This window comes from Kribbella qitaiheensis, from assembly GCF_042657745.1.
Taxonomy (GTDB): domain Bacteria; phylum Actinomycetota; class Actinomycetes; order Propionibacteriales; family Kribbellaceae; genus Kribbella; species Kribbella qitaiheensis.
This window is the reverse complement of sequence record NZ_JBHSKE010000035.1, coordinates 57,672-113,145: the sequence shown is the minus strand read 5'-3', so window position 1 is coordinate 113,145 and position 55,474 is coordinate 57,672. Positions and strand designations below refer to the sequence as shown.

Annotated in this window: 55 protein-coding genes and 2 pseudogenes (2 of these 57 only partly in view); 18 read left to right on the top strand and 39 right to left on the bottom strand. The window is 68.2% G+C overall.

Annotated elements, in window-relative coordinates; genetic code table 11:
* Nucleotides 1-1,619: the 5' portion of a CehA/McbA family metallohydrolase gene (locus ACFPJ1_RS25200; RefSeq protein ID WP_380107537.1), read on the bottom strand. The gene continues 679 nt to the left of window position 1, outside the view; only the first 1,619 of its 2,298 coding nucleotides appear in the window; it begins with the start codon at nt 1,617-1,619; the stop codon falls past the left edge of the window.
* A gap of 331 nt (nt 1,620-1,950) precedes the next feature.
* On the opposite strand from ACFPJ1_RS25200, the pseudogene ACFPJ1_RS25195 reads away from it, so the two are divergent.
* A pseudogene (locus ACFPJ1_RS25195) lies at nt 1,951-2,076 on the top strand (IS3 family transposase); the annotation flags it as partial.
* A 40-nt stretch (nt 2,077-2,116) separates the two neighbouring features.
* Here ACFPJ1_RS25195 and ACFPJ1_RS25190 read toward each other — a convergent pair.
* Nucleotides 2,117-3,793, bottom strand: a complete 1,677-nt coding sequence (locus ACFPJ1_RS25190) for a sialidase family protein (protein WP_380107535.1) — start codon at nt 3,791-3,793, stop codon at nt 2,117-2,119.
* A 499-nt stretch (nt 3,794-4,292) separates the two neighbouring features.
* Here ACFPJ1_RS25190 and ACFPJ1_RS25185 point away from each other — a divergent pair, with 499 nt between their 5' ends.
* Complete coding sequence (locus ACFPJ1_RS25185) at nt 4,293-4,418, top strand: hypothetical protein (protein ID WP_380107544.1); 126 nt, start codon at nt 4,293-4,295, stop codon at nt 4,416-4,418.
* A gap of 217 nt (nt 4,419-4,635) precedes the next feature.
* Here the strand turns inward: ACFPJ1_RS25185 and ACFPJ1_RS25180 are convergent.
* The 6 genes and pseudogenes from ACFPJ1_RS25180 to ACFPJ1_RS25155 all read right to left on the bottom strand — a co-directional run.
* A pseudogene (locus ACFPJ1_RS25180) lies at nt 4,636-4,785 on the bottom strand (IS1380 family transposase); the annotation flags it as partial.
* Nucleotides 4,786-4,818: 33 nt separating this feature from the next.
* Nucleotides 4,819-5,778: an ABC transporter permease gene (locus tag ACFPJ1_RS25175; RefSeq protein WP_380107534.1), complete on the bottom strand. Its 960-nt coding sequence runs from the start codon at nt 5,776-5,778 to the stop codon at nt 4,819-4,821.
* 4 nt (nt 5,779-5,782) lie between these two features.
* The gene (locus ACFPJ1_RS25170; RefSeq protein ID WP_380107532.1) at nt 5,783-6,742 is read right to left on the bottom strand and encodes an ABC transporter permease; all 960 of its coding nucleotides are present in this window, start codon (nt 6,740-6,742) and stop codon (nt 5,783-5,785) included.
* Entirely contained in the window at nt 6,739-7,815 is a 1,077-nt protein-coding gene (locus tag ACFPJ1_RS25165; RefSeq protein ID WP_380107530.1) for an ABC transporter ATP-binding protein, read from the bottom strand. Before ACFPJ1_RS25165 ends, ACFPJ1_RS25170 begins: the two co-directional genes overlap by 4 nt.
* The gene (locus ACFPJ1_RS25160) at nt 7,812-8,831 is read right to left on the bottom strand and encodes an ABC transporter ATP-binding protein (RefSeq protein WP_380107528.1); all 1,020 of its coding nucleotides are present in this window, start codon (nt 8,829-8,831) and stop codon (nt 7,812-7,814) included. Before ACFPJ1_RS25160 ends, ACFPJ1_RS25165 begins: the two co-directional genes overlap by 4 nt.
* Before the next feature lie 6 nt (nt 8,832-8,837).
* Nucleotides 8,838-10,619, bottom strand: a complete 1,782-nt coding sequence (locus ACFPJ1_RS25155; RefSeq protein WP_380107526.1) for an ABC transporter substrate-binding protein — start codon at nt 10,617-10,619, stop codon at nt 8,838-8,840.
* A gap of 733 nt (nt 10,620-11,352) precedes the next feature.
* Here ACFPJ1_RS25155 and ACFPJ1_RS25150 point away from each other — a divergent pair.
* Nucleotides 11,353-12,072: a hypothetical protein gene (locus tag ACFPJ1_RS25150; RefSeq protein ID WP_380107525.1), complete on the top strand. Its 720-nt coding sequence runs from the start codon at nt 11,353-11,355 to the stop codon at nt 12,070-12,072.
* On the opposite strand, the gene ACFPJ1_RS25145 is transcribed toward ACFPJ1_RS25150, so the two are convergent.
* Entirely contained in the window at nt 12,051-12,587 is a 537-nt protein-coding gene (locus ACFPJ1_RS25145) for a LuxR C-terminal-related transcriptional regulator (protein WP_380107523.1), read from the bottom strand. The genes ACFPJ1_RS25150 and ACFPJ1_RS25145 overlap by 22 nt on opposite strands.
* 10 nt (nt 12,588-12,597) lie before the next feature.
* Entirely contained in the window at nt 12,598-12,975 is a 378-nt protein-coding gene (locus tag ACFPJ1_RS25140; protein WP_380107521.1) for an aminopeptidase, read from the bottom strand.
* 86 nt (nt 12,976-13,061) lie between these two features.
* On the opposite strand from ACFPJ1_RS25140, the gene ACFPJ1_RS25135 reads away from it, so the two are divergent.
* Nucleotides 13,062-13,673, top strand: coding sequence for an ArsR/SmtB family transcription factor (locus ACFPJ1_RS25135; RefSeq protein ID WP_380107519.1), 612 nt, complete (start codon nt 13,062-13,064; stop codon nt 13,671-13,673).
* On the opposite strand, the gene ACFPJ1_RS25130 is transcribed toward ACFPJ1_RS25135, so the two are convergent.
* The 6 genes from ACFPJ1_RS25130 to priA form a co-directional block, all read right to left on the bottom strand.
* Complete coding sequence (locus ACFPJ1_RS25130; RefSeq protein WP_380107518.1) at nt 13,674-14,264, bottom strand: hypothetical protein; 591 nt, start codon at nt 14,262-14,264, stop codon at nt 13,674-13,676. It lies immediately after the preceding gene.
* Nucleotides 14,261-15,193 carry a lysophospholipid acyltransferase family protein gene (locus ACFPJ1_RS25125; RefSeq protein ID WP_380107517.1) on the bottom strand — a complete coding sequence of 311 codons (933 nt, stop codon included), beginning with the start codon at nt 15,191-15,193 and terminating at the stop codon, nt 14,261-14,263. Before ACFPJ1_RS25125 ends, ACFPJ1_RS25130 begins: the two co-directional genes overlap by 4 nt.
* Nucleotides 15,193-16,773, bottom strand: a complete 1,581-nt coding sequence (gene larAH, locus ACFPJ1_RS25120) for an NPN-dependent hydroxyacid isomerase, LarAH14/15/16 family (protein WP_380107516.1) — start codon at nt 16,771-16,773, stop codon at nt 15,193-15,195. Before larAH ends, ACFPJ1_RS25125 begins: the two co-directional genes overlap by 1 nt.
* Nucleotides 16,774-16,836: 63 nt before the next feature.
* The gene (locus tag ACFPJ1_RS25115) at nt 16,837-18,033 is read right to left on the bottom strand and encodes a zinc-dependent alcohol dehydrogenase (protein WP_380107514.1); all 1,197 of its coding nucleotides are present in this window, start codon (nt 18,031-18,033) and stop codon (nt 16,837-16,839) included.
* The gene (locus tag ACFPJ1_RS25110; protein WP_380107513.1) at nt 18,030-20,336 is read right to left on the bottom strand and encodes an HAD-IB family hydrolase; all 2,307 of its coding nucleotides are present in this window, start codon (nt 20,334-20,336) and stop codon (nt 18,030-18,032) included. The genes ACFPJ1_RS25115 and ACFPJ1_RS25110 overlap by 4 nt, the downstream gene beginning before the upstream one ends.
* Nucleotides 20,333-21,070, bottom strand: coding sequence for a bifunctional 1-(5-phosphoribosyl)-5-((5-phosphoribosylamino)methylideneamino)imidazole-4-carboxamide isomerase/phosphoribosylanthranilate isomerase PriA (gene priA / locus ACFPJ1_RS25105; protein ID WP_380107512.1), 738 nt, complete (start codon nt 21,068-21,070; stop codon nt 20,333-20,335). The genes ACFPJ1_RS25110 and priA overlap by 4 nt, the downstream gene beginning before the upstream one ends.
* Before the next feature lie 137 nt (nt 21,071-21,207).
* Here priA and ACFPJ1_RS25100 point away from each other — a divergent pair, with 137 nt between their 5' ends.
* On the top strand, nt 21,208-22,332 hold the full coding sequence (locus ACFPJ1_RS25100) for a cytochrome P450 (RefSeq protein ID WP_380107511.1): 1,125 nt from the start codon (nt 21,208-21,210) through the stop codon (nt 22,330-22,332).
* Here ACFPJ1_RS25100 and ACFPJ1_RS25095 read toward each other — a convergent pair.
* Together ACFPJ1_RS25095 and ACFPJ1_RS25090 are read right to left on the bottom strand one after the other, a co-directional pair.
* Complete coding sequence (locus ACFPJ1_RS25095; RefSeq protein ID WP_380107508.1) at nt 22,313-23,077, bottom strand: class I SAM-dependent methyltransferase; 765 nt, start codon at nt 23,075-23,077, stop codon at nt 22,313-22,315. The two genes, ACFPJ1_RS25100 and ACFPJ1_RS25095, sit on opposite strands and share 20 nt — an antisense overlap.
* Before the next feature lie 56 nt (nt 23,078-23,133).
* The gene (locus ACFPJ1_RS25090; RefSeq protein ID WP_380107507.1) at nt 23,134-23,910 is read right to left on the bottom strand and encodes a TSUP family transporter; all 777 of its coding nucleotides are present in this window, start codon (nt 23,908-23,910) and stop codon (nt 23,134-23,136) included.
* A gap of 191 nt (nt 23,911-24,101) precedes the next feature.
* Here ACFPJ1_RS25090 and ACFPJ1_RS25085 point away from each other — a divergent pair, with 191 nt between their 5' ends.
* Entirely contained in the window at nt 24,102-24,905 is an 804-nt protein-coding gene (locus tag ACFPJ1_RS25085) for a GNAT family N-acetyltransferase (RefSeq protein WP_380107505.1), read from the top strand.
* Between the two features lie 226 nt (nt 24,906-25,131).
* On the opposite strand, the gene ACFPJ1_RS25080 is transcribed toward ACFPJ1_RS25085, so the two are convergent.
* The 7 genes from ACFPJ1_RS25080 to ACFPJ1_RS25050 all read right to left on the bottom strand — a co-directional run bounded on the left by ACFPJ1_RS25080 (nt 25,132) and on the right by ACFPJ1_RS25050 (nt 30,886).
* The gene (locus ACFPJ1_RS25080; RefSeq protein ID WP_380107504.1) at nt 25,132-26,895 is read right to left on the bottom strand and encodes a proline--tRNA ligase; all 1,764 of its coding nucleotides are present in this window, start codon (nt 26,893-26,895) and stop codon (nt 25,132-25,134) included.
* Between the two features lie 103 nt (nt 26,896-26,998).
* Nucleotides 26,999-27,379 (bottom strand): DoxX family protein, encoded by a 381-nt coding sequence (locus ACFPJ1_RS25075; RefSeq protein WP_380107502.1) that lies wholly within the window; start codon nt 27,377-27,379, stop codon nt 26,999-27,001.
* A 94-nt stretch (nt 27,380-27,473) separates the two neighbouring features.
* A complete protein-coding gene (locus ACFPJ1_RS25070; protein WP_380107500.1) occupies nt 27,474-28,298 on the bottom strand; it encodes a GNAT family N-acetyltransferase in 825 nt (274 codons plus the stop codon).
* A 10-nt stretch (nt 28,299-28,308) separates the two neighbouring features.
* Entirely contained in the window at nt 28,309-29,571 is a 1,263-nt protein-coding gene (locus ACFPJ1_RS25065; protein WP_380107498.1) for an MFS transporter, read from the bottom strand.
* Between the two features lie 18 nt (nt 29,572-29,589).
* A complete protein-coding gene (locus ACFPJ1_RS25060; protein ID WP_380107496.1) occupies nt 29,590-30,072 on the bottom strand; it encodes a GNAT family N-acetyltransferase in 483 nt (160 codons plus the stop codon).
* Nucleotides 30,069-30,725 carry a VOC family protein gene (locus ACFPJ1_RS25055; protein ID WP_380107495.1) on the bottom strand — a complete coding sequence of 219 codons (657 nt, stop codon included), beginning with the start codon at nt 30,723-30,725 and terminating at the stop codon, nt 30,069-30,071. Before ACFPJ1_RS25055 ends, ACFPJ1_RS25060 begins: the two co-directional genes overlap by 4 nt.
* Nucleotides 30,722-30,886 carry a ribbon-helix-helix domain-containing protein gene (locus ACFPJ1_RS25050; protein ID WP_132285501.1) on the bottom strand — a complete coding sequence of 55 codons (165 nt, stop codon included), beginning with the start codon at nt 30,884-30,886 and terminating at the stop codon, nt 30,722-30,724. Before ACFPJ1_RS25050 ends, ACFPJ1_RS25055 begins: the two co-directional genes overlap by 4 nt.
* Nucleotides 30,887-30,935: 49 nt before the next feature.
* Between ACFPJ1_RS25050 and ACFPJ1_RS25045 the strand changes: the two genes are divergently transcribed.
* Nucleotides 30,936-31,304, top strand: a complete 369-nt coding sequence (locus ACFPJ1_RS25045) for a VOC family protein (protein ID WP_380107493.1) — start codon at nt 30,936-30,938, stop codon at nt 31,302-31,304.
* Between the two features lie 325 nt (nt 31,305-31,629).
* Here ACFPJ1_RS25045 and trxA read toward each other — a convergent pair whose 3' ends face one another.
* Entirely contained in the window at nt 31,630-31,965 is a 336-nt protein-coding gene (trxA, locus tag ACFPJ1_RS25040) for a thioredoxin (protein WP_380107492.1), read from the bottom strand.
* Nucleotides 31,962-32,339, bottom strand: coding sequence for a MerR family transcriptional regulator (locus tag ACFPJ1_RS25035; RefSeq protein ID WP_380107490.1), 378 nt, complete (start codon nt 32,337-32,339; stop codon nt 31,962-31,964). The genes trxA and ACFPJ1_RS25035 overlap by 4 nt, the downstream gene beginning before the upstream one ends.
* A gap of 64 nt (nt 32,340-32,403) precedes the next feature.
* Between ACFPJ1_RS25035 and ACFPJ1_RS25030 the strand changes: the two genes are divergently transcribed.
* Nucleotides 32,404-32,907, top strand: coding sequence for an NUDIX domain-containing protein (locus tag ACFPJ1_RS25030; RefSeq protein WP_380107488.1), 504 nt, complete (start codon nt 32,404-32,406; stop codon nt 32,905-32,907).
* Here the strand turns inward: ACFPJ1_RS25030 and ACFPJ1_RS25025 are convergent.
* From ACFPJ1_RS25025 to dxr, 4 genes are all read right to left on the bottom strand, one after another.
* On the bottom strand, nt 32,887-33,441 hold the full coding sequence (locus ACFPJ1_RS25025; protein ID WP_380107487.1) for a nucleosidase: 555 nt from the start codon (nt 33,439-33,441) through the stop codon (nt 32,887-32,889). The genes ACFPJ1_RS25030 and ACFPJ1_RS25025 overlap by 21 nt on opposite strands.
* Before the next feature lie 604 nt (nt 33,442-34,045).
* On the bottom strand, nt 34,046-35,197 hold the full coding sequence (gene ispG / locus ACFPJ1_RS25020; protein WP_380107486.1) for a flavodoxin-dependent (E)-4-hydroxy-3-methylbut-2-enyl-diphosphate synthase: 1,152 nt from the start codon (nt 35,195-35,197) through the stop codon (nt 34,046-34,048).
* A 22-nt stretch (nt 35,198-35,219) separates the two neighbouring features.
* Nucleotides 35,220-36,542: a M50 family metallopeptidase gene (locus ACFPJ1_RS25015; RefSeq protein ID WP_380107485.1), complete on the bottom strand. Its 1,323-nt coding sequence runs from the start codon at nt 36,540-36,542 to the stop codon at nt 35,220-35,222.
* Nucleotides 36,539-37,765 (bottom strand): 1-deoxy-D-xylulose-5-phosphate reductoisomerase, encoded by a 1,227-nt coding sequence (gene dxr, locus ACFPJ1_RS25010; RefSeq protein WP_380107483.1) that lies wholly within the window; start codon nt 37,763-37,765, stop codon nt 36,539-36,541. Before dxr ends, ACFPJ1_RS25015 begins: the two co-directional genes overlap by 4 nt.
* An 84-nt stretch (nt 37,766-37,849) precedes the next feature.
* Between dxr and ACFPJ1_RS25005 the strand changes: the two genes are divergently transcribed.
* The 3 genes from ACFPJ1_RS25005 (at nt 37,850) to ACFPJ1_RS24995 (ending at nt 40,643) form a co-directional block, all read left to right on the top strand.
* Nucleotides 37,850-38,425 (top strand): DUF1707 SHOCT-like domain-containing protein, encoded by a 576-nt coding sequence (locus ACFPJ1_RS25005; RefSeq protein ID WP_380107481.1) that lies wholly within the window; start codon nt 37,850-37,852, stop codon nt 38,423-38,425.
* A 69-nt stretch (nt 38,426-38,494) separates the two neighbouring features.
* Nucleotides 38,495-39,658 (top strand): acyl-CoA dehydrogenase family protein, encoded by a 1,164-nt coding sequence (locus tag ACFPJ1_RS25000; protein WP_380107480.1) that lies wholly within the window; start codon nt 38,495-38,497, stop codon nt 39,656-39,658.
* Nucleotides 39,659-39,734: 76 nt separating this feature from the next.
* Nucleotides 39,735-40,643, top strand: coding sequence for an aminoglycoside phosphotransferase family protein (locus ACFPJ1_RS24995; protein ID WP_380107479.1), 909 nt, complete (start codon nt 39,735-39,737; stop codon nt 40,641-40,643).
* Between the two features lie 7 nt (nt 40,644-40,650).
* On the opposite strand, the gene ACFPJ1_RS24990 is transcribed toward ACFPJ1_RS24995, so the two are convergent.
* On the bottom strand, nt 40,651-41,316 hold the full coding sequence (locus ACFPJ1_RS24990) for a hypothetical protein (RefSeq protein WP_380107478.1): 666 nt from the start codon (nt 41,314-41,316) through the stop codon (nt 40,651-40,653).
* 134 nt (nt 41,317-41,450) lie between these two features.
* Here ACFPJ1_RS24990 and ACFPJ1_RS24985 point away from each other — a divergent pair, with 134 nt between their 5' ends.
* Both ACFPJ1_RS24985 and ACFPJ1_RS24980 read left to right on the top strand, forming a co-directional pair.
* A complete protein-coding gene (locus ACFPJ1_RS24985; RefSeq protein WP_380107476.1) occupies nt 41,451-42,572 on the top strand; it encodes a sensor histidine kinase in 1,122 nt (373 codons plus the stop codon).
* A complete protein-coding gene (locus ACFPJ1_RS24980; RefSeq protein ID WP_380107475.1) occupies nt 42,569-43,222 on the top strand; it encodes a response regulator in 654 nt (217 codons plus the stop codon). Before ACFPJ1_RS24985 ends, ACFPJ1_RS24980 begins: the two co-directional genes overlap by 4 nt.
* On the opposite strand, the gene ACFPJ1_RS24975 is transcribed toward ACFPJ1_RS24980, so the two are convergent.
* Nucleotides 43,206-43,724: a GNAT family N-acetyltransferase gene (locus tag ACFPJ1_RS24975; RefSeq protein WP_380107474.1), complete on the bottom strand. Its 519-nt coding sequence runs from the start codon at nt 43,722-43,724 to the stop codon at nt 43,206-43,208. The two genes, ACFPJ1_RS24980 and ACFPJ1_RS24975, sit on opposite strands and share 17 nt — an antisense overlap.
* A gap of 122 nt (nt 43,725-43,846) precedes the next feature.
* On the opposite strand from ACFPJ1_RS24975, the gene ACFPJ1_RS24970 reads away from it, so the two are divergent.
* A complete protein-coding gene (locus tag ACFPJ1_RS24970; RefSeq protein ID WP_380107473.1) occupies nt 43,847-44,227 on the top strand; it encodes a nuclear transport factor 2 family protein in 381 nt (126 codons plus the stop codon).
* Nucleotides 44,228-44,237: 10 nt separating this feature from the next.
* On the opposite strand, the gene rny is transcribed toward ACFPJ1_RS24970, so the two are convergent.
* The 4 genes from rny to recA form a co-directional block, all read right to left on the bottom strand.
* Nucleotides 44,238-45,941: a ribonuclease Y gene (gene rny, locus ACFPJ1_RS24965; protein ID WP_380107471.1), complete on the bottom strand. Its 1,704-nt coding sequence runs from the start codon at nt 45,939-45,941 to the stop codon at nt 44,238-44,240.
* Nucleotides 45,942-46,682: 741 nt separating this feature from the next.
* A complete protein-coding gene (locus ACFPJ1_RS24960; protein ID WP_380107469.1) occupies nt 46,683-47,462 on the bottom strand; it encodes an Rv0909 family putative TA system antitoxin in 780 nt (259 codons plus the stop codon).
* Between the two features lie 283 nt (nt 47,463-47,745).
* Nucleotides 47,746-48,354, bottom strand: a complete 609-nt coding sequence (locus ACFPJ1_RS24955) for a regulatory protein RecX (protein WP_380107468.1) — start codon at nt 48,352-48,354, stop codon at nt 47,746-47,748.
* Nucleotides 48,341-49,414 carry a recombinase RecA gene (gene recA, locus ACFPJ1_RS24950; RefSeq protein ID WP_132188133.1) on the bottom strand — a complete coding sequence of 358 codons (1,074 nt, stop codon included), beginning with the start codon at nt 49,412-49,414 and terminating at the stop codon, nt 48,341-48,343. Before recA ends, ACFPJ1_RS24955 begins: the two co-directional genes overlap by 14 nt.
* A gap of 248 nt (nt 49,415-49,662) precedes the next feature.
* Between recA and ACFPJ1_RS24945 the strand changes: the two genes are divergently transcribed.
* The 3 genes from ACFPJ1_RS24945 (at nt 49,663) to ACFPJ1_RS24935 (ending at nt 52,978) form a co-directional block, all read left to right on the top strand.
* Nucleotides 49,663-50,097 carry a hypothetical protein gene (locus ACFPJ1_RS24945; RefSeq protein WP_380107466.1) on the top strand — a complete coding sequence of 145 codons (435 nt, stop codon included), beginning with the start codon at nt 49,663-49,665 and terminating at the stop codon, nt 50,095-50,097.
* A gap of 28 nt (nt 50,098-50,125) precedes the next feature.
* Entirely contained in the window at nt 50,126-50,689 is a 564-nt protein-coding gene (locus ACFPJ1_RS24940) for a GrpB family protein (protein ID WP_380107464.1), read from the top strand.
* A 165-nt stretch (nt 50,690-50,854) separates the two neighbouring features.
* Complete coding sequence (locus ACFPJ1_RS24935) at nt 50,855-52,978, top strand: MMPL family transporter (protein ID WP_380107462.1); 2,124 nt, start codon at nt 50,855-50,857, stop codon at nt 52,976-52,978.
* An 87-nt stretch (nt 52,979-53,065) separates the two neighbouring features.
* On the opposite strand, the gene ACFPJ1_RS24930 is transcribed toward ACFPJ1_RS24935, so the two are convergent.
* Both ACFPJ1_RS24930 and ACFPJ1_RS24925 read right to left on the bottom strand, forming a co-directional pair.
* Nucleotides 53,066-53,260: a DUF3046 domain-containing protein gene (locus ACFPJ1_RS24930; RefSeq protein WP_380107460.1), complete on the bottom strand. Its 195-nt coding sequence runs from the start codon at nt 53,258-53,260 to the stop codon at nt 53,066-53,068.
* A gap of 29 nt (nt 53,261-53,289) precedes the next feature.
* Nucleotides 53,290-54,444 (bottom strand): LppM family (lipo)protein, encoded by a 1,155-nt coding sequence (locus ACFPJ1_RS24925; protein WP_380107458.1) that lies wholly within the window; start codon nt 54,442-54,444, stop codon nt 53,290-53,292.
* Nucleotides 54,445-54,524: 80 nt separating this feature from the next.
* On the opposite strand from ACFPJ1_RS24925, the gene ACFPJ1_RS24920 reads away from it, so the two are divergent.
* Nucleotides 54,525-55,474 carry the start of an ATP-dependent helicase gene (locus tag ACFPJ1_RS24920; RefSeq protein ID WP_380107543.1) on the top strand. 3,643 nt of this gene lie beyond the right edge of the window, so the window shows 950 of its 4,593 coding nt (coding positions 1-950); it begins with the start codon at nt 54,525-54,527; the stop codon falls past the right edge of the window.

Genomic DNA, 55,474 nt, shown 5'->3' with positions numbered 1-55,474 from the left:
GGATAGTCGGTCTCGCCGAGCATCAGGGTCCGATACCCGACGTTCAGCAGGTGGTACCAGATGTTGAGCTCGGCGGCGGGAGCGAACTCGGCACCGCACTGGAAGTCGGCGGCGCCGAGCGGCACATCAACGATGATCTCGTTGGAACCGATCGACTCGAACCCTGGGATGACATAGTTCGGCAACTCGTCGGTTCCGACCGAGAGGCCGAGACCGCAGTGCGCGTACCCGACCAGCGCACTCTGCGCGTGGCCCCAGCGCATGACCGGCAGGTTCCACGACGGCCAGTCCTCGATCAGCTGGGTGCCGGGGTAGTCCTGGTCGGTGAGCCCGAGCAGGATGACGTGACCGGAATGGCTGGATGGGAAACCCGACACCTCGAGGTCGTACCGGAGCAGGCTCTGGCTGTCGCGGTCGGTGTCCTGCGGATCCCACGTCATGCCTTGGGCCTGCTGCATAGCGGGGTACTCCAGTTCGGCGCGCGGGCTGATGGACGAGCCGCTGAAGAACTGCTTCTGGTGGTAGTAGCACGGTCCCCAGGTGAGCACGCTGCCCATCCAGAGCCCTTCGCCGCGAACGTGCCGGATCATCGTCTCCGGAGTGACGCCTTCCGACGGCACGCTGTAGTGCGAGCAGCCGCCTGCGTGGATGTGCGGGTCACCGGAGTAGTAGCCACGGGCGGCCGGATCGGCCCAGCGATCGAGCTCGATCGCGACCGCCTCGATGTCGGCCGACAGGTCGACCTCGACGCGGACCTCGCGGTACTCCGGTCCGCGGCGGGCGGAGATCTCGTACTGACCGGCCGGGAGCGTGATCACCTCACCGGTCGCCCGGTAGACGTGTTCGTGGAAGAACATGTCCGGCGCCAGCCGCATCGCCTTCGACGGGTACGCCCGCCGCTGGGAATCCCGGACGGTCAGCGCCGCCACGGTACTGCTGCCGTCGGGCTCCCTGACGTCGAACCGGATGTCGCGGGCGGGCAGGCAGTCGAAGTCGAACATCGCGGCGTACTGACGGCTCTCGAATCCCATCCGCTGGCCGGCCTTCGCGAACGGCGGCCGGGTCAGGCTCTCCGTCGCCTCCTCCACCGCCAGGACGAATGTCAGCTCGCCGCTGCGGCTGCCGCCATCGCGGCTGTACAGGCTGATGACCTTGTACTCGACGTCCAGGCCGGACACGTCGGTCGGGCCGGCGAGCTTCACCTGCAGCCAGCTGCCCTCGATCCGCGGTACGACGGTCAACGTGTCGTGCAGTGTGATCCGCGATGCGTGGCTGTGGTGGTCGACCAGCCCGAGCACATGATTCGACGGCGCGGACAGATCACCCAGCAGCCGATGCGGGTTCGCAACACGGACCAGGAAGCTTCGCCACCCGTGCTGAACAAGTCGTGGTGGCGCAGCACCCGGCGTAGTCGCAGTCAGGCCCTGCTCGTCGATCTGGACGTCGGCGAGGACGTAGGGGCGCAGGAGTTCTTCGACTTTGGCGGACCTGACGGCGTCGGTCTGGGCGTCGTCGGCCAGCTTTGCCAGCTGGCTGGTCAGATCGTCGGGTAGAGGTTCACCGATGTCACGGAGTTTTTCAACGGCTCTAGTCGCGGACGCCAGTAGTGGCTGGAACACAGGACCTCCTCGTCGTGACCATCTTCGAGCTTAGTTGCCCCGGCTGCGCCTGGCTCGCGGTTTTCGTCGGTGGGCACAGAGGTCCGGCGGCTCACCGCAGCCGCCCGCGTTTTGTAGTTGCAGGAGACCTCCAGCCCCAAGGCGCCGTACAGGTCATCGTCGCCTCCGCGGCAGCGATCCTCTGCCGGAAGGTCTGGTCAGCCGCATCCACGGCATCCTCGTCGTCGTGTGCGCCCGCGAGAAGTGCAACAGTCTGATCAAGATTTCCGGGACTGAACAGTGCACGCAATCCATTCGTTCACCCCATCGGAGCGGTGATCTTCGCGGACGTAGTCAATACACCGCCGTGCACTTCACCGAGACCCTGCAACTGGCCGGCCTCAGCCCCTCGATCGGCACCGTCGGCGACGCCTACGAACCCCTGGCCGAGGCCACCATCGGCCTGTGCAAGACCGACGAGGTGCATCAAACCCGGGACGGTTCACTGCTGCTCGCGGTCAGGGACGTGCGCCGTAGATGTTCTGGTCGAGGCCTCCTTGCGACAGGCACGGGTCGTCGATGGTCGGCGAGGTGTACGAGGGTGCGTTGATGTCGTTGGGCACGTAGGTGCACGGCTGGTAGACGTCGAACAAGTCCTCGTCGTCGGCCGCGCCGGTCTCCCGGGGGTCGGCGCCCGGCACCAGGTCCTGCGAGCTCGTCCACACCGTGTACACGCCACCGGGCACAGCGGAGATGTAGTTGTAGTCGCCCCAGAACCCGAGTCGGCGCGAACTGTGCGTCTCCCAGCCGAAGTTGCTGCCGACCGTCGATACGACCTGCTCGGTCCAGCTGTCCCCGCCGTCGCCCGACCGCGCGACACGTGTATCGACGACCTTGCCGGAGTTCACACCGCCGGCGGTGTTTCCCGGTGGCACGCCCGGTCCGTACGACGGGTCTCGCCGCGAGTCGTAGAACACGATACTGATCACGCCGTCGGCCGAGGCCACGTCCGGGAACCACTGGTGGCCCCTGGGTGCGGCATCCACCGTGGCCGGTGCGCTCCACAGGACACCGTCGGTCGAGTTGCTGACGAAGATCTTTCCCTGCCCGGCGCCGGTGCGCCCACTCCACACGAGATGTACGCCGACTTCGTCGGCGGCAACCGCGGACAGCGATGAGAAGCGGGAGTAGGTGAACCCGGTGGCGCACGCGAACGGCCCATCCCCGCATCCGGCACTGGAGCCGTAATCCCTGTCATCGAACGGCGTGAAGCCCGCGACCCGTACCGGCAGCCCGAAGCTCGCCCCGCCATCGGCCGACTTCGCGACGTAGATCGCGTCCGTCGTGGACGGCTGATGCGAAATGGTCCGGTAGGTGAGGTAGACAGCACCGTCCGGCCCCACCGCCAGGTCGGCGAACTGCTTCTCGCTCAGCCCCTTATCCACGGCGATCGGCTTGGAGTAGGTCGCGCCGTGGTCGGTCGAGCGCGCGAACATCATCCGGTTGTTGTCGGACTGCCCGGGATAGGTCGCCCATGCCACGTAGACGTTGTCGCTGTGCGATCCGCCCGTCTGGTCCGTCGTCACGTTGATCTTGTCCTGGAACAGGCCCCACGTCGAAGGAGTACCGCGGTCGACGCGCACCGTGCGCACGTAGGTCGCTCCATTGTTTGTGTACGTCGCCACATAGACCGAGCCATTCGTCGGCTGAGCACGGTTGAAGCAGATGAACCCATAGAACAGCCGGCCCCCGGTGTCGAACGACTGCGTCGGGTCACCGGCGGCCGCACACATTCCATGCGTGGGCGACGCGGCTCCGGCGGCCGACGTGTCCATCGGGTAGCCGGGAACGAGGCTGTGCGCCCAGGTGGCGCCGCCGTCGTTCGAGCGGTAGTAACCCGCCCACACCTCGCCGTTGACGATCTGCGCGCAGTAGTCGTTGGACCCGGCCGCGACGATGTCGGGGTCGCTCGGGTTGACCGCGACAGTCGGTTCGTTTTGTGATCGCCGACCGCTGCTACACGCGGCGGTGGTGGCGTCACTCGTCCCGTCGTACCTCAGGTAACTGGTCGTGCCGTCGTTGTCGTTGGTGACCAGCGTTGGTGCCAGCGCGGTCACGGCCGACGAGTTCAGCCCGACCGATCCGGCGAAGACGAGAGACAGCAGAACAATCCCGATTCGTGCATTCGAAGGCATGGCCCCTCCCTGGGCCGGCTTGGCCGTATCAACCCTGGTCCCCCGAGCGATACGCCCTTCCATTGCAACCAACCACGCGATGGTCGAATTGTGAAGCCCGAGGCACACGTCGCCGGCCGAGTCGACCACAACTCGCACTCATCCGGCCGGCCGAGTGGGCGCGCTCACAGCTGGCCGAGGTAGGCCTCGCGCACCCGGGGGTCCATCCACTCCGCGCGCCCGGCTGGTCGTTGGCGCCGACGGTCACCACTCCACCGTCGCCCGGCTCGCGCAGGTCGACGGTGGTCATATCCGCCTCCTGTCTCCTGTAGAGCTGGACGCCACCACGCCTTCGCGGTATTGCAGGAAGCAGAGGATGCAATAAGAGCGTTCGGCGCGACGTCTACCCGATATGGCGCTGCTGACGGCCAGACCCGGGTGAAATGGTGGCGGACTCCCCAGCAGATCAGCGGGAAAGTTCCGGGAGCTCGCGAGTGCGCAGCTTCCGCGGCTCTACTCGATCGCGCGGCGCCTCGTCGGGGACGACGCCGAGGACGCCGTACAGGACTGCCTGCTGAAGGCCTTTCAAGCGCTACGGCCAGCTCAGGACGGCAGGGAAGCCGACGGTCGGCGAAGCAGCCGGTGAGGATATCGCCACGCCACAGTCTGCTCACGGCCCGCGTCCTCGCCAAGGCGATGGAGCCGAGACATGCTGGATCCCGGCTCCACCTCCAAGGAAGTGGCCGGCCGCCAGATGTGCCACCGACGAGATCAGGGAGGCTGCATCTGCCACGCGGCCGGTCATCCCTCTCATTCAGTGCACGCCTTCGACATCTACCCGTCAAGACAGGGCCGTCGGGGTCGAGCAGCAGCGGGGTCTGGGCGAACAGACTGGCCAGGAACCCGGACGCGACCGCGTCGAGCCGGCGGACGTGGCCGAAGGCGAACGCGCGCAGGAACGAACCCAGCGTCGACGGCGCGCACGCACCGGTGAAGACCCGCCCCAACCACCCGCTCACACCAGCCTCTCCATCGTGGATCCGGGCTTAGTGCAGGCGGACGCGGGGGTCGAGGAGGGCGTAGGCGACGTCGACCAGAATATTGGCGACGACGACCGCGGCGGAGGCGAACAGGACGATGCCGATGATGACCGGCAGGTCCTGCTGGTTGATCGCGTCGATGGAGGTCTTGCCGAGTCCGGGCAGGCTGAACACGGTTTCGATGACCACGACACCGCCAACGAGCTGGCCGAGGTCGATGCCGAACTGCGTGACGACCGGGGTGAGGGCGCTGCGCAGTCCGTGCCGGATGATCACCCGCCGTTCGGCGATGCCCTTGGAGCGGGCCGTCCGGATGTAGTCCTCGCCGAGTACGTCTAGCATCGAACCGCGGGTCAGCCGGGTGTAAGTTGCCGCGAGCAACAGAGCTAGCGCCAGCCAAGGCAGCACCAGGTGCTGGGCCCACGGCCCGGCTCCGTCCGCCAGAGGCGAGTAGCCGCCCGCCGGGAACCAGGGGAATCCGGCCAGCGTGAGCTTGAAGTAGAAGAAGTACAGCAACAGCAGCCCGAGCAGGAACGAGGGCATCGAGTAGAAGAACAGCGCGAAGACCGTCAGCCCGCGATCGGCGAGTGAGCGCGGGTGGGTGGCCGACAGTACGCCGTTGAAGACACCGAGCGCCATCCACAGTACGGCCGCACCGACTGCCAGCGAGATTGTGATCGGAAGGGCCTGCGCGATGATGTGGGTGACCGCCACCTGGTGGTAGTAGTCGTAGCCGAGGTCGCCCCGGACCGCCTTGCCGAGGAAGTGTGCATACTGCTTCCACAGCGGCTGGTCGAGTCCGAGTCGCTGCTCGATCGAGGCGATGGTCTCCGGCGTCGCCTGCCGGCCGGCCAGGGTGCGGCCGACACTGTTCGGGGCAATGAAGAACAGTGCGAACACGCACACCGTGATCAGCCAGAGCACGAGGATTCCGTGGGCGGTCCGGCGGATCAGGAAGCGGAGCATCTCGTCACTTCTTCAGCAGCCGCTCAGTGCGCGGATCGAAGGCGTCCCGGACGCCGTCGCCGAACAGGTTGAAGGCGAGCGTGGTGATCAGCAACGCGGCACCTGGGAAGACGATGAACCACCAGGCAGTCGTGTAGTAGGCCTGCGCCTCGCTGATCATGCCGCCCCAGTCAGGCGTCGGCGGTGCCAATCCGAGACCGAGGAAGGACAGCGTCGCCTGCACGACGATGACGACCGGGATCAGCAGCGTGGTGTAGACGATCACCGGCGCGAGCACATTGGGCAGAATGTCGATGAACATGATCCGGCGGTCACTGGCGCCCAATGATCGGGCTGCCTCGACGAACTCACGCTCGCGCAGGGACAACACCTGGCCGCGCACGATCCGGGCCACCGACGCCCAACTGAAGAAGCCGATCACCAGCACTGTGACGGTCAGGCTCGGACCCGTGACGGAGACCAGCGCGATCGCGGCCAGCAGGAACGGCACCGACAGTACGACGTCGATCAGCCGGGCCAGGACAGTGTCGACGAACCCACCGAGGAACCCGGCGGCGAGTCCGACGACGACACCGATCACCACCGTCAGGGCGGTCGCGGCCACACCGACGAGCAGCGAGATGCGGGCGCCGTACGCGATCCGGACCAGGATGTCCCGGCCGAGATCGTCCGTGCCGAGGACGAACTCGCCGGTCGGGCCCTTCGGCAGCCCATCAGGGGTGAGCCCGGTCTCGCGGTACTGCTCGTTCGGCGGATGGCCCGTGACCGACGCGACCACCGGCGCGAAGATCGCCACCAGGATGACGATCGCGATCACCACCAGCGAGATCATCGCCACCCGGTCCCGGCGCAGCCGCATCCAGGCGAGCACCCACGGACTCCGACCCTCGATCATCCGGCCGGGCACCGCGGCGACCGTGTCCGGCGTACCGGTCGGGATCTCGGTCTCGTACGGCAAGGTCATGCGAAACCTCCACTCTCAGGGTCGGCAGCGATCACCGTGTCCTCGATCTGTGGCGAGGTGAACAGCAGGTTCTCTCCCACCTCGAGCGGGAACAGGCACGCGGTCGCATGGTCGGGCGCATCCCCCAGTACGGCGGCCAGCGGTGGCTCGCGTTCGACGCAGTCGTTCCGAGCCTTCCAGCAGCGGGTGTGGAACCGGCAACCGGTCGGCGGCGCCACCGGTGACGGCAAGTCACCGGCGAGGATTACCCGCTGCTGACTGTCGGACACATCGGGATCGGGGACCGGCAGCGCGGACAGTAGCGCGCGAGTGTAGGGATGCCGCGGGGTCGTGAAGAGCTCAGGCGCCGGCGCGGTCTCGACGATCTTGCCGAGGTACATCACCGCGATCCGGTCGCTCACATGCCGGACTACGGACAGGTCGTGCGAGATGAACACGTAGGTCAGGTCGAACTCCTGCTGCAGATCCGCCAGCAGGTTGATGATCTGCGCCTGAATGGACACGTCCAGGGCGGACACGGGCTCGTCGCAGATCACCAGCTTCGGCCGCAGCGCGAGCGCCCTGGCCACTCCGATTCGTTGCCGTTGACCACCGGAGAACTCGGCCGGGAACCGGTTGTAGTGCTCGGGATTCAGCCCGACCAGCTCCATCAGCTCCTGGACCTTCTTCTTCCGCTCCGCCCTCGACGCGGCACCGTGGATCACGAACGGATCGCCGATGATCGAACCGACCCTGCGGCGTGGGTTCAGCGAGCCGTACGGATCCTGAAAGATCATCTGGACGTCCCGGCGTACCGGCCGCATCGCCCGGCGCGACAACCCGGTGATGTCCTGCCCGTCGAACCACACCGATCCGGACGTCACGTCGTACAGGCGGGCGATACACCGGGCCAGCGTCGACTTGCCGCAGCCGGTCTCGCCGACCAGCCCAAGCGTCTCACCACGCCGTACCTGCAGATCCACGCCGTCGACGGCGTATACGAGTTCGTGTCCGCGGTTGAGCAGTGCGCCGGTCTCGACCGGGAAGTGCTTGTGCACACCGTCCAGCCGCAGCAGTACGTCGGAGGCACTCATGACGCACCGGTGGCCTCGAGCGCTTCGCGTTGCCGGCCACGGGTCGCCTCGTCAGCGCTCAGCCAGCAGGCCGACTGATGGTACGGATCGCGGAACACATCCTCCAGCGGTGGAGTCTCGGCCCGGCAACGGTCAAACGCATAACGGCACCGCGGGGCGAACGGGCACCCGGGCGGGAGTGCGATCAGGCTCGGCGGCGTACCGGTGATCGGCGTCAGCCGCTCCCCCGCGGCCGCCTGCGCCGGGAGCGACAGCAGCAGCCCTTCGGTGTAAGGGTGGTGGTGACGGTAGAAGATCTCGCGTCGCCGGGCCCGCTCCATCGCGGCTCCGGCATACATCACCACCACGTGGTCGGCCATCTGCGCGACCACCCCGAGGTCGTGCGTGATCAAGATGATCGCCGTACCGAAGCGGTCCTGCAGGCTGCGCATCACCTCCAGGACCTGGGCTTGAACCGTCACGTCGAGCGCGGTGGTCGGCTCGTCGGCGATCAGCAGTTCGGGGTCGAGGGCCATCGCCATCGCGATCATCACCCGCTGCCGCATGCCGCCGGAGAACTGGTGCGGATAGTCGTCGATCCGCTCTTCCGCCCGCGGGATCCCGACCAGCGACAGCAGTTCCGCGGCCCGCCCACGGGCGTCCCGCTTGGAGATCTCCCGGTCGTGCGCCTGGATCATCTCGACGATCTGCCAGCCCACCCGGTAGTACGGGTGCAGGCTGGACAGCGGGTCCTGGAAGATCATCCCGATCCGGGCGCCACGGATCCGCCGAAGCGTCGCCGGGTCGGCCGCGAGCAGGTCGATCCCGTCGAACGACGCCTCGCCGGAGATCCGGGCGCCGCGGGTGAGTCCGGTGATGGTCTGAGTGGCCACACTCTTCCCCGACCCGGACTCCCCCACGATCGCCAGCGTCTCGCCCTTGCGTACGTCGAACGACAGTCCCCGGACGGCTTGCACCACACCGTCAGAGGTGTCGAAGGAGACGTACAGATCCCGGACGCTCAAGAGGAGCGGCATCGCTCATCAGCCGCCTTGCTTGTCCTTGCTCAGCCAGACGTTCGTCGGGTCGAAGTTCTGGATCGCCGGGATGTAGATCGCGTTGTGCACCTGGGTGGCGCGGTAGTTGGCTTGGATCGGGTTGGTGATCGGGAAGAACGGCGCGTCCTTCATCACCTGCTCGTCGGCCTGGGCCCACAGGGCCGTCGACTCATCGGTGGTCTTCGCTGTGGCCGCCTGCAGGATCAGAGCGTTCGTCGCCGCACTGTCGTACAGGCCGAAGTTGCTGCCGATCGGCGGGAAGGCCTTCGAGCCGGCGAACAGCGGAGCGAAGAACGACAACGCGGCGTTGCCGTACCAGTCGGCACCCCAGCCGGCCAGGGAGAGGTCCCAGACTCCGCGCTGGGCGACGGTCGGCACCTGCAGGTACTTCGTGTAGAAGTCAGCGTTCGGCGACGGTACGCCGACGACCTTGATGCCGATCTTCGACAGGTCCTGCTGGACCGTCTGGAACGTCTTACTGCTGCCCTCGGACGCGTTGCGGTACAGGAACTTCAGCGTCAGCCCGTTCGGGAACCCGGCGGCGGCGAGCATGTCCTTCGCCTTCGTCGCGTCGTACGGGTAGAGGTCAGAGTCCTTGGAACCGAGGATGTCCTGCGGCAGTACGTGCGTCAGCGGCTGGTTGACCTTCGTCCCGCCGAGCACCTGGATGATGTTGGCCCGGTTGATGCCGTACATCAGTGCCTGCCGGAACTCCGGCTTCGCCATCGCCTTGTTGTTGTTCGGCGAGGCGGTGTTGAACACGACGTACGGGTTGGTCGACGCGGTCGGACCGAGATTGAGGTTGGGGTCCTTCGTGTTGATCAGGTTCGGCAGCTGCGACGGCGGCGGGAAGTTGTCGAACTCCATGTCGGCCGTCGGCGTGCCGGTCTGCAGTTGTTGCTGGGTGGAATCCTGGCTGACCGTCTCGTTGATCATGATCTTGTCGACGTACGCCTTGCGGACCGGATCGCTCGACGCCTGCCACGCCGGGTTCCGGGTGAACACGATCGACTTCGTCGGCGCGTAGGACTCGATCTGGTACGGGCCGTCCGACAGCGTGTGCTGGGCGAGCTCGGCGCTGGCCGGAATGTAGGAGTTGAACTCCTTCGGCGCCGGCGAGAACGCGGGCAGCGTCAGCATGTCGACGAAGTACGTCGCGGGCTGCGTCAGCGTGAACACCACGGTCGTGTCGTCCTGCGCCTTCACTGCCGGCAGATCCGTCCCCTCGATGTACCCGCCGATCGCCGCGGCCGTCTTGCCGACCTTGGCGAAGCCGTCGCAGAACGCCTGGTACCCCTCGAGCAACGAGGCGAAGTCGGGGATGCCACCGAACGGCTGGACCGGGTTACAGGTGCGCTTCACGCCCCGGACCACATCGGCCGCGGTGACCTGGCGGGCCGGGTTGGTGTTCCACTGCGCACCCGACCTGATCTTGATCGTGTACGTCTTCCCGTCGGCGCTGACACCGCCGTTCGACGTACTCGGGATCTCGGTGGCCAGGTCCGCCACCGGGGCCGTCGTCTTGCCGTCCTCGGCCGGGTAGGTGAACAGCTGCCGGCTCCACATCCGCAGACCCAGATAGCCGATCGAGTAGTAGCTGATGTTCGGGTCCATGTAGTCGACGTCGCCCGCACCGAGCATGTTCAGCGTGCCGCCGGTGACGGCCTGGCCTTCAGTCCCGGACGGGGTCTCCGTGCCGCCACCGCAGGCGGTCGCCGCCAGCGTGAACGCGCAGATCGCGGCGATGGTAAGTTTCTGACGAGACATCTCTCCTCCTTCTCGCAACGCAGGGCGCATCGGCGGGAGGAAGGCCGGCCGGTGGCTCGGCATATACCTGCTTCGTACGCAGAGCGCAGTACGGCGGCAATGACCGCGACTCAACTGTTACCGCCTCGCCACGCATACGTGACCAGCCCGCGGCGGACCGTAGCCCCTCGGTCACGCCGTGCTGATCCGGTGGACCACCTCACACGTTACGTGAAATTCCATCAGCGAAGAGTGACCATGGGAGGTGACAACCAGGGATGTTGACGTTTGGTTAAGGTGGGTGCCCCTCGTCGGACACTGAAACACTTGTTTCAGTTCCCACAGGCACAGTGTGCCGCCTGTTGTGCTGTCTGCTGAACGTTGCCACCGGCAATCGGAGGGCTGATGCCAGGACGAGGCGACTATTCCCGCTCACTCTCTCCCACAGTGGTCCCGTAGCCCGGTCGTCGGACCGAGGTCAGTACGCGCGGCGATCGTGTTTGCAGTAGATCACGCGGGTCTGGTTTCCTGCAGGCGGCACGGTTCGTGCCGCCTGTTTGCATTTGTGGCCGGCGGCCCGTTCCCAGGCGGAATCAGTTGCCATCAGCAACCGCATCTCAGATCCGCACCGCCCTGGCGCGGGCAGGTACGTGCGTGCTGGCCCGCAGGCGGGTGCCGTGCTGGCGCCGACGCGCCCGGCGGCTCGCTGGTACGACGCTCGAGGGGAGTTCCACCTCGACACGAAGGAGTCGCCATGACCAGCACCAAAGAGTTCGCTCTGGACGCGCGCGATCCGCTCGTGCGCACCGCGACGACGCGCCGTGTCGGACTCGCCCTCGCGATGTTTCTCGCCCCCTGGCTCATCGTGGGCGCCGAGGTCGGCCACGCGGTGATGACCCTGCACGGGGGTGACGACCTCGAACCGAGCGGCGACCTCACCCTGACCGGCGAGCACCTCACGCTGGTCCGCTGGGCCAGCTTGGCCGCCTTGGCCGGGGCCTTGCTGCTTGTGCCCGCCGTCCTCGGGGTGATGCGACTGGTCCGCGTCCGTGCCGCGCGTCTGGGCCTTGTCGGCGGTGTGCTAACCGCCGCGGCATACGTCTGCTATTTCGCGATGGTATTCCAGGGCTTCACCACGGCCGCGATGGTCAAGGCCGGCGGCTCGACGAGCCAAAACGTCACGGTGTTGCAGGCGGTCCTGGACGAGCCGTTGACACGCTGGGTCTATCTGCTCTTCGTCCTGGGCAACCTCCTGGGTACGTTCCTGCTCGGCCTGGCCCTGGTACGGGCGCACACCGCGAATCGGCTCGCGGGATTCGGGCTGATGGCCTGGCCGGTGTTCCACGCCATCAGCTTCCCGTTCTCGGACGTGATCGGGACCGCAGTGCAGGCGGTCGGCTTCGGACTGGCCGCTATGGCACTGCTCCGACGGCGAGACCCGCGGACGGAGCCCTACGAACTGTTGCGCAGGTAGGCCAGCACTGCCAGGACGCGGCGGTGGTCGTCGTCGGAGTCGTACAGTTCGAGCTTGACGAAGATGTGCCGGACATGGGTCTCCACAGTGCGCTCGGCGGTGTGGAGCCGACGTGCCACTGCCGCGTTCGAGCGGCCCTCCGCGACCAGGCCCAGCACCTCGCGCTCGCGCTCGGTCAGCTGGGCGAAGGCGGGCTCGGGATGCATCGGCGCCAGCAGCGACGCGACCACCTCGGGGTCCAGCGCCGAACCTCCGGCCGCGACCCGGCGAAGGGCGTCGAGGAAGTCGTCGAGGTCGAGGATCCGGTCCTTGAGCAGGTAGCCGAAGGCTCCCGTCGCGACGAGCTCGGTCGACTGGGTCGTCTCGACGTGCTGGGACAGCAGCACCACCGGGAGCCCTGGCCGCATTGTCCGGAGCTCCCGCGCCGCGCGGGCACCGTCATCGCTCATGGTTGGCGGCATCCGGATGTCGGTGACGAGCAGGTCGGGCTCGTGCGCCAGCACCGCCGCTACCACGCCGGGCGCGTCACCAACACGTCTCCTGCATCCGTACGGCGGCCACCCGCGCGGAGTCGATCCCGGCGTACAGGTTGGGATCCGGCGTACCGACCAGGGCGATCGACGCGATCCCGTCCTCGGTCCAGGCGCGAGTGCGTTCCAACGCCCAGGGCCGGTCGGCCGTCAGCGTCTCCAGGTCGGCGTACGTGAGGTCGGACCGGCGGACGACGGCGTCGGACCAGAGAACCTCCACCCACCTGGCCCCGGCCAAATAGGCGCGCTCGACCACCACCTGGGTCAGCTCCGCCTGGGCGACGTCGGCGCTGACCACCACGCCCTGCCCGGGTTGAACGTTCGCCCCGACCCGGACCACCAGCTCGGCGAATCGCCGCAACACATCGTTCATTCCAGCCCCTGACCTCGATATTCACGCTAGAGTGAACATTGACACATGCGTGAACACACGGCAAGACACCTGACGAAGGAGCCGCCATGGAGCAGCCGGCCGAAGCGCTGCCGGTCCGAGTGATCACCGACCTCGAGACGATGCGGACGCTGTCGGATCCGACCCGGATCGCGATCCTGCGCCTATTGATGAGCGGCGGCCGATCAGCGCCGGTGATGTCGGCCAAGGAGATCGCGGCGGCGCTCGGCGAACCACAGACGAAGCTCTACCGCCACCTCAGGCAGCTCGAGGCCGTGGGCTTGATCCAGGTGGCCGAGACCCGACTGGTCTCCGGCATCCAGGAGCAGCGCTACCGGACCGCCCAACTGGCCTTCACCCTCAGTCGCGACCTGGTCACCAAGGATGCGGCGACCTCCGAGTTCGCCGACACCCTCTCCGCTGTGCTCAGCGAGTTCCAGACCGAACTGATCGGCAACCTGAGCGCGGGGCGGGTGCCGGTCGGCTCCGAGGCGGAGACGCCGCTCGGCCTGCTGATCGGGCGCGGGATGGTGGCCAGGGTGAGCCCCGGTCGCGCCGCCGATTTCCGGCGCCGCCTGCTGGCCCTCCAGACCGAGTTCGACACGCTCGGGGACGACGAGGACCCGAGCGGCATCCCGGTACACCTGCTGATCGGCTGGTACGCCGTCAACCAGCGCTGATCAGAGCAACAGCGCCCGGACGATCGGCCAAGCGATCAGCACACCGACGGCCGCAGCGGCCAGCAGCACGAGTACGTGCACAGGGTTGCGCTTGTACGCCGGGTCGACGCCGACCTCGCGAATCAGATCCAGCGATCCGACGGTCTCCCGGTGCTCCACCGGGAGACCGATCGCCGTGGTCACGGCGCGGAAGTCATCGGACGACCAGAGCCAACGGGACGCGCCGATGCGAGTCCCGTCAGCGGCGAGAATCATCAGCGCACCGATCGGCAGCGACGACTTGACCCGGCCGATGGTGAGCACTCGCACCAGGTGCGCGCGGTGCAACACCTTCTGCGGTCCCCAGGCACTCGCCTGGTAGGCAACGGTGTCGGCATCGATCGAGAAGCAGGCGGCTCGCAAGGTGGCCCAGAACATCACGGCCAGCATTGCTACGAGTACGACGTACATGCCGAGGGCGACCGGCCAGCCCAGCGCCCAGGTCGCGAGCGAGGCGCACAGGACGGCGAGCAGCGCCAGGTAAATGCCGGCCAGGATCCAGAACGGTCTGCCGGCCGAGGCGAACCTCGGCCGGACCACGGTCGGTGTCACTTCCAGGCGCGGTGCTTCTGCGCGGGCGTCTTGATCGGGGCGGTCGACTCCCAGACCCGGCGCCAGCGGGCGGCGTCGGGCCCCGACTGCGACGGCGAGGCGCCGGTGGCGACCCGGCGACGGGCCTCCCACCAGGTGGTCGCCTCCTCGTCGAGCAGTGCCGACACCGCGGCGGAGATCTTCGGCGCGAACTCGCGGGCGCTCTCCCCCTCGACCGGGTAGAGCGGGTCGCCGTACCGGACGGCCACCGTCGGGCGGCCCGGCACCGGCCAACCGCGACCACGCGGCATCGCGGCGAACGAGCCCTTGATGCCGACCGGGATCACCGGTACGCCGTGCTCGACGGCGAGGTACGCCGCGCCCATCCGGAAACGCTCCATCCAGCCGTCGGGCGACCGGGTGCCCTCGGGGAAGACGACGACGTTCCAGCCGTCCGCGAGCAGGTCGCCCGGCGTCGAGCTGAGCTTGCCGCCGCGGCGCTCGATCGGGAACGTGTTGAACACGATCGCCGACGCGGTCGCCCGCCACCACGTGTCGAAGAAGTAGTCGGCGGCCGCGGCGACCGCGGTCTTGCGGCGCATCGCGTCGGGCAGGGTGCACAGCACCAGCGGGGTGTCGAGGTGTGACGAGTGGTTCGCCACGATCAGCGCCGGGCCGTGCAGCTTCAGGAGCGAGTCGAGCCCGCTGACCTGCGGGTTGACCTCCCATCGCAGCACCGAGTTGAGGGCGCCTTTCTGAAGCACTTCGCGGACCGCGATCGCCGCCGGAGTCCGGGCCCACTTGGTGGGGAAGACCGTGGTCTCCTTCGGGATCACGTACGGCTCAGCCGACCGCGGCACCTGCGGTCGCCGGCCCCACCGCCACCCGCGCGCGACCTGCTTGACGTCGCGCGCGGTGTCACGGCTGAACTTCACCAGGCTGGTACCCATCAGCGCACGTCCGCGAGCAGGTGGGGCGGGTTGTGCAGGTAGGTGATCGACGGCGACCGGCCGACCGAGTGGCTCACCATCTCCAGCGCGTCCTGCAGCGTCGAGGCGGACCGGAAGCCCATCCGCTCGACCGTCTTGCGGTTCGCGCCGACCCAGACGATGTCGCCGCAGTGGTCCAGCGCGTGGGAGATCCAGTACCACATGTAGAACGGGTGCACGCCGTGGTACGCGTACGAGGTCCGGTACAGATGGATGTACCACGGGTCCTCGGCGTACTGCTTCTCGAACTTCGCCTCGATGGTGGCCGGGTCGGTCGACTCCGACAGCACCTCCTCGAAGAAGTCCACGTACGACGGGTGGTGCAACTGGCTGAACTCGTAGTCCACCGGGTGGTACAGGATGACCGCGCCGTCCTTGCGGACGATCGGGTTGCCCCGGTAGGAGTTGAAGTAGTAGCCGAGCCCCATGCAGGCGGCCAGGATCGGGTTCATCACCGAGTTCACGTTGTACGGGCCGACGAACGGCACGCCCATGATCGCGACGTCGGACTGACCCTGTACCTCGACCAGGTGCTGGCGGTGCACGTTCTCGATCGTCTTCTCGTGCACCGGCTCGATCGAGCCCGCGTGGATCCCGGTCAGGCCGTAGTTCGCCCGGACGTCGGTGAAGATCCTGTGCCGCATCTTGGCCGGGGCCAGGTCGAGCCCGCGCTTGGTCGCGAGCATCGAGGCCTGGTCCTTGATCGACCACTCCCACTCGCGCTTCTGCAGGAACTCCAGCGGGCCACCGAAGATGTCGTTGTTCAGCGTGGTCTCGATCTGGAAGACCTTGACGTGCTCGGTCAGCACCGCGCCCATCCGCCAGGCCGAGTGGTGCATCTTCGAGGCCTTGTGGTCCATGAACGACCGCGAGTGGATCATCGTGTGGCTGTTGTGGTGGTGCTTCAGCGACTTGTACGACGCCAGCCCGATCGACGTCGACTTGTGGCCGCCGTCCATCGCCACCAGGTTCACGTTCACGTAGACCAGCAGGTCGGACTCGGCCGCCCGCTTGGAGATCTCGACGTCCTCGCCGTGCTTGGTCTGGCCCAGGTGGGTCAGGTTCGCGGCGTCCTCGGCGTCGAAGTTGTAGAGCTTGCCGTCGGGGAAGAACGACCGGAAGACCCGCTCGCCGACGATGTCGCGCAGCTCGTTCGGGGTCAGCCGGCGGTGCAGCGCGTTCGCCGAGATCAGCTCGACGTCGTCGACACCAGCGTCGGCGGCCATCGTCAGCACCGCCTCGATGATGCGCTGCCGGATGTCCGGCTTCTTCATCGGCGGCAGCGGCAGCGAGATGTCGTCGAACGCGATGGTCAGCCGCATCCCCGGCCGCAGCAGCTCCGGCAGCGGCTCGGACTCCAGCGGGTGCAGCAGCGCGTTCTGGATCGCCTCCTCGACGTCCCGCACGGCCGGCAGCGCCTCCGGCGGGTACACCACCCGGGTGCCGAGCGGGAACCGCTCCAGCAGGAAGCCCTCACCGTTGTGCACGAGCAGCGGCGGCGTCCGGTCGTCCACCTCAAGCACAAACCCTGGCCGAGACATGTCAGAACCTCTCTCGTCGTACGCTCAAAAACAGCTCGTCACGCGACCCTGCAGCCGGCCCGGTCACGACGCCCTCACATCGAAAGCCACCTTCACGGTGCCCAGCCGGCCGGCGGACTGCGCGTGGTCCAGCGCCTCGCGCCAGCGGTACAGCGGGTACCGCGCCCCGACGATCCCGTCCAGCGGGGCCTTCGCGGCCATCTCCAGCGCCGTCTCGAACGCGGGCCGGTCGTTCGGCTCCTCGCGGGACGACGCGTACGTGCCGGTCAGCTCCAACTCACGGAACCACACCGGCGACAGGTCCGCACCCGTCGACGGCATGCCGGACAGCACCACCCGGCCGCCGGCCTTGGTGACCCGCAGCACGGTGTCGATCGAGTCCTTGCTGCCGACCGCGTCGACAGCGACGTCGACCCCGCCGAGCAGGAACTCGCGGCCCAGCTCCGGCTTCAGCCGGAACGCGCCCGTCGCTCGCCGTACGCCGCGGAAGACCTCGTCGGGCGCGACCACGTCGCTCGCGCCGAAGGCCCGGGCCAGCTCACGCTGCTTGGCGTGCTTGGCGACCACGGTGATCCGGCCGGCCTGGGTGAGCTCGCGCAGCGCCAGGGTGGCGAACAACCCGACCGCGCCGGCGCCGCTGACCAGTACAGACTGACCCGGCTCGACCTTCGCCTTGAGCGCAGTGTGAACGGCGCACGCCAGCGGCTCGGTGAGGACCGCCCGCTCGTCGGACAGCCCCTCCGGTACGGCGTACAGCTGGCTGCGGTGCGCGACCATCACGTTGCCCCAGCCGCCACCGGTGTCGTGGCAGAAGCCGGTCTGGAGTCCGGGGGCCACGTGGCCGACGGTGATCCGGTCGCAGCGGTTGGTGTGGCCGGACGCGCAGCCCTGGCAGGGCTCGACGCCGCGGGCGGCGCAGGTGAGGACCGAGTCCATCACCACGCGGGTGCCCTTCGGCAGGTCCTCGCAGTCCTCGAGCAGCACGCCGACGATCTCGTGACCGGGGACGAACGGCATCGACACCATCGCGGAGAAGTACAGCTTGGTGTGGCCGGTGACCATGCCGAGGTCGGAGCCGCAGATACCGGACAGGATCGGGCGGATCTTCGCCCACCCCGCCTTGTCGGACTTCGGCTCCTCGATCGTGACGAGCCGCAGCGGTGCCGCCGGGCCGGTCAGGATGCCGGGGATCCGGCTTCCCATCGCCTTCGCGGCCAGGTACTTGGCCGGCGACCGGTACATCTCGAGCGCGAGCATCATCGGGCGTTCACCCCGGGAATCTCCAGACGCGACGAAGTGGACGGAGTCTTCCAGTCGACGATCTGCCAGCGCGCGGCCCGGGCGGCCCGGAACAGCGACACGTCCGGCGAGACGGCGACCGGATTGCCGACGGTCGTCAGCATCGGCAGGTCCGAGTGGCTGTCGGCGTAGGCGTAGGACTTCGACAGGTCGATGTTCGTACCGCGGGCGCGGTGCTTGATCCACGCCGCCCGGGACTCACCGACCAGCGGCGGTCCGGACAGGAAGCCGGTGCAGCGACCGCGGTCGTCGACGGCCAGCTCGGCCGCGACGATCTCGTCGAACAGCGGCTCCAGCGGCCGAGTCAGCGGCCGGACCGCGCCGGTGATCAGGATCGTGGTGTGACCGGCCGCCTTGTGCTCGCGGATCCTCCGGACGGCGGCGCCGCTCAGCCGCTCGAGCACGTGCTCGGCCAGGACCTCGTCGACGATCCGGTTCAGCTCCTCCAGGTCGGCGCCCTGGTAGCGGCGGTAGATCGTCCGCAGGAAGGTGCCGCGATCCTTGCGCTCGGCCGCGATCAGCTTCGGCAGTTTGCGCAGCATCGAGCCGATCTCACCGACCCGCTGGTGGCTGTCGAGCTCCGGCAGCCGCATCCACAGGTAGGTCTCGATCACGTTCGAGGACAGCAGCGTGCCGTCCATGTCGAACGCGGCGATGATCTCGCTGCCGTCCTCGGAGGGCTCCACCTTCTTCAGCGAGCCCGCGGTCTCGGCGAGCGCCTTGTTCCGCTTCTTCCGGACGACGTCCAGCCGGCGCAGCGAGTCCGTCACGCTCGGGCAATGCACTTCCTGCAGGTAGTGCTGCCAGTCGACGATCGAGGTGTCGCACCAGAACTTCTCCCGGTCGTCCCCCTCGAGGGCGTTGTGCAGGGCGAGCACGTTGTCGTCGATGAACTGGAGCTCGGCCTGCGCGTATTCGGAGTACAGGTCCATGTAGCGGCGGAGGAAGTCGATCCGGCGCTTCTGCACGTCCAGCTCGCGCGCGTATTTCCGGGTCCGCTCGCCTCGGGGCACGTGCGTGATGATCTGGTCGGCGATCTTGTGGGCACGCTCGCCGTAGCGGAGCATGCTCTCCACCGAGTCGCCGCCGGGGAACTTCCAGACCGGCAGCCGGACCGCGCCCCGCTCGCCGAGGTCGAAGGGGTGCTTGGAGAAGTACGCGCGGACGCCGGCGTACAGCTGCTCGAAGGTGAGCGGGTTCCGGGCGCCGGAGCTGACGTGGTAGTACTCCGGCTTCGACAGCTCAGGCTCGGTTGCCATCACCGCGCAGATCGCGCCGACGACGTGGTCCACCGGGATGATCTCGACCACCGAATCGGGGCTGGCCGGGAACTCCGGCAGCTCGCCGCGGCCGTAGGCCAGGATCAGCGGCTCGGCCATCTTGAAGCCCTCGATCCAGCCCGGGTGCGGGCTCTGCACCGCGGACTCGATGATGGCCGGCCGGACGATCGAGGTCGGCAGCTTGGCCGCGAACTCCTCGACGACGCGCTCGCCGAGTGCCTTGGTGAAGGTGTAGCAGTCGGTCCAGCCGAGGCTGCGGGCCCGCTCTGTTCCGGTCTCGACCAGCTTCTTCGCGACCCACTCGGTACGGCGGCGCTCGGTGTCGGCCGCCGCGGTCAGGTGACCGGCCCGGCGGTGCAGCTTCTCCGACTCCTTGCGGAACTTGGTCAGCATCGCCGCGCTGCGCGAGGCCTCCTCGATCCGGGACTTCATCGCCATCCCGGCCTCGGCCTCGGCCCGCCAGTCGACGCTGTGCTCGACCGAGGCCTCGGGAATCGCGCCGCGACGACGGCCCGCGGTGTAGGCGGTCGAGATGTGCACGTAGTGGATCCGGCGGTCGGTCCCGTCGCGACTCTCGTCGATCCGCTCGAGCAGGCTCTTGGTGCCGAGCACGTTGGTGGTGAACGCCTCGTGGATCGGCGGGTCGAAGGAGACGTCGCCGGCGCAGTGCACCACGATGTCGAGATCCTTCGGCAGCGCCGGGACGTCGGACAGGTCGCCCTCGACCACCTCGACCCGCGCGGCGGTCAGCTCGTCCGGGTCGGCGTACGGGGTGCCCTCGCCGTAGAACGGCTTGAAGATGTCCTTCTTCAGCATCTGCGCCATCCGGGCGGTGCCGGTCAGCGAACCCTTCGGGCGGATGATCGCGACCACCGTGGTGCCCGGCAGGTCGCCGAGGATGCGGTGCAGCAGGGCCTCACCGACGAATCCGGTGACGCCGGTGACCAGGACCTTCTTGCCAGCGAGCTGGTCGGCAAGACTCACTTGTCGCCTCCACGGGTGAGTTCGAGTGCCTCGGTCAGGGTGAACGCGCCGGCGTACAACGCCTTGCCGACGATGACGCCCTCGACGCCGTCGTCCACCAGGGTGCCGAGCGCGCGCAGGTCGTCCAGGCTGGAGACGCCGCCTGAGGCGATGATCGGCTTGTCCGTCCGCGCGCACAGGTCGCGGTACAGGTCCAGGTTCGGCCCCTCGAGCATGCCGTCCTTGGTGACGTCGGTGACCACGTAACGCTCGCAGCCGGCCTCTTCCAGCCGCTCGAGCACCTCGTAGAGGTCGCCGCCTTCCTTGGTCCAGCCGCGGGCCGCGAGGGTCCGGCCACGGACGTCCAGGCCGATCGCGATCCGGTCGCCGTACTGGCTGATGACCCGGTCACACCACTCCGGGTCCTCCAGCGCGGCGGTACCGATGTTGACCCGTCGCGCGCCGGTGGCCAGGGCGGCGGCCAGGGAGTCGTCGTCGCGGATGCCACCGGACAACTCGACCTGGACGTCCAGTTTGCCGGTCACCTCGGCGAGCAGTTCACGGTTGCTGCCGCGACCGAAGGCGGCATCCAGGTCGACCAGGTGGATCCAGTCCGCGCCGGCCTCCTGCCAGGCCATCGCGGCGGTCAGCGGGTCGCCGTACGAGGTCTCGCTGCCGGCCTCTCCCTGCACCAGCCGGACAGCCTGCCCATCCGCCACGTCCACGGCAGGGAGCAGCACCAGGTTCTCTGACATGGCCCACACCCTAGATGCCCACACTTCGGGATTCGTAACCCGCTGCCCCGCTGAGTCGTTGAGATCGGATCTGTCGCAGCAATACCACTCGATCGCGTGGTCTTAACCAGCCGGGCGGTATCCGTAAGCTCTTCGGCATGACCACTGTGGCTGATCTCGAGCGGGACCCGCACGCTCTGCTGGCCAGCATCCGGCCGGTCGGTTGGGTCGACGCGCTCGACGGCTGGGTGGTCACGAGCCGCGAGTTGGCGATGCAGGTGATGCGGGATCCGGCCACCTTCACGGTGGACGACCCGCGCTTCTCGACGGCGCAGGTCGTGGGGCCTTCGATGTTGTCGCTGGACGGCGGGGCGCATGCCGCGCACCGGGCGCCCTTCGAGCATCCGTTCAGCCTGGCGCAGACGCGGGCCCGGTTCACCACCTTCGTCGAGGAGGAGACCGACCGGCTGGTCTCCCTGATCGAACCACTCGGGGCCGCCGACCTCCGCCGTACGGTCGCGGGGCCGTTGTCCGTCGCAGTGGTCGCACACTCGCTGGGCCTGGCGCAGACCGAAGCGGCGACGGTGCTGGAGTGGTACCAGGACATCTCGTCGTCCGTCAGCGGCGTCTCCGCAGGTCATCCAGTGACGGCTGAAGGTGCGGCGGCCTTCGCCAAGCTGCACGCACATGTTGCCGGGAGCATCGATCAGGCCGACTCACTGATCGCCGAGGCGGCGCGGGCCGGACTGGGTACGGACGAGGTGGTGGCGAACGCCGCGGTACTGATGTTCGGCGGCATCGAGACCACCGAGGGCATGATCACGAACGCCCTGTGGCACCTGCTCACCAATCCGTCGCAGCTGGCTCTGGTTCTGGCTGACATGTCGTTGCTGCCCAACGCTGTGGAGGAGTCACTGCGGCTCGAGCCGGCAGCCGCTGTCGTCGACCGCTACGCCACCCGGGACGTCGAGTTGGCCGGCGCCTCGATCAAGCGCGGCGATCTCGTCACGGTGTCGCTCGCCGGCGCCGGTCGCGACCCAGCGGTCTTCCCGGACCCCGATGCGTTCGACGTACGGCGAGCCAACGCCCGGCGACACCTGGCCTTCGCGAGCGGGCCGCACATCTGCCTCGGCATGCACCTTGCGCGGTTGGAGGCAGTCACCGCCCTGACTGCCCTTCTGACCCGCCTGCCGGACCTGACGCTCGATCCGGCGTCTCCCCCGCCGCGCGGCCTGGTCTTCCGCAAACCGACCGCCGTGGACGTCAGCTGGACGGTCGCCTGAGCACGAGCATCGCGGCCTCGTACGACGGAGTCAGCCGCTCGGGTTCCGCCTCGGCATCCTTCCTGAACGCCTCGAACCCGGCCTCGATCTCCTCCTCCCGGAGATGCTCGAACGTCGAGAGCGCCCGCACCCGCATCCGCTCGTACGCCGTACTGAAGGTGCGCGGGCCTTCCACGTCCAGCCAGACGGGTTGTTCATCCGGTTGGAGGCCAGCCTGCTCGGCGAGTTCGCGAGTCTCGGCCACCGACAGGTACATCCCCGCGTCGACTTCACGCGCCGAGGGGAAGTAGCCGTACCAGAAGAGATCCGGCATCTGATCGGCGAACTGGGTCCTCAGCAACACCACGCCGCCCGGCCTGATCACCCGGGCGAGCTCGCGCAACGCCTGCGCCTGATCCCTGAAGTGATGGAACGCCAGATACACCAGCGCAACATCGCACGTGGCGTCCGCGAGTGGAATCGCCTCGGCCGCACCGTCGAGATAGGTGACATCCGGATGAGCCGCGCCGGCCACAGCCTGCCTGCGCATCTCCCCGGACGGCTCGACCCCGTAGACCGGCCCACCGAACGTCTCCGCCAACGCCGGCGTGAACCGCCCGATCCCACACCCCAGATCCAGCACGGTGAGCGGCCGCCGCTCCGGCACCTCCGCCGCGAAAGCCCGCATCCACCCCTGCAAACTCTCCGCCGCCAACCCCCGCCCAGCCGCATAAACCCGATGCAACCGCCCGTCATAATCCACCATGCCGAGACCCTAGGCCCGCCGAGCGTCATCCGGCGACAACGGGCTCATGCTGACTGTCAGGCCAAGAGGACGTCGTAGCCCAGGCGGAGGATGAGGGCTGAGACGACTACCAGGAAGATGATGCGGACGAAGCGGCTGCCGCGGGCTACTGCGGTGCGGGCGCCGAGGAGGCCGCCGAGCATGTTGGCGAGGCCCATCGTCAGGCCGAGTGCCCACATCGGGGCGCCTCCGATGGTGAACACCGCGATCGCGGCGAGGTTGGTGGCGACGTTGGCGATCTTCGCCTTGGCGCTCGCGCGGAGGAAGTTGTAGCCCATCAACCCGACCAGCGCGAAGATCAGGAACGACCCGGTACCAGGCCCGACCGCGCCGTCGTAGAACCCGATCAGCGCACCGACCGCCCCCGCCGCCACGTAGTGCGCCCGCCCGTCGAAGCGGAGCGCAGTACGGGCTCCCAGCGACGGCTTCATCGCGGTGTAGATGGCGACGGCGACCAGCAGCACGAGCACGATCGGCTTGAACCACGACATCGGGATCCGCGTCGCCACCAACGCTCCGGCCGCCGACCCGAGACCCGCCATGATCGCCAGCGGCAGCACCGTACGCCGGTCCGGGCGGACCTTGACGCCGAAGGTCACCGCGCTGGTCGCCGTACCGAACAAGGAGGAGATCTTGTTGGTGGACAGGATCTGGGCCGGCGACGCGCCAGGCAGACCGAGCAGCATCGCGGGCAACTGGATCAACCCACCGCCGCCCACCACCGCATCGATCCAGCCGGCCGAGAACGCGGCCACCACCAGCAGTACGAGAGTCCACAGGGAGATGTCAGGCACGGCGGTACACAAGGGCAGAAGAGTCGATCACGGCCTCAGCATCCGGTAAGGCCATTATTCTGCTCAACCATTACACGGGGTGGAGTGAGGCGAGACACAGACCGTGATAGCGGCGAGACACAACTCGAACCCGGGGAGTGAGGGAGACGAGGCGCAAGACAAACCGCGGAGGGCGGTGGAACAGTGAGTGGATGGCCTCGTCGATCCTGCCTCCCGAGGGCGAGCAGCTCGCCACCGGCTGGGAACCGGACCTCTCCCCCACCGACTCCCTCGTCCGCCAGGCCGTCCTCGCCCACGCGTCCTGGTCGACCGACGCCGCCCGACGCACCGGACGACCCTGGTACGACGGCGCGGTCTGGGCGGGCGGGATCCTCGGCGAGCGGGGGCCGATCACCAACTGGATCGTCCCGAAACAGCCGGTCGATCCCGCCGAGGTGATCGCCGCCGTCGACGAGGTGTTTCTGCCGCACGTCCCCTACCTCTTCGTCAGCGCCTGGCCGACGGGTGACCTGCGGCAGCACGGGCTGAGCCTGGCGGGCCATCCGCCGTTGATGGTCCGCCTACCCCAGACCTCGACGCCGCCACCGACCACCGATCTGGAGATCCGTCAGGTCACAGACGCCACCGGTCTGGCCGACGCCGAACGCGCCCTGATCGAGGGTTATCCGCTGCCTGAACTCCAACCGTTCCAGGCCGGCACTCTCTACGCGGCGAACTTCCTCGACGGCCCGTCCACGGCTTGGGTCGGCTACGACGGCGAGGAGCCGCTGGCGACCTCCGCCGCCCACAACGCCGCCGGCCTGACCGTCGTGGAGAACGTCGCGGTCCTTCCCGCCGCCCGAGGCCGAGGCGCCGGCGCCGCCATCACCTGGGCCGCCACCAACCACCACTCCACGCAGCCCGCCGCCCTCATCGCCAGTGACGCCGGCCAACCCATCTACCACCGCCTCGACTACCTCCGCCTCGAACGCTGGACGGTCTGGGTCCACCCCTGAGATAGCCACGTCCTACGAGCAACCCCGAGGTCCGTCGAGCACGGCGATGCCGACCCGGCTGATCTCGTGGATCACGTGGCAGCCGTCGCGTCTGGTGCTGATCAGCCCCGGCATTCCGCAGTTGCGACCGTGAGCCAGAACAATTAGCCCGCCTTCAACGCAGACCCAGTGAACGCGGGAAAGGGTGTGCCCCAGCGGGGCACACCCTTTCGGCCAAGTGCTGGGGTCAGCCGCGGACGACCGAGACCAGGTGGTCGACGACGTCGGCGACCGGGATGTCGGTGCGGGTGTTGGTGCGGCGGTCCTTGACCTCGATGGTGCCGTCCGCGAGGCCCTTGCCGACAACGGCGATGGTGGGGACGCCCAGGAGTTCGGCGTCCTTGAACTTGACGCCCGGGGAGACCTTCTCGCGGTCGTCGTAGAGCACCGACAGACCGCGCGACTCCAGCTCGGTGGCGATCGAGGCGGCCTTCTCGAAGACCTCGGCATCCTTGCCGGTGGCAACCAGGTGGACGTCGGCCGGCGTGATCTCGCGCGGCCAGATCAGGCCGAGCTCGTCGTTGTTGCCCTCGGCGATGGCGGCGACCGCGCGGGTCACACCCACTCCGTAGGAGCCCATCGTGACAGTGACCAGCTTGCCGTTCTGGTCGAGCACCTTCAGGTCGAGCGCCTCGGCGTACTTCTTGCCGAGCTGGAAGATGTGCCCCATCTCGATACCGCGGGCGGCCTCGAGCGGACCCGAGCCGTCGGGCGCCTCGTCACCGTCGCGCACCTCGGCGGCCTGGATCGTGCCGTCGGCGGTGAAGTCGCGGCCGTACACCAGGTTGATGACGTGGAAGCCGGTCTTGTCCGCGCCGGTCACCCAGGCAGAGCCCTCCGCGACTCGGGGGTCGAGCAGGTACCGGATACCGGAGGTGTTCTCCGAGCCGAGCACGCCCGGCCCGATGTAGCCCTTGGCGAGCGAGGGGAACTTCTCGAAGTCCGACTCCTCGAACGCGGCCACCTCAGCGGGCTCGACCTGCGCACCGAGACGCTTCTCGTCGATCGCGCGGTCTCCCGGTACGCCGATGGCCAGCGGCTGACGCGTCCCGTCCGGGTTCACCAGCATCACGAGCACGTTCTTCAACGTGTCCGCGGCGGTCCACTCCCGGCCGTCCGCACGGGTGTGCTTCGCGTTCAGCGAGTCCACCAGAGTGTCGATGGTCGGAGTGTCCGGGGTGTCGACCACCTCGGCGGCGGGCACGTCCGACGCGTCCACCTTCGCCGCCTGCGGGACCACGACGGCCTCGACGTTCGCCGCGTATCCGCCCGGCGAGCGCACGAAGGTGTCCTCGCCGTTCTCAGCGATCGCGAGGAACTCCTCCGACGCCGAGCCGCCCATCGCGCCCGACATCGCCTGCACGATCACGTAGTCGAAGCCGAGCCGGTCGAAGATGTTGATGTAGGCCTTGCGGTGCAGCTCGTACGACGCCTGCAGCCCTTCCTGGTCGACGTCGAACGAGTACGAATCCTTCATCACGAACTCGCGCCCGCGCAGTACGCCGGCCCGCGGCCGCGCCTCGTCGCGGTACTTGTTCTGGATCTGGTAGATCGACAGCGGCAGATCCTTGTACGACGAGTACAGGTCCTTCACGACGAGGGTGAACATCTCCTCGTGGGTCGGGCCGAGCAGCATGTCCGCGCCCTTGCGGTCCTTCAGCCGGAAGATGTTCGGCCCGTACTCCGTCCAGCGGCCGGTCGCCTCGTAGGGCTCGCGGGGCAGCAGCGCCGGGAAGAGCAGCTCCTGCGCGCCGATCGCGTTCATCTCCTCGCGGACGATCCGCTCCACGTTGCGCAGCACCATCAGGCCCAGCGGCAGCCAGGTGTAGATGCCGGGCGCGTTGCGGCGGATGTAGCCGGCGCGGACGAGCAGTCGGTGGCTCGGGACCTCCGCGTCCGCCGGGTCCTCGCGAAGGGTGCGAAGGAACAGCGACGACATGCGCAGAATCACGAGAGTCTCCAAGCAGGACAGGTGTGAACAGAACTACTGACGGCAACGAGGATATCCGGCCGCGACCAGTGCTCTCACCACATTTCCACAGGGGGCGCCGCCGCTATCTGGCCGGGGTGGTCTCGCGGGAGGCTTTCAGGGCGGCCCGGATGAGCGGGATCTGGAGCGGCAGACGGGCGAACGCGATCGTCTTGGCGCGAGGCGATCCCTTGCGGTTCAGGTCGATGGCCATCTGGCAGTTCGCGGGGAACACGGCGGTGAGCAGGGCTGCGCTGGCGAGGCCGGCGGCGCGGCGGGTCCGGGGATGGAGGAGGCCGGCGGCGCAGGCGAGTTCGGCGACGCCGGAGGCGTAGACGAGGTCCTTCCTGCGCGGGAGTTGGTGCGGGACGATGCGTTCGAAGGGTTTCGGCTTCACGAAGTGCAGTACGCCCATGACGGCGAAGAGCGCTGCCAGGCCGGTGGTGCTCCTGCTTCGTTTCGTCATGACGTGGACTTTAGCTCAAGTTGTTACTGCTCAGTACTGCGTGCGCGGGGGCTGGGCGATTAGGGAAGGGGGCCGTACGGGGTGGCGGCGGAGCTCAGAACAGGATCGTCGCGAACGTCTCGATCGTCCGGAACCCGACCCGCTCGTACGCCGACCGGGCCGGGGTGTTGAACGCGTTCACGTAGAGCGTCACCACCGGCGAGATCCGCCGGGCGAGCTCGACCACCGCGGCCATTCCCGGCGCGGCCAGACCCTCACCGCGGCGCGACGGATCCACCCACACGCCCTGGATCTGGCAGACGCCGGACCCGACCGAACCGATCTCGGCCTTGAACACGACCTTGCCGTCCTCGATCCGCGCGAACGCCCGGCCGGCCCGGATCAGCTCGGCCACCCGCGACCGGTAGAAGGTCCCGTCGGGCCCGGTCTGTGGCGGGACGCCGACCTCTTCGGTGTACATCGCCACGCAGGCCGGATAGAGGATGGACAGCTCGACGGGTTCGACCGCGCGCACCAGTGGATCGGGCGCGATCGCGGGCGCGGTGTCGATCACCATGAACGGCTGGTCGTCACGGACCTCGCGGGCCGGACCCCACTGCGGTTCGAGCGCCGCCCAGAGCTGGTCGACGGCACGCGCCGGTCCGAGGATCTGGAAGCAGTTGCGGCCGCGGCGAAGCGCGTAGGCCGCGAAGGCGCGTAGCGCGGCCTCCCCGGCGCCGACCGGAACCATGTTCCCGCCGGCATGGCAGAGGGCTTCCAGCTCGCCCTTCTCGACGTAGCCCCAGACCTCCGCGCCGCGGCGCGGGTCGAGCCCGGATGCCTGCACCAGGCTGTCCACGAAGACGTTGATGACCGGATCGCGGGCGATGACGGCCCTCGCTGCTGACAGGTCGCGAGGACCCAGTACCCGTACGCCCACGGGGCAGAACCTAGCTGATCCCGCCCTCTGAGGCCTGTAATGGGTCGTGCGCTGCCGCTATTGCCCGCAGCGGAGAGGTCCAGGCGACCGCGACCGCGAGGAAACCGAGCATCCCCATCGCGACCATCGCAGGCCGTACGCCGAGCTGACTGCCGAGCACACCGCCAAGGATCGAGCCCAGCGTCCAGCCCACTCCCCACGACAGCATCCGGCCGGCGGTGTTCACCCGGCCGAGCAACTGCTCCGGCGTCACCTGCTGGCGGTAGGAGATCGCGTTGACGATCACCAACACGTACGCCGAACCCCAAGCCAGCAAGGCGATCGCGGCCAGCGGCCAGGTCGGCATCAACGGGGTGACGATCCCGAGCACCGCCGAGACCGGGATCGCGTACAGGGTGATCGCAGCAGGCGGCAGCCGCTTCAGCAACCGGGGCAGCCCGACCGCGGCCGCCAGTCCCCCGATCCCCCACGCGCCCCAGACCAACCCGAACCGCAGCCCCGAAGTACCGACATGCAAGGCCCGGTCCAACCAGACCACCATCAGCGCGACGAAGCCGCCGCCCGCGAACGACTGCAGGCTCCCCACGATCGTCATCGTCCGGACGCCCGGATGCCGGACCAGGAACCGAAGCCCCTCGGCGATGTCCTTGAACACCACTCCGGGCCGCAGCGGCGCCTGCCCCTCCCGCTGCTCGGACATCGCCCGCACGATCCCCCGTACTGCGCTCGCCGACGCGACGAAGCTCAGGGCGTCCAGCGCGAGCAAGGTGGCTGGGTTGAGTACAGCGAGGACGAGCCCGGCAAGCGGCGGCACGAACAACTCGATCAGGCTGGAGGCGGTCCACACCGCCGCGTTCGCCTGAGCGACGCGAGCCCGCCCGACCAGGACGGGCAGCGCGCCGAAGTTCGCGCCGTCGAAGAACGTGTAGACCATCTGCACGACGAACCCGACCACCAGCACCTGCGGCACGGTCAGGATGCCGAGCCAGTGCGCCAGTGGGATCGAGCCGATCACAACCGCGTTGACCAGGTCCGCCGACACCATCACCCGTCGGCGGTTCCAGCGATCCGACAGCGCGCCCGCGAACAACCCGGTCAGCAGGTACGGCGCCGCCTCCAGCGCGGTGACCAACGCGGTGAGAAAGGGCGAACCGCTCAGCCGGTAGACCAGCACGGGCAAAGCGACAGCCGTGACCATCGATCCGGTGATCGAGAGGGCCCGAGCCAACCAGTACCGGCGGAAGTCCGGGTCGTCGCGCAATCTGTCGCTCACGGAGGTCATCCTGCGGTCTCAAGGGAACTGGAGGTCAAGGCTCATCCACATCAACTCGTCGCCCAAGTCTCTGGCCGGTGTCGTCCGGGGCGTTCCGAACCCGTGCTTGCGGTAGAAACCGATCGCCGGCTCGTTGGTGATCAGCACGTCCAGCAGGAGTTGCTCTGTCCCTGCCGGCAGAGCCGCGATCGCCCCGTCCAGCAGGGCCTTGCCGACGCCCTTGCCTTGATACTGCGGCAGCACGTACAGCTTCCACATCACCCAGAAGCCCTCCTCCTGCCCGAGCGCGACCATCCCCACGACCTTTTCGTCGTCGAGGGCGATCAAAGTGATGCCTTGGCGGATGCCCCGGTCTACCGCCTCCGGGGACCACCAGGCGGCCAGTCCGTCGACGATGAACTCGGGCGACGCCAAGCTTCTGTATGCGACCGGCCAGGTCCTGAGCCCGACCTCCCGTACGGCGTCGGCGTCGCCCGGCCAGGCGCGGCGTACTCGGATCACCCGTGGACTCGCAAGATCAGCCCGTCCGGATCCACGACGGACAACCCGTCGGGCGCCTCCGTCGGCTCATACCCGGTCGCCACGAGCCGACGTACGACCTCATCCAGAGGCTCCGACGTGGACAGCTCGAGCCGTACTTCGACCTCGACCGCGGGTGGGTCGAAGCGCACCAGCTCGGCGTTATCGCCGCCAAGGGTCTGGAGGAAACGCTGCCATGCGGCTTGATCCTGGACGGCCAGACGGGGTGTCACCGACCAGCGCGCGTCCGGATGCGCGTCGTGCAGCTTGTAGCCGTAGAGGTCCTTGCTGCGTTCGTCGATCCAGAGGGTGGTGTCGTCGGGCCCCAGGACCGAGAGGACCCGTCCATAGGCTTCGTCCCAGATGGCCACCTCCTGATAGCCGGCCGCTTCGAGCCGGCCCTTCAACTCGTCGATCTCATCGGCCTCGAAGGACACCCGGGTATCCCTCGCCTTGGCGCCGGTACTGCTGCTGGCGGCGTCGTGCAGCGCGACCATCCCGCGCCCCGCGACCATGTCGACCCAGCCGCCGCGCTCCGACTCGATCCGGGACCGCAGCCCCAAGGTCTCCAGGAACGCCCGCATCGCCGGTACGTCGGCGCTGAACCGCAGTGGTCGGACAACGATCTCATTCATCCCTCGGCCTCTCCGTGCTCGTCCAGGTACTTCGTCAGGGCCTGCTCGACGAGGGCAGACAAGCTCGCGCCTTCGTCGATCGCCTTGTGCTTGACCCGTCGGATCAGGTCGGGCGGCAGGTAGACGTTGAACTGCGCCTTCTTGGCAGCTTCCTCGGTCATGGCTATGATGCTAGCAATTTAGCGAGCTACTAGACCAGGGAGCACCCCGATGACCTTGCGTCTCGACCACCTCGGCCTGATCTCCGACACTGCGGACAAGAACAAGGACCTGGCCGACTTCTTCTCTCGCGTGCTCGGCCTTGAGGTGTCCGGCGACGCCGCGGAGGGCTACGCGGAGGTGAAGGCCGGCGCGATCACGATCGCGCTGCACCGCGGCGCGATGATCGACGACGTCGCACCACTCGGCGGCACCCTGCTGCAGTTCAGCAGCGAGGACATCCACGCCGACATCGAGGCGATCCGCGCTCGCGGCGGCAAGATCGCCCTGGAACCCACCACCACCGACTGGGGAACAACCTCCGCCTACGTCGCCGGCCCCCACGGACTACTGGTCGAACTCTCCACCGCGAACACCTGAACCGGCGCCTGCAGAAGCGGCGTCTGAGGGGTCAAGCCTCCAGCAGGTGGGTTGCATGTCGAGAACCTGACGCTGCAACCCTGCCTTTCAGGGGTTGCCCCCTGAAAGGCAGGTCGCGCGCCCAGTCGCGCGGGAGGGACGGCGGCGTGTCCGTGGCTGCCGGCCGAATCGCGGTCATGGTGGCCGGTTCGCGGTAGTGCTGGCCGGTTCGCGTGGTGCTGGGCGGCTGGCGGATGCGGAAGAGCGCACCCGCCAACGCACTCACTGGCAGAACATCATGACCGCGGTGGTCGAACGCCTCGCGTCAGACGGCGGTCGGCTCGCGTCAGACGGCGGTGAGTAGGGCGTCGTCCAGTTCCTTGAGGAGCTTGGCCTTGGGGCGGGCACCGACGACCGACCAGATCAGCTCGCCGTGGTGGAACAGCATCAGCGTCGGCAGCGCCATCACCCGGTAGCGCGACGAGATGGACGGGTTCTCGTCGGAGTTCAGCTTCACCACGGAGAGCCGGTCCTTGCGCTCCTCCGCGATCTGGGCGAGCACCGGGACGATCTGGTGGCACGGCGGGCACCACTCGGCCCAGAAGTCCACCAGCACCGGCTTGTCCGCGCCCAGCACCACTTGGTCGAAGTTGGCTTCGTCGACAGATTGCAGATCGCTCATAGTGTCTCTCTCACTCTCGTTCTCCAGCTTTCGGCATCGGTGAGGAGATCGGTCAGCCTGGCCCGCAGATCGGTCAGTTCGGCGATCCGCTGGTCCACCTCGGCGATCCGGATCCGGTAGGCCGTCAGCGAGGCCGGGCAGACGTCCGCCCGGTCGTTGCCGGCCCGCAGGCACTCGATGAACGGGTAGGTCTGCTCCGCCGTGAGTCCAAGCGACAGCAACGCCTTGATCTCGCGGACCACCAGCACGTCCTCGGCGCTGTAGGTCCGGTAGCCGTTGGCTTCCCGGTTGGGCTTCAGCAGGCCCTGCGATTCGTAGTACCGCACTGCCTTGACTGTCACGCCGGCCTCGGCCGCCAGGTCGCTGATATGCATTCCGCCTCCTCGACACCGACGCTAAACCCTGCCCCCAGGGTCAAGGTCAAGCCAGAATAGCCGGATGCTACTCGGAAGCTTCGTCCATGACCCGGACCTCGACCTGACCGCGCCCACGCTGCAACGGACCTCGGTCCGCGGCGTGCTGTTCCGCGACGACCACCTGCTCCTGCTGGCGTCGCGACACGGCGACTACAAGTTCCCGGGCGGAGGTGTCGAGGCGCGGGAGTCGATCCCCGCGGCGTTGCAGCGCGAGTTCCTGGAGGAGTGCGGCCTGCCTGGCGTCGAGATCGGCCTGGCCATCGGGATCACGACTGAGTACCTGCGCGCGATCGAACCGGAGTACGAGGTGTTCAAGCTGACCTCGCACTACTTCTACTGCTCCTCTGACGGCGAGCCCGGTGAGCCGGACCTGGAGGGCTACGAGCTCGAACTCGACCTCGAACCTCGCTGGGTCACCGTGTCCGAGGCGCTGGCGGCGAACCGCGCGGTTCGGGCCGGCGGCGTCGGCGTCATGCGCTGGCTGGACCGCGAGATCCAGGTGCTGTCACACCTGGCCGACCTCTGACCGAACCCACTCCCCCAGCGCCTTGGCACTCGCGTCGACCAGGGCCGGCCAGTCCATCGCCGCCTCGTCGGCGGAATCCGACACATGCTTCACCAGCCGAACCGGTACGCCGAACTCCCGGCAGGCGAACACGACGCCGTACGCCTCCATGTCGACCAGATGCGCCCGCTCCGCCAACCGCGCCCTGATCACCGGGTCGGTCACGAACACGTCCCCCGACGCGAGCACGGTCCCGTCGCCCCCGTCGACCTTCAGCGACTCTTGCGGATCCAGCCCGATCGCCCGGACCGCGTCCGCGTTGATGTCATGGTTGATCACCTCGCTCGGGAGGTAGAGCCCGGCCATCCCGTCGCGCAGCGCGCCCGTAGTACCGACGTTCAGCACCACCAGGTCCGCGGTATCGCGCTCGGCCAGAGCCCTGGAGACGGCCACGGCGGCAGCCGTCTTACCGATCCCCGTCACAACGACAGGAATCCCCTCCGGCACGTATCTGGCTTCCGCCCGAATCGCGCTGACAACCATGTACTCCGTCACCCGCCGAAGGCTATTCCCCACCTCCATCCCCTCGCCCACCCCCTGCCCCGGCCCCGGCCCCGGCTCCGGCTCCGGGCCTCGCGTCCGGCCTCGACCCCGGCCCGAACCTTGTGCACCATCTGAGCATCCACCGCCCAACCAGGCACTCACTCCAGGCGCAAAGTCAGGCCCCCGCCCTACCGGAGCGCACCTTGTGCATCACCTGAGCAGATCAGAGCGCACCAGACACTCACACCATGCACAAAGTCGGCCAGCTCCAGGCTGCGCACCACCAGCCGGTACGCCGCCAGCGGCGCCGCAATCAGACCCCCGGCCACGCCGGCGTCAGGCCCTCGCCATGCTGGAGCGCACCTTGTGCATGGGCTGAGCGTGAGCTGGCGAGCCGGGTGCTCAGGTCACGCACAGAGTCCCGTGCTCCGTGCGGCAGGTCGGGGCCTGCGGCGCTCGCTGGAGTTAGCGGCGATCTTCCGGGGGAACATCGCCGGGCGCGCTCGCGTTCGGGAGCGCCGGCGCTCGGCGAGCGGGGCGAGCGGGCGAGCCTCGGTCGGACTCGCCAAGGGGCCGTATGGCGACCCCGAGGCGGCGGAGGAGTGCGGGACTGGGGTCAGCTGACTGTGACGGTGGGTTCGCCGCCGTCGACGGACTCGCCCATCTCCTCGGCGATACGCATGGCCTCTTCGATCAGGGTCTCGACGATCTTGGACTCGGGCACCGTCTTGATCACCTCGCCCTTGACGAAGATCTGGCCCTTGCCGTTGCCGGAGGCAACACCCAGGTCGGCCTCGCGCGCCTCGCCCGGGCCGTTGACGACACAGCCCATCACGGCGACGCGGAGCGGGACCTCCATGCCCTCGAGCCCGGCGGTGACCTGCTCGGCCAGCGTGTAGACGTCGACCTGGGCGCGACCGCAGGACGGGCAGGAGACGATCTCGAGCTTGCGCTCGCGCAGGTTCAGCGACTGCAGGATCTGCAGGCCGACCTTGACCTCCTCGACCGGCGGCGCGGACAGCGAGACGCGGATCGTGTCGCCGATGCCCTTGGACAGCAGCGCGCCGAACGCGACGGACGACTTGATCGTGCCCTGGAACGCCGGGCCCGCCTCGGTGACACCGAGGTGCAGCGGCCAGTCGCCCCGCTCGGAGAGCAGTTCGTATGCCTTCACCATCACGACCGGGTCGTTGTGCTTGACCGAGATCTTGAAGTCGTGGAAGTCGTGCTCCTCGAACAGCGACGCCTCCCAGACGGCCGACTCGACCAGCGCCTCGGGCGTCGCCTTGCCGTACTTCTGCAGCAGCCGCGGGTCCAGCGAGCCGGCGTTGACGCCGATCCGGATCGACGTGCCGTGGTCCTTCGCGGCGGCGGCGATCTCCTTGATCTGGTCGTCGAACTTGCGGATGTTGCCCGGGTTCACCCGGACCGCGGCACAACCGGCCTCGATCGCGGCGAACACGTACTTCGGCTGGAAGTGGATGTCCGCGATCACCGGGATCTGCGAGTGCTCGGCGATCTCTGGCAGCGCGTCCGCGTCGTCCTGCGACGGACAAGCGACCCGGACGATGTCGCAGCCGGCCGCGGTGAGCTCCGCGATCTGCTGCAGCGTCGTGTTCACGTCCGAGGTGAGCGTGGTCGTCATCGACTGCACGGACACCGGCGCGTCACCGCCGACCAGCACCTTGCCCACCTTGATCTGGCGGGTCTTGCGGCGTGGCGCGAGGGTCGGGGGAGGCAGCGCGGGCATGCCCAGGGAGATGCTCATGTGTCCTTTAACCGTTGTGAGTTTAGCCGTTGAAGAGCTTGATCGGGTTGACGATGTCGGCGATGACGAGCAGCACGCCCATCACCACGATGAAACTGGCCGCCACGTACGCGATCGGCAGCAGCTTGGCGACGTCGACGTACCCCGGGTCGGGCCGGCCGCGCAACTTGGCGAACCCGCGCCGGATGCCTTCCCAGATGGCGCCGATCATGTGGCCGCCGTCCAGCGGCAGCAACGGAATGAAGTTGAACAACGCCAGGAACAGGTTCAGCGAGGCGAGCAGCGAGACCAGGAACGCGATCCGCTCTCCCCCGGTCAGCGAGTTGTTCGACGCGACCTCACCGGCGACCCGGCTGGCGCCGACGACACTCATCGGGCTGTCCTGGTCGCGGTTGCCGCCTACGATCGACTTCGCGACCCCGACCAGCTTCTCCGGGAAGTTGCCGAGCGCCTTGACCGTGGCGACGGTCAGCTCACCCATCTTGTCGACGACGAACCCGAAGTCCTGCCGCTCGACCTTCTGCTCCGGCGAGACGCCGAGGAAGCCGACCGACACGATCTTGTCGGAGCCGGCCTTCTCCACCACCTGATTCAGGATGGTGTTGGTCTGCAACGTGGTCTGCTGACCGTTGCGCTCGACGACGATGACGGCGGGCTTGTCGGTGTTCGCCCGGATCAGCGGGGTCAGGTCGTCCCAGCTGCTGATCGTCGTCCCGTTGAACGACAGGATCTTGTCGCCGACCTGGAACCCGGCCAGCTTGGCCGGCGACTCCTTGTCCGCCGGCTCACACTTGCGATCGGCGGTCGCCTGATCCGCCGGGATCACGCAGTCCGTGACGGTGGCGACCGTGGTCTGCGCGACGTTCGCGCCGTACAGCATGAACAGCCCGCCGAACAGCACGAACGCGATCAGCACGTTCACCAGCGGTCCGGACGCCATCACGATCAGCTTCTTCCACCACACCTTCTGGTAGAACAGCCGGCCGTCGTCCGCCGGATCGATCGTCTCGTACTCCGCGCTGCGGGCGTTCTCCACCAGCGACTGGATCGGGCCGGTGTTGGCCTTGCGGACCCGCAGGGGCTCAGTCGGATCCTGGCTGTTCTTACTCGGCGGCAGCATCCCGATGATCCGGACGAACCCACCGGCGGGGATGAGCTTGAGCCCGTACTCCGTCTCGCCGCGCTTGGTGGACCACACGGTCCGGCCGAAGCCGACGAAGTACTGGGTCACCTTCATGCCGAACGCCTTCGCGGGCAGCATGTGACCCATCTCATGCAGCGCCACCGACGCCAGGATGCCGATCACGAACAGCACGACGCCGATGAGTGTGAGGAGTGCGCTCATGCCTTTGTGGTCTCCTGGCCCTGGTCGTTCGCGGTGGCGGTCAGTTCGCGGGCCCGGGCCCTCGCCCAGGCGTCCGCGGCGAGTACATCGTCGATGGACAGTTCCTCGTACGAGGGTACGTCGTGTTCGGTCACAACCCGGGCTACGGTGTCGACGATCCCCAGGAACGGCAGCCGCCCCTCCCGGAACGCCTCCACACAGACCTCGTTGGCGGCATTCAGTACCGCGGGCGCCGTGCCGCCGCGTTCCCCGGTCTCCCGGGCCAGCTGGACCGCGGGAAACGCCTCGTTGTCGAGCGGCTCGAACTCCCAGCTGGAGGCGGTGGTCCAGTCACACGCGGGGGCGGCGTCCGGAATCCGGTCGGGCCAGCCCAGCGCGAGGGCGATCGGCAGCCGCATGTCCGGCGGGGACGCCTGGACCATGGTCGAGCCGTCCACGAACTCGACCATCGAGTGCACGATCGACTGCGGGTGCACGACGACGTCGATCCGGTCCATCGGGAGCCCGTAGAGCAGGTGGGCCTCGATCACCTCCAGCCCCTTGTTCACCAGGTTGGCGGAGTTGATCGTGATCACCGGGCCCATGTCCCAGGTCGGGTGGTTCATCGCCTGCTCGGGCGTCACGTCGGCCATCTCGGCCCGGCTCCGGCCGCGGAAGGGACCGCCACTCGCGGTCACCAGCAGACGGCGTACCTCATCGGCTGTGCCGCTGCGCAGACACTGGGCGATCGCCGAGTGCTCGGAGTCGACCGGCACGATCTGGCCAGGCTTGACCCTCTTGACGACCAGCGGGCCGCCGATGACGAGGGATTCCTTGTTCGCCAGCGCCAGCGTCGTACCGGCGTCCAGCGCGGCCAGAGTCGGCTGCAGCCCGACGGATCCGGTGATGCCGTTGAGAACGACGTCACACGCCAGCCCGGCCAGCTCGGTGGAGGCATCAGGGCCGGTGAGGATCTTGGGGATCCGGAACTCGCCCTGGGCGTAACCGCGGCGCTGCGCCTCGGCGTAGAAGGCGAGCTGGAGGTCCTGCGCGACCGTGGCCTTGGCGACACCGACGACCTCGACCTCGAACTCCAGCGCCTGCTGGGCCAGGAGGTTGACGTTGTCGCCGCCTGCGGACAGAGCAAGCACCCGGAACCGGTCGCGGTTCCGCCCGATCAGCTCGAGGGCCTGGGTCCCGACCGAGCCGGTCGAGCCGAGGATGACGACGGTTCGCGGATTCACGCGGCCATTGTTCCAGGTTCCGGACGGTTCGCGGAGACGGCTGGCGCAAGCGGATGACCACGGTGCGGCGCTACCTTTGCTTCTATGAGTCTGGAACAGCCGCCGCCCGGCCATCGGGCATCTGACCGCGACCGCGAGCACGCCGCCTCGATGATCCAGGAGGCCCACAGCGACGGCCGGCTGGACTTCGAGGAGATGGACCAGCGGCTGACCCAGATCTACTCCGCCAAGACCCAGCTCGAGCTCCGTACCGCGACCGCCGACCTGGTCCCGGTCGCGCACGGGGACGCCGCCGAGCTCACCATCCGTGCCAAGCACAGCTCCCAGAAGCGCGAGGGAGCATGGAACGTGCCGGAGCGGATCGTCGCCCTCCCCGAGCACTCGTCGGTGAAGCTCGACTTCACCGACGCCGTCGTGCGCTGGCCCGAGATCGAAGTCGAGGTCCGCCCGAAGCACAGCTCTGTCCTGATGATCGTTCCGGAGGGCTGGAGCGTCGACATCGACCAGATCGACATGGTCGGCAGCAGCTCCAAGAACACAGCCGGCACTCCGAAGCCCGGGGGCGTCCGCCTCCGCGTCACCGGCGAGGCCCGCTGGAGCAGCGTCGTCGTCCGCCACCCGCGCAAACGCCGCTGGTGGTGGCCCTGGTACCGCAAGTGAGGTGATCCACAGGTTGTTTGTGGGGTTTGCCTCAGGTCGCTCAGGTGCGGTTGACGCTAGCGTGGCGGCATGACGGTTTCGCTGGATCTCGTGGACGTGGACTCGCTGCTCACCGAAGAGGAAGTCGCCATCAGGGCGACCGCCCGCCGGTTCGCCGACGAGCGGCTGCGGCCGCACCTGCCGGAGTGGTTCGAGTCGGCGACCATCCCCGCGCGGGATCTGGCGAAGGAGCTCGGTGCGCTCGGACTGCTCGGGATGCACCTGACGGGGTACGGCTGCGCCGGGCTCGGACCTGTCGCCTACGGCCTGGCCTGTCTGGAGATCGAGGCGGCCGACTCGGGGATGCGGTCGCTCGTCAGCGTGCAGGGATCGCTCGCGATGTACGCGATCTGGAAGTACGGCAGTGAGGAGCAGAAGATCGAGTGGCTCCCCCGGATGGCGGCGGGTGAGGCGATCGGGTGCTTCGGCCTGACCGAGCCGGACTTCGGATCCAACCCCGGCGGCATGCGGACGAATGCCCGGCGCGACGGCGACGACTGGGTGCTGAACGGCTCGAAGATGTGGATCACCAACGGCTCCGTGGCCGACGTGGCCGTCGTCTGGGCCCGGACGGATGACGGCGTGCGCGGGTTCGCCGTACCGACTGAGACGCCTGGGTTCTCCGCGCCGGAGATCACCCGAAAGATGTCGCTGCGGGCGTCGGTGACCTCGGAGCTGATCCTGGACGACGTCCGGCTGCCGGCGTCGGCGATGTTGCCGGAGGCCCGTGGTCTGTCCGGACCGCTGGGCTGCTTGAACGAGGCGCGTTTCGGCATCATCTTCGGCGCGATGGGCGCGGCCCGCGACTGCCTGGAGACAGCCGTGGACTATGCGGCCGAGCGGCAGGTGTTCGACAAGCCGCTGTCGGCGTACCAGCTGACGCAGGCGAAGTTCGCGGACATGGCGGTCGAGCTGAACAAGGGCATCCTGCTCGCGGTCCATCTCGGCCGGCTGAAGGAGAAGGGCTCGCTGCGCCCCGAGCAGGTCAGCGTCGGCAAACTGAACAACGTCCGCGAGGCGATCGCGATCGCCCGCGAGTGCCGCACGATCCTGGCCGCGAACGGCATCAGCGGCGAGTACCCGGTGATGCGGCACGCCAACAACCTCGAGTCCGTCCTCACCTATGAAGGCACGTCCGAAGTCCACCAACTAGTCATCGGCCAGGCAATCACCGGCCAAGCCGCCTTCCGCTGATCCACCCCGCGCTGTGCTGAATGAGCCGCGGGTTGATCGCGGGGTGCTGCTGCATGCGCTTCGCGAGTTGTATTGCATGGCGTTCGATGGGCTGCGGTTCATCCCGTTGGGCTGGGCGTCGGCGGGCTACTCAGTGAACGCCGGCGGCGAGCAGTACTTCCTCAAGTTGTGGCCGGGTGGTCGTGGTGCGGCTGGCGCCGTGGCTCGGCTGCCATTGGTGCGCGAGCTTCACGAGGCCGGGTTCCGAGCCCGCGTGCCATATCCCGTGCCCACCTCAGCTGGGAAGCTCTCCGGCTCGGTGCCGGCCGGCGTCGTCGCGTTGTTCCCGTACCTCCCCGGTACTACGCCTGCCGACTGGCCGAGGTGGCCCGACACCGTGCTCGACGAACTCGGCCGGGTTCTTGCAGACCTGCATTCGGTCTCACTTTCCGCTGTGCTCCCCCGCGAGCAGTTCTCGTTGGCAGTCGCCGATGAGCTCCGGCTCCACCTGGCCGAGCGGGTCGTCCGGCCGCAGCGAGCCGCGCTCATGGATCAGCTCGAACGGCTGGAGCGGCTGCAGTCCGCCGTACGCCGACTGCCGTCACGGTTCGTGGTGTGCCACACCGACCTGGCCGGGGACAACCTGCTGGTCGACGAGCATGGTCGACTCAGTGCACTCGACTGGGACAACGCCACGCTCGCGCCTCCGGAGTACGACCTGTCCCTCCTTCTACACGGCGAGCAGCCTGTCGACGGGCACGCGTTGCGCCGCGGGCTCGCCGCCTACCCAGCGGACGTGCCGCTGTCGTCGGACCTGTTCGCGTTCTTCCTGCTCCGCCGGTACGTCGAGGACTACACGGCACGAGTGGTCCGCCTGCAGCACGGCTTCCCCGACCCGGCCGATGCCGAGGAAGCCCGCGAAGGCATGCGCACCTGGGGATCCGCCCAGTGGGAGCGGCTGGACGTCACCCTCTCGATCGTGCGCGAGGCTCTCCAAGATCGCTGACCAACACCTACGCACTCTGTCGGCTGGACGGCAGTGCACCCGGCGGAATCGATCTCCGACTCTCGCCCCGGCGTGCTGTGGAGTTCGCCAGTGCCCAGGCAGCCATCATCGGCAGTGTGCCGGCTCCGGCGGACAGGACGGCGCTCAGCGCGAGGTCGAGTGGCAGCCAGCCGAGCAGCAGAGCCGGCACCAGCCATGGCCTGTATCCGTCGCGCAGGAAGGCAACGCCGAGCAGCACCGAGCCGACCACGGTCAGCAGGTAGCCGGGCATTCCCGCAGCGATGTAGGCGACGTCCAGTCCGATCCAGAAGAACCCGAAGAGTCCAAGGACCATCAGGGCCAGGCCGGGCAGTGTCAGCCGCCAGCCCCACCGCTCCAGGCGCCCTGCACGACGGCTGCGACTGACCTGCAGCGCGCTGAGAGCGGTCACGGCGAGCAGTACGGGCCACACCTTGCCGTACGCCCGATAGACCGTGTCTGCGTCCGACCAGTCGAGCAGCGACCGCAATGCTCGTGCGGCGGGCTCGGCCCACCACTGGACGGCTCCACTCTCCAGGTCCTCCTTTCCGTCCGGTGTCGCGAACCGTGCCAGCGCGTGCAACGGCGCGAGAATGACACCGACTCCGGTGGGCACCCAGACCCACCAACTGGTTTGCCGCTGTTCAGGATTCATCTCTGCCTCCTCGGGATGCGCCATTTGCGGCGACCGTAATTCGAGTACTGCGGCTGCGGCGTCGGCTCCCGGGTCGGTCTCTTCTCCATCTTTGGGTTGACCCGCCGCGCCGTCGGCGGATCTACCATCAAGGCGTGAGGTGGGGATACCCGTCGGCGCTGCGGCAGGCCGTAGTACCGGCGGCACTGGGCATCGTTGCCACCGTCGAGCTCGTGGCCCTCGATCTACCGGGCACGGCCACGGCGCTGGTCATCGACTGGATCGCCTGCGCATTGCTCGTACTGCGTGGGCGGTTCCCGCTGGCCGCCTGCACTCTTGCGGGTCTCGTTCTACTCATCCCTGTGGGTGAGGTCGACGAGGCTGCCGCGCCGATCCTCATCCTCGCGCTGGCGACGATCACGATCGCCCGGAGGGTCGGTGGCGTGCTCGCGCTGACGCCGCTCGCGTTGTTCCTCGCCGCGCTGGCCTGGGGATATCTGCGCCTCGATCAACCGATGGACGTCTCCGATCTGGTGTTCGTGTCGGCCGTCGTCCTGCCGCCCTACGCGTTCGGCCGGCTGATGCGTTCACTCGACGCCCGGAACCTCCAGCTGGCCGAACAGGCCGAGCTCCTCGTCAGGCATCAGGAACTGGTACGGCGGGAGGCGGTCGCGGCCGAGCGAGCCCGGATCGCGCGCGACCTGCACGACGTCATGGCCCACTCGGTGAGCGCGATGGTGGTGCAGGCCGCGGCTGCTCGCGACCTGCTGCGGAACGATGTGACCGGTGCCGAGGCCGCGATCGACGAAGTCACCGCCGTGGGGCGCGAGGCGCTCGGGGAGACCGGGAGGTTGCTGCGGCTGATTCGTGACACCGACGACGAGGTCGAACCTGCTGCACCACTGGGACTCGACCGCTTGCAAGAACTCGTCGATCGGTTCCGCCGCAGCGGGCTGCAGGTTGACCTCACCGTCGAAGGTCAGCTCGCGGCACTTCCGGCCGACGTCGACGTGTCGGGTTATCGGATCATCCAGGAGGCGCTGACCAACGCACTCCGCTACGCCGCCGGCCGGATCGCGTCAGTGCGGATCACCCGTACGGCGACGGGGCTGCGGATCCGCGTCGAGAACCCCACCTCGGGTCCCCCGGACAGTGGCGGCGGACTGGGACTCCTCGGAATGGGCGAGCGGGTCGCCGTTCTCGGTGGTCACCTCACCCACGGTCGCGGCGACGATGGCTGCTTCGTGCTGACCGCCGACCTGCCGCTCGTGCGATGAACAGCGTCGTGATCGCGGACGACCAGGACCTGGTGCGATCCGGCCTGGCGCTGGTGCTGCAGGTCCGTGGTTTCAGCGTGGTCGCCGAGGCCGCGGACGGCAGGAAGGCGATCGAGGCCGTACGGCGTACGGATGCGGACGTGGTGCTGATGGACATCCGGATGCCCGTCCTCGATGGCATCGGCGCGACCCGCGAGCTGGTCCGGATCGGTTGCCGGACCAAGATCCTGATGCTGACCACGTACGACCTCGACGAGTACGTGTACTACGCGCTCCGGGCCGGCGCGGCCGGGTTCCTGCTGAAGGCGACACCGCCCGACGTGCTTGCCGCCGGCATCCGGACCGTGGCGGCTGGCGAGGCGTTGCTGGCGCCCAGCATCACCACCCGGCTGATCGAAGAGCACATCGGCAGACCTCCACCGGTGACGGGCTTGCCTACAGGATTGGCATCCCTGACGGAGCGAGAAGTCGCTGTTCTCACGGAGATCGCGCGCGGCCGATCGAACGAGGAGATCGCGTCGGTCCTGGTGATCAGCGAGGCCACGGTCAAGACGCACGTCAACCACCTCCTGGCCAAGCTCGATCTCCGCAATCGCGTCCAGGCGGTCGTACTCGCCTATGAGACGGGCTTGGTCAGACCTGGCCGCTGACGCTGTTCGAGGTCAGTGGTTTGAGCAGGTAGTCGCAAGGATCCCGGTGGCTGCGGACGATGTTGCCGTCGGCATCTTTCTCGGTCCACTCGTCCAGCACCTGGCCGTCTGCCCACAGCTCGTAGCCCAGGCGTTCGTACAACCTGCGTGCGCCGGGATTGTCCAACCCGACGGCCAAGCCGACGTACGCGCGACCCCACTCCGCGGCGATCCCCTCGGCCGCGGCGACGATCGCAGTACCGATGCCTTGGCCCTGCACATAGGCGTGCAGGGCGTTGATCTCGGCCGGCTCGTACTTCGCCTGGATCGTCGGGTACTTCGACTCGCGCAGCAGCATGGTGTGGCCGACGACGGCACCAGCCCGGCGGGCGAGGAGGAAGAGGTCTTCACCGCGGAGTTGCTGCTGCCATCGTTCGCGGAGGTGTTCGCGGGCGGCCGGATGCTGCTCTGCCTCGATCAGCTGGTCCACGTCCGTACTGGTGGCCGGTCTGATGTCGTCCATCCACCGACCGTAACCAGTGAAGGCACCTCGCGCCGAACCATTTACGTCGCGGGTGAGCCGGTTTAAGGCTGGCTGAAGAGTCCGGGCGACAGTGACGGTACAGACCACGAAGGGCGGGCGTGATGACACACCGGAACAGGGAGTTGCTGGAGCGGCTGTGGCCGACGGACGGGCAGTTGGCGCTGTCCGCCGAGGCCGAACACGAAATGCGCGCGGAGGACTACGTCCTGGAGATGCCGCAGTCCGGCGAACGCATCGTCGGCCGGGACACGATGCGGGCGATGCAGCAGGAGTACCCCAGCCCGCCCTCGATCCAGATCCAGCGCATCATCGGCTCCGGCGACCACTTCGTGGTGATGGGCCGCTCCGACTACAGCGGCGACATCTACTACGTCGCCAACATCGTCGAGTTCGCCGACGGCCGCATAGCCAAAGAAACCCGCCTCTACGCCACCCCCTTCGACCCGCCACCCTGGCGAGCCAAATACGCCACCCCGGCCTGAAGAATCTGAATTACTTGGCAACCTCGGTGGCGCGAGACTCCCGCACGACAGTGACGCGGATCTGCCCCGGATAGGTCAGCTCCTCCTCGACCTGCTTGGCGATATCCCGCGCCATCACCTGCGCGGCGATGTCATCCACCGCGTCCGGCATCACCATCACCCGGATCTCCCGCCCGGCCTGCATCGCGAACACCTTCTCCACGCCGTCGTGGTGCATCGCGATCTCCTCGAGCCGCTCGAGCCGCTGCACGTATGCCTCCAACGACTCGCGCCGCGCCCCCGGCCGGCCGCCGCTGACGGCGTCAGCCGCCTGCGTCAGTACCGCCTCGACCGTGCGCACCTCGACCTCGTTGTGGTGCGCCTCGATGCAGTGCACGACGTCGTCGTCCTCGCCGTACTTGCGCGCCAGATCCGCCCCGACGATCGCGTGGCTGCCCTCGGACTCGTGCGTGAGCGCCTTCCCGATGTCGTGCAGGAACGCACCCCGCTTGCACCGCTTGACGTCCAGCCCGAGCTCGGCGGCCATCATCCCAGCGATGTGCGCCGACTCGATCAGGTGCTTCAGCACGTTCTGCCCGTACGACGTCCGGTACCGCAGCAGGCCCATCGTCCGGATCAGCTCCGGGTGGAGATCCGTGATCCCCACGTCCGCCATCGCGTCCTCGGCGGCCCGCTCGCACAGCTCGGCCACCTCGCCCTTGCTGCGTTCGTAGATCTCCTCGATCCGGCTCGGGTGGATCCGCCCGTCGAGTACCAGCGAATCCAGCGTCAGCCGCGCAGTCTCCCGGCGTACCGGGTCGAAGCAGGACAGCAGCACCGCTTCCGGGGTGTCGTCGATGATCAGGTTGACGCCGGTGGTCTGCTCGAACGACCGGATGTTGCGCCCCTCGCGACCGATGATCCGGCCCTTCATGTCGTCGCTCGGCAGGTGCACCACGGAGACGACGGACTCGCTGGTCTGCTCGGACGCCAGCCGCTGCACCGCGCCGGTGATGATCTTGCGGGCCTTGATCTCGCCCTCGTCCTGCGCCTGGCGTTCGATGTCGCGGACGATCGTGTGCGCGTGCCGCTTCGCCTCGGCCTCGATCGCGGCGACCAGTTCGGTCTTCGCCTGCTCGGTGGTGAGGTTCGCGACGCCTTCCAGGATCCGGCGGCGCTCCTCCTCGAGATCGCGGATCTCGGCCTTGCTGCGATCGAGCTCGGCCAGCTGAGCGGTCAGCCCGGTCTGGCGTTCCTCGATGCTCCGGTGCTGCTCGTCGAGACGCTCTTCGCGCTCGGTCAACCGGTGTTCGCGCCGCTCCATCTCGAGCCGCTGCTCGCGCAGGTCGTCGCGGATCGACTGGGCCTCGGACTCGGCCTCCCGCCGTACGTCGGACGCCCGCTGCTCGGCTTCCCGTCGTACCTCGGACGCGCGGTCCTCGGCGCCGCGCCGGATCTCCTCGGCGCGCTGTTCGGCCGCCTCGGCCCGGACCCGCAGTACGGCGGCCTCTTCCTCGGCCTGTCGGCGCACGAGCTCGGCGGCGGACTTGGCGCCGGAGGTGATGGTGGCTGCCTCGAGCTTCGCGTTCGCCTCGGCGGCGGTCGCGGCCGCGGTCGCGTCGGCGACCTTGCGGCGGGACAGCGTGAAGCCGATCCAGGCAAGCAGGCCGACGATCAGCAACCCGATCAGGACGAGCCCGACTGATGCCGCCGTCGGCAGGGCCGCGAGTGACATCGGCGTCTCCCCTCTTCGAGTCGCGCCCGCGGGGGCGTGACTTTTGTCAACGTGGAAGGGATGCGCCACTTGAGCGGTGGACAGGCAGCCGGATGACGGTACGGCGAAACGCACCACCAGGTTCGGAGGTGCCTGATCCGTCGTGCACAGCCCGTCGTGGCCGGTGCCATCCGGGACGGGTTCGTCCTGAACGCCACCGTCGTCGACGGTTCTGTGCTGGGCCGTTCCGTCCGTCAGGACAGTCCCACCCGTACTTCGGATCCTTCGCTATCACGGTCCCGTTCGCGTCGGCGTGACCTGTCGACTGCGACTGGCCTGTCCGCCGCGGCGGTTCCATCCCATCCGACGGCAATGAAGGTCGCCGTCGTCCGTTTCTTCAGCTCGGTCGAGCGTTGGTCTCGCGTCATCGTCCCGGCCCGTAGCAGCCGGTGATCAACCGGCCCGCCGGTGCTATATCCGCCACCGTCAGGTGGAGTGATCCCTTACTGATTCCGAGGCTAGGCGCGCCCCACCACCCCGTCAACACGGACACCCACCCACCACCCCCCAACCTCACTCCACCCCGTAAACCCCCACTCACCCCCCGCACTCCCCACCCACCCGCAGCCCACCTACCTCCACTCGCCCCGGCCACCCATCGGCCGCGCCTCAAGGCGGGTCGCGGGTCAGTGCGGGGCACAGGTCGGGCATGACACAGCGGTGCCTGGCCGAGAGCGTTGGCCAGGCACCGCTGTGGTCAGATCAGCTGCGGGGGCCTGGGAGGCCGCCGTCACCTTCGCCTTCGACATCTCCGCCGGAGCGGTCGACGTCCTCGCCAGTCCGCTCCACGTCGCCGCCCGAGCGCTCGCCGGCTCCGCCGGGCGCCTCCACATCTCCACCAGAACGCTCGACGTCTCCGCCGGAGCGTGCGGCTTGCGCGGTCGGGCTCTCGACATCGCCGCCAGCTGGGTCGGCGCCCTCGGGCAGACCTTCGCCGGTCGACAGGTTGCCGCCACCTGTCGACGTACCGGTAGACGGGTCGCTGCCTCCGCCGTCGGAAGTACCAGTGGCCGTGCCGCCAGTTACCGCGCCCTCGGTACCTGAGCCCGCCGAGCTGCTCGGCTGCTCTGACGCATTTGGTGGAGTACCACCGACCACCCCACCGTCAGACGGGTCCGATGTACTGGACTCAGTGGTGTCGGCGGTGGAGTCCGCCGACTGGGTGGTGGCGTCTGGGGCGCCGTCGTCGGGGCCGGTCGCGGGCTCCACGGTCTCCGTGGCGGTGCCGGTCGACTGCTCGGATGCGGACGGTTGCTCAGGGGCGTCCTGGCTCGTACCGGAAGTCTCCGACGCCTCGCCCGACTGCGACTCGACGTACTGGCCGACCTTCTGCTGAACGGTGTCGACCTTCTCCGCGTACTTACCGCCGGTCTGCTTGTCGACCAAGTCACCGGCCTTCTCCACGCCCGCTTTGATCTTGTCCGGGTTTTGCTTGACGACGTTCCGGAGCCAGTTCTTCGCCTGTTCCTGGAAATCGTTCATTGCACCCTCCGAGAGGTGTCAGGGGCGGATCGGACGAAAATCTCAGCCTACGGACCAGTCACAAACTCCGATCCCTACCTCGGATCAGACACCGTCAACCCCCACCCGTCAACGTCCCTCGCCGCCCACACCCCCGACTCCCTCCCCACCTCTACTCCCCCGCACCGCCAATTCCCCACCCCAACCCCCGCCAAATCCCCACCCCTCACACCCCAACCGCGGTCGACGCGGACGCTGGTTGAGCCCGGCCGACGGCGTGGCCACCCGAGCAGGAGTGAGGCGGTTACTCGGCTTCTAGGCCGGAGTCGTTGAGGAGGGGGAGTTCTTCGTCGGTGGCGGCTAGTTCTTGTTTGACGATGGTCATGGCCAGGCCGCCCGGGTATCCCTTGCGGGCGAGCATGCCGAGGAGGCGGCGCATCGCGACCTGGCGGTCGAGGGAGCGCATCGACCGGAGTTTGCGGCGGACCAGGGCCCGCGCGGTGGCTTCTTCCTGGTCCGGGTCGAGCTCATCCAGGGCGTCGCGGGCGAGCTCGTCGTCGACGCCGCGGCGGCGGAGTTCCTGGGCGAGGGCGCGCTTTCCCAGGCCGCGCCCGCGATGACGGGACTCCACCCATGCGTTGGCGAAGGCGGCGTCGTTGATCAGGCCGACCTCGGTGAAACGGTCCAGAACCGCCGCGGCGACCTCGTCCGGGATCTCCCGCTCGGCAAGGATGTCGGCCAGCTCAGCCCTGGTCCGCGGCTGGGCGGCCAGTTTGTCGAGCAGGATCGTCCGCGCGGCCGACTCGGGATCCGACGGCTTGTCGAGCTCCGGGTCGGCCGGTGTGGAGGGCTGTCCGGACCCGAACCGGCGACGCCGGCGCGGGCCCGGACGGGTGCTCTCAGAAGTCGACATCGACCTCGGCCACTGCAGCCTCGGCAGGCTTGTCCACCGCCGCGCCGATACCCATCTTCTCCTTGATCTTCTTCTCCAGCTCGTTGGCCAGATCCGGGTTGTCGCGCAGGAAGTTCCGCGCGTTCTCCCGGCCCTGACCGAGCTGGTCGCTCTCGTAGGTGAACCAGGCGCCGGCCTTGCGGACGAAGCCCTGCTCCACCCCGAGGTCCAGCAGGCTGCCCTCACGGCTGATGCCCTGGCCGTAGATGATGTCGAACTCGGCCTGCTTGAACGGCGGGGCGACCTTGTTCTTCACGACCTTGACCCGGGTCCGGTTGCCGACGAAGTCGGTGCCGTCCTTGAGCGACTCGATCCGGCGCACGTCCAGCCGCACCGAGGCGTAGAACTTCAGCGCCTTACCACCGGTCGTCGTCTCCGGGGAGCCGAACATGACGCCGATCTTCTCGCGCAGCTGGTTGATGAAGATCGCGGTGGTGTTGGTACCGCTGACCGCACCGGTCATCTTGCGCAGCGCCTGGCTCATCAGCCGGGCCTGCAGACCGACGTGGCTGTCACCCATCTCGCCCTCGATCTCGGCCCGGGGCACCAGCGCGGCCACCGAGTCGATCACGACGATGTCGATCGCACCGGAGCGGATCAGCATGTCGGCGATCTCCAGCGCCTGCTCACCGGAGTCCGGCTGCGAGACCAGCAGGGCGTCGGTGTCGACGCCGAGCTTCTGCGCGTAGTCCGGGTCGAGCGCGTGCTCCGCGTCGATGAACGCCGCGATGCCGCCGGCCCGCTGCGCGTTCGCGACCGCGTGCAGCGCCACCGTCGTCTTACCCGAGGACTCCGGGCCGTAGATCTCCACCACCCGGCCACGCGGCAGACCACCGATACCGAGCGCGATGTCGAGCGCGATCGAACCGGTCGGGATGACCTCGATCGGCGCCCGGCCCTGCTCGCCCAGCCGCATCACCGACCCCTTGCCGCACTGCCGCTCGATCTGCGTCAGCGCGGTCGCCAGAGCCTTCTCGCGATCGCCGGCCTTGCGCTCCGCACTCGCCGCTGCACCAGCCATGTGACTGCCACCTAACCCATCTACTATCGGGGCCGCTGTCCCAGCTGCCCGGAGGAATTCTTTGTCGCCAGAGACGGTATGGGTTACGTCGGACAGTTTTGGCTGCCGGGCTGAATCTGTGGACAACTCGGCCGATCCGACGAACTCGTACGAGACAAAATAACCCGAACACGTGTTCGAACCGCAAGTGACACGCCGGAACTCCCCGGACAACCAGGCTGGACCGCCGGCTGCCTACTCTGGCGCTCGTGACCGACCGCCCCGACGTTCCCGATTCCGCCGTCATCCTCACCCTCAGCAGGGTCGAGTTCGGCATCGACTCGGTGCTCGACTCACTCCGTACCCCGGACCCGTTCGGCATCCGCGGCATCCTCACCGAGTACTCCGCCCAGGAGCAACCGAACCTGGCCGAGAAGGGACTGATCCTGGCCATCGACGGGCTGTTACGGATGCGGGTCCCGGGTCATACCGAGTGGCCGACCCTTGCCACTGGCCGAGCGCTGCGGCTGGTGGGTGGAGCGGCTCGGCGGGTTCGCCGCGCTGGTCGCGGGCGTCCCCGGCTCAAGCTCCCGGCCGTCGGTGTGGTCGGCGGGTTCTTCGACGAGCGCAAGGGCATCCCGAGGGCCGCGTACGCCGCCGCGGACCTCCTCGGCAGCGGCTCGTTCCGGATAAAGCCTGTCTGAGGTCCTCGGGCGCTGCGATGATCTACCCATGAGCGCGATCGCCATCGTCAGACCAGATGCCACCTGGGCCGCGCAGTACGACAAGACGGCTCAGGTGCTCCACAACATCCTCGGGGACACCGCGCTGCGCATCGACCACATCGGCTCGACCGCGGTACCGGGGCTGGCGGCCAAGGACGTCCTCGACATCCAGGCGACAGTCGTCAGCGAGCCCGACCTGGACGACGCGGTGGAGTTGCTTGTCGCAGCTGACTGGGAGGTCCGCCCGCCGCGCCGCGATCACCCCGTGCCGGGTTTGCCGAAGGACGATCTCCAGTGGGTCAAGCGGCTGGTGATCGAGCCCATGTACCGCCGCAGGGTGAACCTGCACGTGCGCGTGGCGGGCCGTGCCAACCAGCGGTACGCCCTGCTGTTCCGGGACTACCTACGAGCCCACCCCGACACCGCAGCGGCGTACGGGGAGTTCAAGAAGCGGGCGGCGATCCTCCCGCTGGAGTCGGTGGGCGAGTACGCCGATCTGAAGGATCCCGTGTGCGACCTGATCTATCTGCCGGCCGAGGAATGGGCCGAACGTACCGGCTGGACCGTCTGAGGCTGACCCCGATTCCCCAGGCGACCACGCGCGGACGGTGATCGCAGTACTACTCGGGGCTCGTTGACGTACACCGCGCGCACCCGTGAGGCTTGACCAAGGGGGTGCGTCGAGGACGACCCGGCGTATGACGGGCGGGCCGCTCCCCAGGGGGCGTGATACGGAATGGCTGGATCAGGACGGCTCGCGGCCTTGCCTTGCGGCAAGGTGTCGAAGTGGATCGTGCTCGCGCTATGGATCGTCGCGATCGCGGTGTCCTTCGGCCCGGCAAGCAAGCTCACCGGTGCTCAGGAGAACGATGCTGTCTCCTGGTTGCCAGGCAATGCCGAGTCCACCGAGGTGCTGAAGGCGTCGGCCCAGTTCTCCTCGCCGGACGAGATTCCGGCCGTTCTGGTGTATGTACGTGACAGCGGGATCACCCCGGCCGACCTGCAGGCGGTAAAGGATCAGGTCGCCCAGTTCGGCCAGCTGCAGGACGTCGACCGCCCGGTGGTCGCGCCGATTCCGTCCGAGGACAAGAAGGCCCTGCAGGTGCTCGTACCGATCAACGCCGGCTCTGGCGGCTGGGAAACGATCGGTGCGAGAGCCGACGACATCCGACGGATCGCGGCCGAGCGACCCGACGGACTGTCGTTCCACCTGACCGGACCTGGCGGGTTCGCCGCCGACTCGCAGGAGGCCTTCGCCGGCATCGACGGCAAGCTCCTGTACTCCGCTGCGGCCGTGGTGATCATCATCCTGCTGCTCACGTACCGCAGTCCGGTGCTCTGGCTGCTGCCGCTGATCTCCGCCGGTGTCGCCTTGTTCGCCGCACAAGCGGTGGTCTACCTGCTGGCGACCAAGGCAGACCTCACCGTCAACGCACAGAGCGCAGGCATCCTCACAGTGCTCGTATTCGGCGCAGGGACGGACTATGCCCTGCTGCTGGTGGCGCGCTATCGAGAAGAGCTCCGGCGGCATGAGGATCGGCATGAAGCGATGGCGTTCGCCTTGCATCGCTCTGGGCCGGCCATCCTCGCCTCTGGCTCGACAGTGGTGGCGGGCATGCTCTGTCTGCTGCTGGCCTCCATGAACTCGACCCGTGGCCTTGGACCGGTCGCCGCTGTCGGCATCGTGGTCGCCGTGCTGGCCATGCTGACGTTGCTGCCTGCTCTGCTCGTCATCTTCGGCCGCTGGGTGTTCTGGCCGCTACGGCCGACCTATGGCTCCGACGACCACACCGAGACGAGCGTGTGGGGCAGGATTGGGCGGCGGATCGCAATAAGGCCACGGCTCACCTGGGTCGTCACCTCGCTGGCGCTCGGCGCCGCGTCTCTGGGCATGCTCACTCTCGACGCCAACGGGCTCACGAACGAGGAGTCCTTCACCGGTACTCCGGACTCGGTGGTCGGTGAGAAGGTCGTGGCGGCACACTTCCCGGCCGGCGCAGGCAACCCGTTGGTCGTGGTGAGCAACGCAGACCAGGCCGCAGAGGTTCGTACCGCGATGGAGTCGACGGAAGGAATCGCCTCGGTAGCCGCGCCGCGAACCGCAGGCGGTCTGGCGTACATCGAGGGGACGATGACGGATGCCGTCGACACCCAGGCGGCCAAGGACACCGTCGACCGGGTGCGAGCCTCCGTCCACGCGGTTGACGGGGCCGACGCGATCGCCGGTGGTGGAGCCGCGATCCTGCTGGACACGCAACGTGCGTCGAACCACGACAACAAGGTGATCATTCCGGTCGTGCTGGGCGTGGTGCTGCTGATCCTCGCGCTGCTGCTGCGAGCTCTGGTGGCTCCGGCGCTGCTGGTGGCAACGGTCGTGCTGTCCTTCGGAGCCGCCCTGGGCCTCAGCGCGCTGCTGTTCCACCACGTGCTCGGGTTCGAAGGCGCTGATCCTTCGCTGCCGTTGTTCGTGTTCGTCTTCCTGGTTGCCCTGGGCATCGACTACAACATCTTCCTGATGACCAGGGTGCACGAGGAGTCGAAGGTGCACGGGACCCGCCGCGGCGCGCTGATCGGCGTCGCCGCGACCGGCGGTGTGATCACCTCGGCCGGGCTGGTGCTGGCGGGCACCTTCGCAGTACTGGCGACGATGCCCGTGGTGGCCTTCGCGGAGATCGGTATCGCGGTCGCACTCGGCGTCCTGCTGGACACGATCGTGGTCCGGTCGGTGCTGGTGACGGCGCTCAACCTCGACATCGGACGGCACCTGTGGTGGCCGAGCAAGCTGGCCAAGAAGCGCGACCCGGAGCCCGGCGAGGATCTGGCCGAAGAGGAGCCTGAGCCCTCTCTCGCCGGCAGCTGAGCTATCCGGTTCCAGCTTTCGCCGACGGGAAGTTCCTCGCCCGCGGGAGCTCCCGGTTTCGGCGCTCGGTGGCGGGAGCGAGTGGGTTCAGCGTTCGCTGGCGGGGAGTTGGAGGTGGGCCCAGACGGCGCGCCAGACTGTCTTGGCGTGCTCGCCCTGGGCCAATGCCTCGGCGACCGTACGGCCGCCGAGCCCACTCACCACCTGGGTCTCGGCCCAGGTCCGCGAGTAGGCGGGACCGAGATGGCGATCCATCCGGTCCCAGAACTCCGTCAGTCTCATGCCTGCCCGTCATCGTCCGGCGGCTGGTTTCAGCCACCCTGTTGTCCACTTTGCTGTCCGTCCTGAGGCGGCTGCCCCCAACCACCCTGAGTCTGTCCACCTTGGCCCTGCCCGCCCGGTCCCTGCCCGGGCTGACCCTGCCGCGGCGGCTGTCCGCTCTGCGGAGGCGGTCCCTGGTGCGGAGGCTGCTGGTGCGGCGGGCCTTGCTGGGGCTGACCCCAACCGCCCTGACCCTGCCCAGGCTGTCCACCCTGAGGCGGCCCTTGCGGTGGGCCCTGCTGCGGGTGCGGACCCCACTGGCCCGGCTGACCCTGCTGCGGCGGTCCCTGCTGCGGTTGCCCAGGGTACTGCCCCGGCCCTGGCTGCCCGTACTGCTGCGGTGGCCCGTACGGACCCTGCTGGCCGTATCCCCCAGGCTGCTGGCCATACGGTCCCTGCTGGCCATACGGACCAGGCTGCCCCGGCTGGCCGCCGTACTGGGGTCCCCACTGGCCTTGCTGCGGCTGGCCCGGGTACTGCCCGTACTGACCTGCGTACTGCGCTTGGGCAGCCTTCCGGCGGCCGCGGAGTACGAAGTACGCCACAGCGGCGACGACCAACAGCACTAGCACGATGATCAGGATGATGGCCCAGAGCGGGAATCCGGCGCTCGAGTTCGACGTCAGGGAGACGTTGCCGAGCTTCTCCACGCTGTCGTACGTCGCGGTGCGGCCGCTCACCTGAGCGCCCGGGTCGTGCTCGAGGATCTTGCCCGGCATGGTGATCTTGAAGGCGATCACCGGCTGGCTGCCGGACGGCATGCTGCCCAGGTTCATGTCCTTGACGCTGACCATGAACTTGTCGCCGTCCTTGCGGAAGCTCACGCCGTCGCCGGTCGAGCTGCCCATCTTGCTGAACGGCACCTTGTCGAAGGTGCAGTCGGAGCCGACGTAGTTGTCGTCCTCGAAGGCCTTGCAGGTGACACCCTCGGTGTTCGACCCCTTGATCCCGTCCTCGACCTGCTGCCGGATCTTGTCCAGCGACTGCCCACTGGTCTGGACCAGCTGCTTGTCGATCCCGAGCTTCATGCTGCCCGAGACGGTCTCGTCGGTGTTCACCTTGAGGTCGGCATCCAGCTTCACGCAGCCGGTCAGAGCGAACAGACAGGCCACGACGACGAGTGCGGTACGCACGCGGTTCACCATGTCCCCGATCATTCCAGAAGCAGGGGACAACGCGAGGTCCGGTGTCAGCCGTCCGCGAACTGTCGGTGGCACCCGGCAAGATGGGGATCGTGCAGAGATCCACCGCGTTCAGCCGCTTCTCGCCCGCCACCCGGGCGTGGTTCGGCGACGTCTTCGAGGCGGCCACCCCGGCCCAGCTCGAGGCGTGGGAGGCCATCACCGCTGGCCAGGACGCGCTGGTGGTCGCCCCGACCGGTTCCGGCAAGACCCTGGCCGCGTTCCTCTGGGCCCTCGACCGGCTGGCCACCACTCCTCCCCCGACGGATCCGAAGCTGCGCTGCCGGGTGCTCTACGTCTCACCGCTGAAGGCTCTGGCTGTCGATGTGGAGCGCAACCTGCGCGCCCCGCTGATCGGAATCCGCGAGACAGCCCGGCGGCTCGGCGAGGCTCCGCTCGACGTGGAGGTCGCGGTGCGTTCCGGCGACACCCCGGCCAACGAACGCAGGCGCTTCGCCACGAAGCCGTCCGACGTACTGATCACCACTCCCGAGTCGCTGTTCCTGCTGCTCACCTCGCAAGCCCGCGAGTCGCTGAAGGGCGTGGAGACGGTGATCGTCGACGAGGTTCACGCGGTCGCCGGCACCAAGCGCGGCGCCCACCTCGCTCTCACACTCGAGCGGCTCGATGCTCTGCTGCCGAAGCCGGCGCAGCGGATCGGTCTGTCCGCGACTGTCCGGCCGGTCGAGGAGGTCGCGCGCTTCCTCGGCGGCGAGCGGCCCGTCACGGTGGTCCAGCCCAAGTTCACCAAGCAGTGGGATCTCAGCGTCGTTGTGCCGGTCGAGGACATGGCCGAGCTCGCCAACACCGAGATCGAGGTTTCCGGCCCAGCCGCCGGGCCGCCGAAGCATGCCTCGATCTGGCCGCATGTCGAGGAGCACGTCTTCGACCTGATCTCGGCCCACCGCTCCACCATCGTCTTCTCCAACTCGCGTCGCCTCGCCGAGCGGCTCACCGCCAGGCTGAACGAGATCGCCGCCGAGCGGGCGGAGTT

Coding starts and splice junctions, on each gene's coding strand:
- ACFPJ1_RS25190 (WP_380107535.1), bottom strand. CDS start 3,793: ATGCCTTCGAATGCACGAATCGGGATTGTTCTGCTGTCTCTCGTCTTC.
- ACFPJ1_RS25175 (WP_380107534.1), bottom strand. CDS start 5,778: ATGCTCCGCTTCCTGATCCGCCGGACCGCCCACGGAATCCTCGTGCTC.
- ACFPJ1_RS25170 (WP_380107532.1), bottom strand. CDS start 6,742: ATGACCTTGCCGTACGAGACCGAGATCCCGACCGGTACGCCGGACACG.
- ACFPJ1_RS25165 (WP_380107530.1), bottom strand. CDS start 7,815: ATGAGTGCCTCCGACGTACTGCTGCGGCTGGACGGTGTGCACAAGCAC.
- ACFPJ1_RS25160 (WP_380107528.1), bottom strand. CDS start 8,831: ATGCCGCTCCTCTTGAGCGTCCGGGATCTGTACGTCTCCTTCGACACC.
- ACFPJ1_RS25155 (WP_380107526.1), bottom strand. CDS start 10,619: ATGTCTCGTCAGAAACTTACCATCGCCGCGATCTGCGCGTTCACGCTG.
- ACFPJ1_RS25150 (WP_380107525.1), top strand. CDS start 11,353: ATGACCAGCACCAAAGAGTTCGCTCTGGACGCGCGCGATCCGCTCGTG.
- ACFPJ1_RS25140 (WP_380107521.1), bottom strand. CDS start 12,975: ATGAACGATGTGTTGCGGCGATTCGCCGAGCTGGTGGTCCGGGTCGGG.
- ACFPJ1_RS25135 (WP_380107519.1), top strand. CDS start 13,062: ATGGAGCAGCCGGCCGAAGCGCTGCCGGTCCGAGTGATCACCGACCTC.
- ACFPJ1_RS25125 (WP_380107517.1), bottom strand. CDS start 15,193: ATGGGTACCAGCCTGGTGAAGTTCAGCCGTGACACCGCGCGCGACGTC.
- larAH (WP_380107516.1), bottom strand. CDS start 16,773: ATGTCTCGGCCAGGGTTTGTGCTTGAGGTGGACGACCGGACGCCGCCG.
- ACFPJ1_RS25115 (WP_380107514.1), bottom strand. CDS start 18,033: ATGATGCTCGCGCTCGAGATGTACCGGTCGCCGGCCAAGTACCTGGCC.
- priA (WP_380107512.1), bottom strand. CDS start 21,070: ATGTCAGAGAACCTGGTGCTGCTCCCTGCCGTGGACGTGGCGGATGGG.
- ACFPJ1_RS25100 (WP_380107511.1), top strand. CDS start 21,208: ATGACCACTGTGGCTGATCTCGAGCGGGACCCGCACGCTCTGCTGGCC.
- ACFPJ1_RS25095 (WP_380107508.1), bottom strand. CDS start 23,077: ATGGTGGATTATGACGGGCGGTTGCATCGGGTTTATGCGGCTGGGCGG.
- ACFPJ1_RS25085 (WP_380107505.1), top strand. CDS start 24,102: ATGGCCTCGTCGATCCTGCCTCCCGAGGGCGAGCAGCTCGCCACCGGC.
- ACFPJ1_RS25075 (WP_380107502.1), bottom strand. CDS start 27,379: ATGACGAAACGAAGCAGGAGCACCACCGGCCTGGCAGCGCTCTTCGCC.
- ACFPJ1_RS25055 (WP_380107495.1), bottom strand. CDS start 30,725: ATGAATGAGATCGTTGTCCGACCACTGCGGTTCAGCGCCGACGTACCG.
- ACFPJ1_RS25050 (WP_132285501.1), bottom strand. CDS start 30,886: ATGACCGAGGAAGCTGCCAAGAAGGCGCAGTTCAACGTCTACCTGCCG.
- ACFPJ1_RS25045 (WP_380107493.1), top strand. CDS start 30,936: ATGACCTTGCGTCTCGACCACCTCGGCCTGATCTCCGACACTGCGGAC.
- trxA (WP_380107492.1), bottom strand. CDS start 31,965: ATGAGCGATCTGCAATCTGTCGACGAAGCCAACTTCGACCAAGTGGTG.
- ACFPJ1_RS25035 (WP_380107490.1), bottom strand. CDS start 32,339: ATGCATATCAGCGACCTGGCGGCCGAGGCCGGCGTGACAGTCAAGGCA.
- ACFPJ1_RS25030 (WP_380107488.1), top strand. CDS start 32,404: ATGCTACTCGGAAGCTTCGTCCATGACCCGGACCTCGACCTGACCGCG.
- ispG (WP_380107486.1), bottom strand. CDS start 35,197: ATGAGCATCTCCCTGGGCATGCCCGCGCTGCCTCCCCCGACCCTCGCG.
- ACFPJ1_RS25015 (WP_380107485.1), bottom strand. CDS start 36,542: ATGAGCGCACTCCTCACACTCATCGGCGTCGTGCTGTTCGTGATCGGC.
- ACFPJ1_RS25005 (WP_380107481.1), top strand. CDS start 37,850: ATGAGTCTGGAACAGCCGCCGCCCGGCCATCGGGCATCTGACCGCGAC.
- ACFPJ1_RS25000 (WP_380107480.1), top strand. CDS start 38,495: ATGACGGTTTCGCTGGATCTCGTGGACGTGGACTCGCTGCTCACCGAA.
- ACFPJ1_RS24995 (WP_380107479.1), top strand. CDS start 39,735: ATGGCGTTCGATGGGCTGCGGTTCATCCCGTTGGGCTGGGCGTCGGCG.
- ACFPJ1_RS24990 (WP_380107478.1), bottom strand. CDS start 41,316: ATGAATCCTGAACAGCGGCAAACCAGTTGGTGGGTCTGGGTGCCCACC.
- ACFPJ1_RS24980 (WP_380107475.1), top strand. CDS start 42,569: ATGAACAGCGTCGTGATCGCGGACGACCAGGACCTGGTGCGATCCGGC.
- ACFPJ1_RS24975 (WP_380107474.1), bottom strand. CDS start 43,724: ATGGACGACATCAGACCGGCCACCAGTACGGACGTGGACCAGCTGATC.
- ACFPJ1_RS24970 (WP_380107473.1), top strand. CDS start 43,847: ATGACACACCGGAACAGGGAGTTGCTGGAGCGGCTGTGGCCGACGGAC.
- rny (WP_380107471.1), bottom strand. CDS start 45,941: ATGTCACTCGCGGCCCTGCCGACGGCGGCATCAGTCGGGCTCGTCCTG.
- ACFPJ1_RS24960 (WP_380107469.1), bottom strand. CDS start 47,462: ATGAACGATTTCCAGGAACAGGCGAAGAACTGGCTCCGGAACGTCGTC.
- ACFPJ1_RS24955 (WP_380107468.1), bottom strand. CDS start 48,354: ATGTCGACTTCTGAGAGCACCCGTCCGGGCCCGCGCCGGCGTCGCCGG.
- recA (WP_132188133.1), bottom strand. CDS start 49,414: ATGGCTGGTGCAGCGGCGAGTGCGGAGCGCAAGGCCGGCGATCGCGAG.
- ACFPJ1_RS24940 (WP_380107464.1), top strand. CDS start 50,126: ATGAGCGCGATCGCCATCGTCAGACCAGATGCCACCTGGGCCGCGCAG.
- ACFPJ1_RS24935 (WP_380107462.1), top strand. CDS start 50,855: ATGGCTGGATCAGGACGGCTCGCGGCCTTGCCTTGCGGCAAGGTGTCG.
- ACFPJ1_RS24930 (WP_380107460.1), bottom strand. CDS start 53,260: ATGAGACTGACGGAGTTCTGGGACCGGATGGATCGCCATCTCGGTCCC.
- ACFPJ1_RS24925 (WP_380107458.1), bottom strand. CDS start 54,444: ATGGTGAACCGCGTGCGTACCGCACTCGTCGTCGTGGCCTGTCTGTTC.